Here is a 56,838-nt window from a genome sequence, read left to right as displayed (position 1 = left end):
GCGCTATTGCGTGGTATTCCAGACCATCAGCCAGAAGCCGGAGCTGACGGTGAGCGCGCGCCGCTGACGCTTACTGCGCTGACGGTTCTTCGGCGTCGCCCTCGTCAGTGAAGGGCGAGGCGCTCGGCACGCATTGCACCGACCAGCCGGCCGGTGTCGGCTGCTTCTGATATTCGGTGATGGCGGCGGTGCACTGTTCGCGTTTGTCGAAGGTGCTGGGCAGCACGACCATGCCGCCTTGCGGGCCGGCGATTACCAGATACCAGACCAACGCTGCTGCGGTCGTAGCCATGGGGATTTCCTCATTCTGCCAGTGGGCGCTTGTTGTGGGAGTCGCTGTGATCCTTACCAACTCCACGGAAATGACGAAAGCATGACGGCGGCGCAGCCTTCCATCGTCACATCACAGCCGCGTGATGTGACGGGGGTTTCGCAGCCCGATTTCGAAGCGAAATCGGCTCAGTTGGTGGCAAAACAATAGAACAAGCCGTCGCCCCCGGTGCCCCTGAGCGCCTCCTGGCTGCAGCCGCCGCGCGAAGCGTGCGAGGAATTCCAGGATTTGGCCGCTGCCGAATCGTCGAGGCCGGCGCGGTCATGATGGCCTATCATAGCGGCGCCTTCCGCCCCGCTCATCGTCCAGTCGCCGCAGGTCTGGTCGGCGATCTTGGTGCCGTCGGGCTTGGAGCCGGTCAGCACGTCGTGGCGGTTGGGCGTGTCGCCGCGGCCGTTGACCGCTTCGCCTTTCTCGTTGAGCGCTGTCTGCTTGGTGATGCCGTTGGCATCGCTGTGCAACGAGGCGACATCGTCGGCGATCTTGATGCCCTTTGCGTTTACCCATGGCCCCTTGCCGATGCGGTCGCGGGCGTCGGTGTCGCTGGTCGACAGATAGGCGGCCCAACTTTTGCCGGTGACGCCAGCGGCTTCCGCCAGCGACGCGCAATGCGCGTCGGCGCCTTTGAGGCCGCCGAGGTCGGCACCCTTGCCGGAACCGACACTGGTAACGAAGAAGCTCATCTTGGCATCTTGCGAGTAAGCGGCGCCCGCGGCTGCGATCAGGGTGGCGGCGGTGGCGAGAAGCAGTCTACGCATGTCGGTCCTCCGGTTGGTCTTCGACGGGTTACATCAGAAGAAACGTTGCCGGAGGCCTGTTTAATCCCTACGCATGTCGCCTAAAAGTGTGCAGCGGTTTTTGGGAAACCGACATGCGTCAAAAAGGCTCTAGTTTTATTCCGGCTGGCGATAGGCGACGAAGCGATTGTGCTTGGCTTGGAAGATCAATCCGGTCTCTTTCAGCTCCGGGCTGGCCAGCGGCACGATGCGTTTGGCGATCTCGGCGGGGTGCGGCAACGTCTCGGGATCCTCGCCCGGCACTGCCTGGGCACGCATGGCGGTGCGGGTGGCGCCGGGGTCGGCGGCGTTGACCCGGAGCGGCAGGCTCTGCGTCTCATGCGCCCAGGAGCGCATCATCGTCTCCACCGCGGCCTTGGACGCCGCGTAGGGCGCCCAGAAGGCACGCGCCGAGTGCGCTGCGTTGGAAGATAGGATGATCGCTCGTCCAGCATCGGAGAGCCGCAGCAGAGGGTCGACCGAGCGGATCAGCCGCCAGGTCGAGGTGACGTTGATGGTCATCACCTTCTCGAAGGTTTTTGCTTCGACATGACCGATCGGCGAAATGACGCCGAGAACGCCGGCATTGGCGACGAGAATGTCGAGCTTGCCCCAGCGTTCGTGGATGGCGCCGCCCAGGCGGTCGATGCCGGCCATGTCGGCGAGGTCGAGCGGCACCAGTGTCGCCTGGCCGCCGGCCGTCTTGATCTGGTCGTCGAGCTCTTCCAGTCCGCCGACAGTGCGCGCCACCGCAATGACATGCGCGCCGGCGGCAGCCAATTCCTTGGCCATGAAATAGCCGATACCGCGCGAGGCGCCGGTGACGACCGCAACGCGGCCGGTAAGGTCGAGGGTCATGCGATGGATTCCGGGAGTTTGACTAACGCTGATGACGGTCCGGTCTACGTCCCGCTTGTCGCCAGCAGCGACAGCGTGCGCACATTGTCGTGGCCTTCGAAGTCGAGCAGGCGGGTTGGATACTGGCCGGTGAAGCAGGCATCGCAGAATTGCGGCTGGTCGTTGTCGCGGCTGGCTTCGCCGACGGCGCGGTAGAGCCCGTCAATGGTGAGGAAGCCGAGCGAATCGACGCGAATGAACTCGGCCATCTCCTCGATTGACATGCGCGATGCCAGGAGCTTCGATTTCTCCGGCGTGTCGACACCGTAGAAGCAGGAGGCGCGTGTCGGCGGTGAGGCGATGCGCATATGCACCTCCTTGGCGCCGGCGTCGCGCACCATCTGCACGATCTTCTGGCTGGTGGTGCCGCGCACGATACTGTCGTCGACCAGCACCACGCGCTTGCCCTCGATCATGCGGCGGTTGGCATTGTGCTTCAGCTTGACGCCCATGTGGCGGATCGAATCGCCCGGCTGGATAAAGGTGCGGCCGACATAATGATTGCGGATGATGCCGAGCTCGAAGGGAATGCCTGCGGCCTGGCTGAAGCCGATCGCCGCCGGCGTGCCCGAATCCGGCACCGGCACGACGATGTCCGCCTCGACCGGGCTTTCAACCGCCAGCTCGGCGCCGATGCGCTTGCGCACCTCATAGACGTTACGGCCTTCGACCGAGGAATCCGGCCGCGCGAAATAGACATATTCGAAGATGCAGAAGCGGGTCTTCTGCGGTTCGAAGGGGAACAGGCTTTCAATACCCTTGGACGTGACGACGACCATCTCGCCGGGCTTCAGGTCGCGAACGAAACGAGCGCCGATGATGTCGAGCGCGCAGGTTTCGGAGGCCAGGATCCAGGCGCCGTCGAGATCGCCGAGCACCAGCGGCCGGATGCCGAGCGGATCGCGGCAGCCGATCATCTTCTTGGCCGTCATCGCCACCAGCGAGAAGGCGCCCTCGACCTGCCGCACCGCATCGATGAAACGCGAGTTCAAATCGCGCTCCTTGCTGGTGGCGACAAGGTGCAAAAGCGTCTCGGTATCGGAGGTGGAGGAGAAGATCGCGCCTTGCTTCTGCAGCGCGCGCTGCACGGTCATGGCGTTGGTCAGATTGCCGTTGTGGGCGACGGCGAAGCCGCCATCGGCCAATTCTGCGAAAAAGGGCTGGATGTTGCGCATGCCGGCGCCGCCAGTCGTGGCGTAGCGGGTATGGCCAATGGCGCGGTTGCCTTGCAGGCTGTCGATGACGCGCTGCTTGGTGAAGGTGTCGCCGATCAGGCCGACATGGCGTTCGACATGGAACTGGCTGCCGTCATAAGAAACGATGCCTGCCGCTTCCTGGCCACGATGCTGCAGCGCATGCAGGCCCAGTGTGACGATGGCTGCCGCGTCCTGCCGGCCGAAAATGCCGAACACACCGCATTCGTCGTGGAAATGGTCGTCGGCCTCGGCGGAAAGCACGTCGTCTGCGTCTGCCATCTTAAGCTCCGCTAAAATCGCCATATAATGCGGGTTCGCGCCGAAAGCAACGCGGGCCGTGCGGTCGTTCACACCATCGTCAGATCCTGACGTCGTTTTCGGCGTCAGTTTGCCGGTGCCGTCGGTGCCGGAGCGTTGTTGGCCGGTGGTGTTGCGTCATTGTCGTCAGGCGCCGGCGTGTTGGCATCGTCGCCGCCCGCCGGAGCATCCGCCGCCGGTGCGTCCGGAGCAGCTGGTGTCTCGGCGGCCGGCTGATTCGGATTGAGCTTCTTGAGGATCGCGTTTTCCGGATCCTCGGGCAGCAGGCTTTCGAGCTTGGCGCCGATCTGTTCGAGCAGCGGCCGCGACTTGGCCTCCGTGACCCAGGCTGGTGCCTTGGCACCGGCCAGCCAGTTGAAGAACAGCAGGGCGACGGCAACGACCAGGATGCCGCGCGCGGCGCCGTAAAGGAAACCGAGCGTACGATCGAGTGCGCCGATCCTGGAATCGATGATCCAGTCGGCTAGCTTCATGGTGATGACCGAGACGACGATCAACGCGATGATGAAAACCACGCCGGCGGCCGCCGCCATGGCGACCTTTTCATTCTCGATGTAGGGCGCGAGGTAAGGCACAACCGGCTTGTAGAAGAAGAACGCCGCCGCTGCCGCCGCTGCCCAGGAGACGACGGACAGGACTTCGCGCGAGAAGCCGCGAACCATGGCGAGCATCGCCGAGACCAGAGTGAAGCCGACGAGAATTCCGTCAAGCAGCGTAATCGGCATGTCTTTCGCCCCACTCCATGAGCCGCATTATAGCGCGGAGCATCGGGTTCTGGGTCCGATGCTCTAATCTTCTTCGTCCACGCGGCTTCGGCGTGAGCCGGCTATGCGTGCCACGAGGTCGGCAAGCTCGGTCGGCTGGAAAGAACCGGCCCCGATCCCCCCGGCCAGTTCCCCGCTGCCCGAGGGCAGAACCGCGCTTCCAAAACCCAGCTTTTCGGCTTCCTTGAGGCGCTGTTGCGCATGCGCAACCGGCCTCACGGCGCCCGAAAGGCTGATTTCGCCGAAATAGACGCAATCGGCGGGAAGGGCAAGACCGGTGAGCGAGGAAACCAGGGCGGCCGCCACTGCCAGATCGGCCGCGGGCTCCGAAATCCGGTAGCCTCCGGCGACATTGAGATAGACATCGTGAGTGCCGAAGCGCACGCCGCAATGGGCTTCGAGAACCGCCAGGATCATCGACAGCCGGGCGCCGTCCCAGCCGACGACGGCGCGGCGCGGCGTGCCGAGCGAGGAGGGTGCGACCAGTGCCTGGATCTCGACCAGCACCGGCCTTGTCCCCTCCATGCCGGCGAAAACCGCCGCCCCCGGCGATTTGGCATGGCGTTCGCCAAGGAAAAGCTCGGACGGATTGGCGACCTCGCGCAGGCCCTTGTCCGACATTTCGAAGACGCCGATCTCGTCGGTCGGTCCAAAACGGTTCTTCACCGTGCGCAGGATGCGATAGTGATGGCCGCCTTCGCCTTCGAAGTAGAGCACGGCGTCGACCATGTGCTCGACGACGCGCGGCCCGGCGATCTGGCCTTCCTTGGTGACATGGCCGACCAGCACGATCGCCGCCCCTGTGGATTTCGCATAACGGATCATCGCCTGGGCGGCGGCGCGCACCTGTGTGACGGTCCCAGGCGCCGAATCGGCAAGGTCGGTCCACAGCGTCTGGATCGAATCCAGGATGACGAGATCAGGCCGCTTGCCGTCGGCGATCGTCGCCAGGATGTCCTCGACATTGGTCTCGGCGGCAAGTTCCACCGGAGAAGAGGCGACGCCAAGCCGCTGCGCCCGCAGCCTGATCTGCGCGACCGCCTCTTCGCCGGAAACATAGACGATGCGATGGCCTTTTGATGCCAGCGCCGCGGCCGCCTGGGTGAGCAGCGTCGACTTGCCGATGCCGGGGTCGCCGCCGACCAGCAACGCCGAGCCGCGCACGAAACCGCCGCCGGTGGCGCGGTCGAGTTCGCCAATGCCCGAGATGATGCGCGGCGCGTCCTCGATATCGCCGGACAGCGTGGTCAGCACCACCGCGCGGCCCTTGCGGGCATTGCGCGTGTTGGCTGGTCCCGAGCCGATGCCGCCGGACGTGCCTTCCTCGACCAGCGTGTTCCACTCGCCACAGGCATCGCATTTGCCGGCCCAGCGCTGATGCACCGATCCGCAACTCTGGCAGATGAATTGGACGCGTGACTTTGCCATTACGTCGCCGCAGGCTGAAAATTGGGAAAGCGGGGCGTTCCTTCACACCCCCCTCTGTCCTGCCGGACATCTCCCCCGCAAGGGGGGAGATTGGCAGTTTTGACTACAGCACCATCTCTGCCACGTCGGCGATTGGCGAAATCGGTAACGACATCCAATCTCCCCCCTTGCGGGGGAGATGTCCGGCAGGACAGAGGGGGGTGTGACAGAGCGCGACGGTAGGTCAAAAAGCTACTCGAACCTTTCCGGCAGATGATGCTCCTCGGCGAGGTCGGAGAAGCGGGTGAACTCGCCCTGGAAGGCAAGGCTGACGGTGCCGGTCGGGCCATGGCGCTGCTTGGCGATGATCACTTCGGCCTTGCCCTGGACCTCGATCATCTTCGTTTCCCAGGCGAGGTGCTCGGGCGTGCCTTTCTCCGGTTCCTTGTTCTTGATGTAATATTCCTCGCGGTACACGAACAGCACGACGTCGGCGTCCTGCTCGATCGAGCCCGATTCGCGCAGATCGGACAGCTGCGGATGCTTGTCGTCGCGGCTTTCGACCTGACGCGAGAGCTGTGAGAGGGCGATGATCGGCACGCCCAACTCTTTGCCGAGTGCCTTCAGTCCGGTGGTGATCTCGGTGATTTCCTGGACGCGGTTCTGCGACGCCTTGGCGGACGAACCCTGCATCAGCTGGATATAGTCGATGACCATCAGGTCCAGCCCGCGCTGCCGCTTGAGGCGGCGGGCGCGCGCCGCGAGCTGGGCGATCGAGATACCACCCGTCTGGTCGATGTAGAGCGGGCGCTTGTGGTTCTCCTGCGTGTAGGCGACAAGCTTGCCGAAATCGGCTTCCGTCAAATCGCCGCGCCGGATTTTCGAAGATGGTATCTCGGTCTGCTCGGAGATGATGCGGGTGGCCAGCTGCTCCGACGACATTTCGAGCGAGAAGAAGCCGACGACGCCGCCATTGGCCGCCTTGACCGAACCGTCGGCCTGCTGGGCAGGCTCATAGGCGGCCGCGATGTTGTAGGCGATGTTGGTGGCCAGCGACGTCTTGCCCATGCCTGGGCGGCCGGCGATGATGATCAAATCGGATGGCTGCAGGCCGCCCATGCGGTGGTCGAGATCGCGCAGGCCGGTGGCAATGCCGGATAGGTGACCGTCGCGCATGTAAGCCGCACTGGCCATGTCGACGGCGTTCTTCAACGCATCGGAAAAACTCTCGAAGCCGCCATCGTAGCGGCCGTTTTCGGCCAGCTCGAACAGGCGGCGTTCGGCGTCCTCGATCTGTTCGCCGGGCGCCATGTCGACCGGCGCGTCATAGGCGATGTTGACCATGTCCTCGCCGACGGTGATCAGCGCGCGGCGCGTCGCAAGGTCATAGATGGCGCGGCCATAGTCGGTGGCGTTGACGACGGTAACGGCCTCCACCGCCAGCCGCACGACATATTGCGCCATCGTCATGTCGCCGACTTTCTCGTCGGCCGGCAGGAAGGTTTTTAGCGTTATCGGCGTCGCGACCTTGCCCATGCGGATGAACTCGGACGCCACCTCAAAGATCTTGCGGTGCAGCGGCTCGTAGAAATGGCTGGCCTTGAGGAAGTCCGAGACGCGGTAGAAGGCATCGTTGTTGACCAGGATCGCGCCGAGCAGCGCCTGCTCGGCCTCGATGTTGTTTGGCGCTTCACGATAAAGCGGTGTTTCCGCGACGCCGAATTTTCGCGCTGCTTCTGCCATGATGTCCCCGATTTCGATCCCGGCTTCTCGATATCAGAACGTGACAAGTCCATGCTGACTTATCTGCACCAGTGCCTGTCCAATCAGCTTTGATACCCGCGATTCACAGCCGAGTTTTTTCGGTGGAAAGAATCACAATTGACTCGAATCGAAAGAACGATTGTAGCGCATCTACAGGGAGAACAAAACGGGAAAACAAGAATGGTGCCCTGTGCAGCCATCCCGCTCAAAGCTGACCGAGTCGCCCCTCGATGAACCGGCGTTCCGCCGGTTGCCGGGTCAACTCGATCGCCCGCCGGTAGGAGGTCCTTGCCGCTTCGGTCAAGCCAAGCCTGCGCTGCATTTCTGCTCGCGCCGCGTGCGCCAGATGGTAGCCGTCCAGCCCGCCTTGTCCCATGGCCGCCTCGATTGCCGCCAGTCCGGCCTGCGGGCCGTCGCGCATGCCTATGGCCGCGGCGCGGTTGAGTGCCACGACCGGCGAGGGGTCGACGCGGCCGAGCACATCGTAAAGCGCGACGATTTGTACCCAGTCGGTCTCCGCCGTGCCTGCCGCCTCGGCGTGGACGGAAGCAATGGCCGCCTGCAGGATGTAAGGTCCGATGCGGCGCGAGGCGATCGCCCGACCGATCAGGCCGTCGGCCTCGGCGATCAGCGAACGGTCCCACAGCGTGCGGTCCTGATCCTCTAGCAGGACAAGGTCGCCGCTGGCGTCGACCCGCGTCGCGCGCCGCGCCTCGTGCAGCAGCATCAGGGCCAGCAGCCCTTGCGCCTCCGGCTGGTCGAGCAGTTCGACCATCAGCCGGCCGAGCCGGATCGCCTCGGCGCACAGATCGGCCCGCGTCAGGTTCGGCCCCTCGGTTGCCGCGTAACCCTCATTGAAGATCAGGTAGATCACCTGCAGCGCACTCTCGAGACGCGCCGGCAGGTCGTCGCGGTCCGGCACTTCGTAAGGGATGGCCTCGTCGCGGATCTTCGCCTTGGCCCGCACGATGCGTTGCGCAATGGTCGGTGCCGGCGTCAGATAGGCGCGGGCGGTCTCTTCGGTGGTCAAACCACCCACTTCGCGCAGGGTCAGGGCGATGCGTGCATCCGGCGCCAGCGCCGGATGGCAGCAGACGAAGATGAGCCGCAATTCATCGTCCTGGATGTCTTCCGGCATGGCCGGCTCCGGTGTCGGCTCGGCCAGAGCCGTGAGCTCGGGCAGAGCCCCGGCCAGCCGCGCTTCCCGGCGCCAGCGGTCGATGGTCCTGAAGCGGCCGGCCGAGACCAGCCAGGAATAGGGATTGGCCGGCACACCCTGGCGCGGCCATTGTTCGGCGGCAGCAGTGAAGGCCTCATGCAAGGCCTCCTCCGCCGCGTCGAAACCGCCGAGCAGGCGGATCAAGGTCGCCAGCACGCGCCGCGCCTCGGTGCGGTAGGCCGCCTCCAGGGCGTCGCGCGGGCCGGCGGTGCTCACAGGACCGGCGGCGGCTGGCTGAAGTCGACGACCGGACGGACTTCGATAAAGCCGATCGTTGCCAGCGGATGGCCGCTCGCCACCCGCACCGCTTCATTGAGATCACGGGCTTCGATGACGATGATGCCGCCCAGGATTTCCTTGGTCTCCATGAACGGGCCGTCGACCGAAGACATCTTGCCGTCGCGGACCTGCACGGTCATCGCCTCTTCCGGCAACACCAGGGCCTCGGCGGTTACGAAGTGGCCGCTGGCCCTGAGCACCTCGTCATATCCGGCGCATTCGGCCAGCACGGCGTTGGCTTGCGGGCTGCCGCCGAACAGCGTCTTGGGGTGGTAGTAGATGAGACAGGCATAACGCATGGTGGGTTTCCTTTTCCAGGATTGTCTAGGGTTCTTGGGATCAGGCGTCGAGGATCGGTGCGAAGCCGCCGTGGACCCGGCGCTGGTTGTCGTAGGGCATGGTGTCGGCATACATGCGCGGATCGGCAATCACCTTCTTCCAGGCGTCGTCACGCACCTGCTTCGACGGCCATTCGACCCAGGCATAGACGACAACCTCATCGCCCGTCGCTTTCACGGCGCTGCGGTAATCGGTGATCTCGCCGTCGGGAACATCGTCGCCCCACGCCTCGACGACGCGGGTTGCGCCATGTTCCTTGATCACCGCGGCCTGCTTCGCCGCCACGGCAAGGTAGGCTTGCTTGTTGGCGGCCGGCACCGGCACCAGCGAGCCATCGATATAGCCGGTCTTGCCGGTCGTGTTCAGGTCGATGAACGGCGTGAAACCGCCGATGATCATGCGCTTGCCGTCAAAGGGCATGGACGCGCCGATCTCCGCCATGCGCGGGTCGCTCATCATCGTCTGATAGGCAGCGTCCGCCGCCGCCTTGTCCGCGTATTCGTGCCACGAAAAGGTGATGACCTCATCCGGCTTTGCCTTCACGGCTCCCTTGAAGTCGGTGATCTTGCCGCCGGGCACGTCGTCGCCCCATCCCTCGACCATCCGGGTGGTGCCGAACTCCTTCAGCACCGATGCCGCCTTGGCGACATGCTTGCGATAGGCTTCCTTGTTGGCGGCGGGCACCGCGGCGACAAATCCTGCGATATAGCTCATTGCGTCTCTCCTGTTGGCTGATGCCGTTTGACACTCTTGGCGTCTCGAAAGATCCGAGAACGCCAATGGTCGAACGGCACGGCCTGGATTCGACATCGCTCCGAATTTTTCTTCGGAGCGGTTCGAAACGCCACTGCCGCCTATTCGGAACCCAGCCTGTCGCCCCAGTCCAGCCGCCGGGCGAGCTTGAAGTCGGCGCCGTCGCGCTTGGTGAACAAGCGCTCGGCGGCGGTACCGTCGTCCTGGCAAAGCTTGAGCAGAACCTTGCCGGAGCCGGATTTCGGCGGCGCAAGAACCCGCGCCTGGTGCGAAGTGGGCCGTTCTCGGGAAGCCGCGACATAGATGAACTTCTCGTCTTCCCACGGCACGTCGGCATCCTTGGCCAGCCGATGCAGGCGCGAGCGGGCGACGCGGCGGGAAAAATGGCACCAGTCGGGCTGGATCAGCGGGCAGGGCGCCTGATGCGCGCAAGGCGCTAGCACATGCGCGCCCGCCTCGATCAACTGCCGGCGCACGGCAAGGATGCGCTGCCAGCCGGCAGGGGTGCCCGGCTCGACCACAAGCAGCGTGTCGGCGGTGAGTTGCCAGAGGCGGTCGATGAGCTTCGGCAGTGATGCGGGAGCGATTTCATCGAGCACATAGGCGCAAGTGACCAGATCGGCCGACTTGAGGTCGGCAAGGTCGATGGTGGCATCACCCGCCAGCCACCTCGTCTGGGCGGCAATCGCACCGGCGGCAAGTGTCTCGCCGACCTTGCGTACCGCCGCACTGGCTTCGAACAACACAGCCTGTTCGAGATCGGGCCACAGCTCAGTCGTGGCCCAAAGCGCAGTACCAGGACCTGCGCCGACATCGAGCAGGCTCTTGGGTTGGAAGGCGGGCTTGGCATCGCTCAGCGCATCGAGACTGGTGCGGATCGCGGCATAGGTCGCCGGCAGCCGCGTCGCCAGATAGGCTTTCACCGCCAGATCCTCGGCCATGTGTAGACGGCCGTCGCGCAATTCGGCACGATAACGGTCGGACAGCGTTTTTGCCGCTTGTTTGAGTACAGCCAGCGGAACGTTTTCGAGCAAGCGCTCGACACCTTGGCGAAGGGATGCCGGCAACTCCATCTCACGCGCCCCGCGGGACGAGAAGGATCACGGAAGCGCCGGCAATGCAGAGCGCCGCGCCGGCAAAATCCCAGCGGTCGGGGCGCACGTCCTCCACCAGCCACAGCCAGCCAAGCGATGCCGCAATGTAGATGCCGCCATAGGCGGCGTAGGCGCGACCGGCGGCTGACGTGTCGACCAGCGCCAGCAGGAGGCCGAACAGGGCAAGCGAGCCGAGGCCGGGAAGAAGCCAAAGCGGCGACTTATCCAGCCGCCACCAGGCCCAGAACGAAAAGCAGCCGGCGATCTCGGCCAGAGCGGCGGCGGCATAGAGGACGTAGGTCATGAAAAAGGTCCCGCGACGGTCACGGGACCTTTTTCAGTGCAGGCGCCGGCAATGGCAAGCGGCAATGCTATTCCTGGTCCGCAACCTTGCGGCGACGAGCCGGCTTGGCGGTCGGACTCTTTTTGACGGGAGCCGTTTCACGATGCCCCATATCGCGCATCTCGAGCGCCTTTTCGCATTTGGCCATGTAGTCGCGCGACATCGGCAGCGTATCGTTCTTCTTGGTGATCTGGATCTGGAAGATGACCAGGTCCTGCCAGCGGAAGGCGGCTTCCGAGGCCGCCAGATAGAATTCCCACATGCGGCAGAAGCGCTCGTCATAGATCGCCTTGGCCTTGTCGCGGTTGGCAGCGAAGCGCTCGCCCCAGTGCTTCAGCGTATCGGCATAGTGGAGCCGCAGGATCTCGACGTCGGTGACGACCAGGCCCGACTTTTCGATCGCCGGCATGACTTCCGAGAGCGAAGGGATATAGCCGCCCGGGAAGATGTATTTGCGGATGAATGCGCTGGTCGCCCACGGCACGCCGGAACGACCGATCGTGTGCAACAGCATCACGCCATCGGGCTTGAGCAGCGTCGCGCTCTTGTCGAAGAACGTACGGTAGTGGTTGACGCCGACATGCTCGAACATGCCGACCGAGACGATGCGATCGAAACGCTCGTTGAGTTCGCGGTAGTCCTTGAGCTCGAAATGCACGCGGCTTTCCAGCCCTTGCGCGTGCGCCCGGTCGGTGGCGACGCCATGCTGCTCGGTCGACAGCGTCACGCCCTGCACGTCGACGTCGAACGCTTTGGCGAGGTAGAGGCCAAGCCCGCCCCAGCCGGAGCCGATGTCGAGCACCGTCTGGCCGGCTTTCAGCCGGAGCTTGGCGGCGATGTGGCGCTTCTTGGCGGCCTGCGCTTCGTCCAGCGTCATGTCCGGCTGCTCGAAATAGGCGCAGGAATACTGCATGTCCTGGTCAAGGAAGAGCCGGTAGAGGTCGCCCGACAAATCGTAGTGGCGCTGCACGTTGCGGCGCGAGCGCGAGGCGGTGTTGATCTGCTGCAGGCGGCGGAAGGCGTGGCGCAGCCCTTCGATGGCCTTCGACCAGGTGGCGTCGATGCCGCCGCTGCCCATATTCTGGAAGGCGATGCGCATCACGCCCAGCACGCCGCCTTCGAGGATGTCGAGTTCGCCGTCCATGTAGGACTCTGGCACTGCCAGCATCGGATCGAAGGTGATGGCGCGCTCGGCATGCGCCGTCTTGATATGCATGTGCACCGGTTCGCCGCTGCCGTCGCCGAAAATCACAGCCGAGCCCTTGGGGCCGGTCACCTTGAGATTGCCGGTGCGCACCAGGCGGTCGAGAACGCGCTTCAACAGAATATTCATGACCAAATGTCCCCTCTCGGCCAGACAGGCTGCCTTGGCGCGTGACCGCGAAAATCGGTATCGATTTCGCCGGGGGTCTTGCGCCGAACCAAAGTTGCACAGCGTGCTTTGCGCGGCCAAAGGACGCGCTACGCCATAGTCTGCAACAATATATAGGGGTTCGAAAAGTTCCATTTGGCACAAAAATGCCCGGGCGAGAGACCCGGGCATTGGTCCAGCATGGCTGGATGACGGCAAAGTGATCGGAGCTTGGCTTTAAGTCGTGATCAGCCCATGGCTCCAATCGTCTTGCGAAGTGTGATCAGGCGTTGTCTTCGCCGCCCTCGAACTCGGTGTTCGGATCGAAGAAGTTCTCCGGCCGGGCGTTGTCGTTGATGTCGTCGCCATAGATGGCTTCGGCAGTGGTCAGTGTCTCGCCCTTGGCCTGGCGCTCGGCTTCGTCGGCCGTGCGGGCGATGTTGAGCGTGACGGTGACCTCGACTTCCGGATGCAGCGCGATCGCCACATTGGTGACACCGATGGTCTTGATCGGCTGGTTGAGCAGGATCTGGTTGCGGTTGATCGAGAAACCTTCCGCCGTCAGCAGATCGGCGATGTCGCGGGTCGAAACGGAACCGTAAAGCTGCCCGGTTTCGCCGGCGGAGCGGACGGCGATGAAGCTCTTGCCGTCGAGCTTTTCGGCGATCTGGGCCGCTTCCGACTTGCGCTCGAGGTTACGGGCTTCGAGTTGGGCGCGCTGGCCTTCGAACTTCTTCTTGTTGGCTTCGTTGGCGCGCAGCGCCTTGCCCTGCGGCAGCAGGAAGTTACGGGCAAAGCCGTCCTTGACCTTGACGGTGTCGCCCATCTGGCCGAGGCGGGAAACGCGTTCGAGAAGAATGACGTCCATGGTTTTGTTCCTTCGGTTGGGCGCCAATCAATCGATGAGATCGACGCCGAATGTCTCTGGAACAGGTCAGGAAGCTTGAGCGCCCGGGGGCGCTGGTGTCGCTGTCCTGCCTGTCGCGGCAGTTAGAGGTTTTTGACCTCAACCCGGGATTTGATGTCCAACCCTGCGGCGCCCGTCGCCGTGGGAGAGGAGCGGGCGGCGAGCCGCCCGCATTGACGCTATTAGCGAACCACGTAGGGCAGCAGGCCGAGGAAGCGGGCGCGCTTGATTGCCTTGGCGAGTTCGCGCTGCTTCTTCTGGCTGACGGCGGTGATGCGCGACGGCACGATCTTGCCGCGCTCGGAAATGTAGCGCTGCAGGAGACGCACGTCCTTGTAGTCGATCTTGGGCGCGTTGGCGCCTGAGAACGGGCAGGTCTTGCGGCGGCGATGGAACGGGCGCCGGGTCGGGATCTGATTGATGTCGACCATTATTCTGCACCCCCTTCAAAGCCTTCGCGCGGACGGCGCGGACCACGATCGGCACCGGCGTCGCCGAACGAGCGCGGCGGACGATCGCCACGGTCGCCGCGATCACGGTCGCCGAACGAGCGCGGGCCACGATCGCCACGGTCGCGGTCGCCGAAGCCGCCGCGTTCCGAGCGCTCTTCGCGCTTCTGCATCATGGCCGACGGGCCTTCCTCATGCGCCTCGACCTTGATGGTCAGGAAGCGCAGCACGTCTTCGGACAGGCCCATCTGGCGCTCCATCTCGTTGAGCGCGGCCGCTGGGCAATTCAGGTCCATCAGCGTGTAGTAAGCCTTCCGGTTCTTGTTGACCCGGTAGGTGAGGGACTTCAGTCCCCAATTCTCGACCCGGCCGACGGACCCGCCATTCGCGGAGATGACACCCTTGTACTGTTCGACAAGAGCATCGACCTGCTGCTGCGAGAGGTCCTGCCGGGCAAGAAACACATGTTCGTAAAGAGCCATTATGTCTTATGCCTTTCTTCGTTTCTCTCCCGGTTCCCGGCGGCAAAAGCCTCTGCAACTTCTCTGACCCGCAAACCCTCGAAGGGGCAGGGGGAAGAAAGGAGCATAACGAGACGGTCGAGAGCGGAGACACGGGAGGCGGAAGCACTTCCGGCTTCACACGAAGGTTCTAAAAAACCTCCGGCCCTCCGTTCAGCCCCCAGCAAGGACCGGCAGATTGCGGGCGTCTATATAGCAATCCGACCGTAAAGCAAGGGCAAGCGGCATTCCCGTGTGTCCCACGTGACGATCGGGGAGCAGCAACGGCGGAAGTTGTGGTTTCCGGGAACCACGTCTTAACCACACTAGAAGGTTGTGTGGAGTTGAAGCCCAGCCGTCAACGGTCGATTCATCATGGAAGGCGCAAAAGCCCGGACGACCGCACAAAAGCGGCAAGCATTTCCGGGGGTAAGGATGCTTCTCGACAAATTCTGGCGCTCGAAGAGCGGCAATTTCACGCTTGTGCTGGCACTGGGTTTGCCGGTCATCCTGACAGCAGTCGCTTTCGCAACCGATGTCTCGACCCTTATGCGGGCCAAGAGCAATTTGCAGAACGCTCTCGATTCGGCAAACCTTGCTTCCTCGCACCTTGGCGATCTCGACATCACCCGCAATGACGCTTTCAACCGCTATTTCCAAGCCAACATCGTCGGTCATGGCGAGCTCGGCAATGCGCAGGCGACGTTGACTGTCGACAAGGGCGTCAACTTCGTCAAGACAAAGGCGGTTGCCTCGGCGGACGTCAATCTCAACTTCGCCTTCCTGTTCGGCGACAGCAAGCGCATCGTCGTCGATGCCTCGGCGGTCGAATCGAACAACCAGCTCGAAGTCGTGCTGGTGCTGGACAACACCGGCTCGATGGCCGGCGCGCGCATGACGGCGTTGAGGACGGCGACAAAATCGTTGCTCGACACGCTCGAAGCGGCGAAATCGCCGACGCGCAAGATCCGCGCCTCGCTGGTTCCTTTCGTAACCGCTGTCAACGTCAATGGCGACGGCTTCGATCCGTCCTGGATCGACATGGACGGCAAGTCCTCGACCAACGGCGTCAATTTTCCCGTCATCGACGGCAAGCGACCGAACCACATGGCGCTTTTCAAACAGCTCAAGAAGACCGGATGGACCGATGCCGGATGGAATGGCACCGGATGGAAGGGTTGTGTCGAGGCGCGGCCAGGCGCTTACAATATCTCCGACACGCCACCCGACACGGCCAAGCCCGACACGCTGTTCGTGCCGTACTTTGCGCCGGACGATCCCGAAGACGCCCAAAAGCCGTCTGGCGCCTATGGCAATTCGGACAAATACTACAACAACTCCTACCTCAACGATGTCAGCGACAAAACCAGGCTTGCCCAGTCGGGCATCAACATTCTGGGCATCGATCTCAGCAACCTGCTCGGCAACCTCATCGACCTTTTGTCACCCGATGACAGGGCTGCCAGGGAAAAGATCGCCAAATATGTTGCGCCCGCCAAGGAACTCATCACCGAGACCGGCTCTCCCATCACTATCGGCCCGAACCGTGCGTGTCCGACCCCGGTGGTCGCCCTGACCGACGATTTCGACAAGCTGCGCAAGGCAGCCAGTCAGATGACCGAGTGGAACGGTTCGGGCACCAATGTCTCCGAGGGCCTGTCATGGGGTATGCGGGTGCTGTCGCCCGCCGCGCCCTACACCGATGGAGCGCCGTGGAAGACGCCCGGCATCAGCAAGATCGTGCTGTTGCTCACCGACGGTGAGAACGTCGTCTATGGCGCCAGCCAACAGCCGACGAAGTCTGACTACACATCATATGGCTATCTGGCCGGCGGTCGTTTCGGATCGGATAACCAGACGACGGCGGCACGCAACGTCGATGGCTGGACCAAAAGCGTCTGCACCCAATTGAAGGACCAGGGCGTGCAGATCTACACCATGGTGCTGCAGTCCGACACCGCAGCCAACCGTGCGCTTTACAGCGCCTGCGCCTCTGATCCGAGCGGCTATTATGCAGTCAACGATCCGACCAAATTGCCGGACGTCTTCCAGCAGATTGCCAACAAGTTCTCAAAGCTGCAATTGACGAACTAAAGGCGGTCTCAACTCGTATGGGCGGCGACAATCTTGTCGACCGTTTCGGGGAAGAAGTCGGGTGCCGCGTGGCGTTTGCCGAACATCATATCGTACTGCAGCAGGCGGAAATCGCGGATCGCCGGATCGATCTCCTTTTGTCGCGCCCAATCGGGCGTGGCTTCGCCAGCCGGCGTCAGCAGAAGATTGCGGTCGACGACACGGTAGCGTTCGCTCATCTCGCCCAGGAAGCCGGTGTAGTAGGGATGGCTGATCCCGGCCGTTTTCAGGATATGATAGGGCAGGAAGGCTGGGCTGACGGCACCCATGTGCTCAGCCGGTCCGGTGCGGTTCGACCAGATGACCAGCGGCGTCTCGTGGTGTTCGAGGGCGGCCTCGGGCGACGCTTCCTTGCGCGGCGCGACATTGTCCTTGAGGAAGCCGGTTTCGACGTAGACCGGCCCCAGCGGCGGCAGATGATCGCCGAAGAAGGCGATCACGGTGGGACGGGAGCGTTTCTTCGCCCATTCGACCAGGCGTTCAAGGCCGCGATCCGCATCGGCTGAACCCTCGGCATAGCTAAGCAGCGATTCGCGCGCCCATTGGCTGATCGGCGCCTTCACCGTATGCGTCGGATTGTAATAGCGGTTCGGCTCGTAAGGACCGTGGTTTTGCAGGCTGACGGCAAAGAAGAACACTGGCTCGTCGCTGGCGTCGGCCTCGCTGATGATCTCGTCGGTCATCGCCGCGTCCGATGCCAGCGGCCCGCGCTTTTGCATGGGCGGCAGCGTCTCTTCCGACTTGAAGTCGTTGAAGCCGAAATCGGCGTAGACCGCGCCACGGTTCCAGAACCAGTTGGTGCCGGGATGGATGGCGCGCGCCCGGTAACCCTGGCTCTTGAGGAAGGTTGCCAGCGAAGGCGTCGGCGTGCGCACATATTGCTGATAGGGGATGCTGCCGGCCGGCAGGAAGGCGTTGGAAAAGCCGGTCAGGGCCTCGAACTCGATGTTGGCGGTCATGCCGCCGAATTCCGGCGAGAACATCGAGCCCGAGCGCAGCGCCCGCACGTTGGGGATCGGATCGGGCGTGATGGTGACGCCGGGCAGCTTGGTCGGATCCCAGAAGGATTCGCTCATGACGATGATGATGTCGGGCTTCTCGGCCGGCACCGAGGCGGTTACATCAGGTCTGCCGATCGCCGCGATCGCTTTGTCGGTATAGCCTGGCGGCGCCGAGACATGCGCCATCGGCACATTGAGGGCGAAGGCCAGCGCAAAACCGTTGGAGGCATAGTTTTCCTTCTGGTCCCACATGATCGGGATGATCTGCAGCCGGTCCCTGGTCCAGGAGAAGGTGGCGTAGTCCATGATCGAAACGAAGAAGGCGAGCAGCGGCACGGCCAGCGTCAGCCGGGCAAGGCGGCCCTTGCGGCTGAGCGCGGGAACCTTGCGGCGCCACAGCCGCCAGCCGTAGACGAGCAGTGACAGGCCGGCGACGATGCCGACGACCATGGCGAGCGCGGTCATCGGCCGGTCGCGCACCAAAAGCGGCAGCAGCGCGAAGATCTGGCGGGCATAGAGGAAATCGGTGGGATAGAGCGGATCGCCGAGATAATGCGACTTCTGGTGGCCGACGAAGGCAAGGGATAGCGTCAGCGGCGCGACGATCATCAGGCTCTGATGGCTGCGGCCGAGCACCGCATCGAGGCCGATCAGGATCAGCGCGAAGACGACGATGGTGGTCCAGCCGGGCTTCAGCGGCTGCAGGAAGAAGGAGACGGTGCCAGCAAAATCGCCGCGCACGATCAGTTCGATCGCAAACACCAGGACGGCCGCGATCGCCAGGCTGACAAGCCCATAGCGCACGACCGGCCATCTCCTGCCCGGCAGATAGCCGGTGGAGGGGTCGTCTTCCAGGAACTGTGGCGCGGGCTTGCCGGCGCGTTTGTAACTCTTTGCCACTTAAACTTCCCCACCCAGCGACAAACACGTCACTCGATTGTCATGGAATTGTCACGCAAAGCTAGCGCCTGTGGCCAAAATAAGAAGAGCCAGCAAACGAATCGTGAGCGGTTTTCATCAGGAGTGATCGCCAAAAAGCCTTTCGGAACAGGCACTCGGCGGATGAGGCGGCCGTCGGGCAGGGTCGAACCGGGCTTGACTTGGCGCCCCGCCATGCCTCACAGGCAAGAAAAACCCGTCTTCAGGCAAGCAAAACCAGCCCTTGGGAGCCCTCGCATGGCCGTCGCATTCACCTTTCCCGGACAAGGCAGCCAGGCGGTCGGCATGGGCAAGGATCTCGCCGACGCCTTCCCCGAAGCGCGCAGGGTCTTCCAGGAAGTCGACGACGCACTTGGTGAGAACTTGTCGAAGCTGATCTGGGAAGGGCCGGAAGAGGCGTTGACGCTGACCGCAAACGCGCAGCCGGCACTGATGGCGGTGTCCCTGGCCGTGGTCCGGGCGCTGGAATCGCGCGGCTTCTCGCTGAAAGGCAAGGTCACCTATGTCGCCGGTCATTCGCTGGGCGAATATTCGGCGTTGGCCGCTGCTGGCTTCGTTTCGGTTGCCGATGCCGCCCGGTTGCTGCGCATACGCGGCAATGCCATGCAGGCGGCGGTGCCGGCCGGCGAGGGCGCCATGGCGGCGATCATCGGATTGGAACAGGCCGATGTCGAAGCAGCCTGCACCGAGGCATCCAAAGGGTCGGTCTGTCAGATCGCCAACGACAATGGCGGCGGTCAGCTGGTTATTTCCGGAACCAAGGCTGCGGTCGAACTGGCGGCGAAACTGTGCACGGAAAAGGGCGCCAAGCGAGCGCTGATGCTGCAGGTTTCCGCGCCTTTCCACTCCGCGCTGATGGCGCCCGCGGCCGACGTCATGCGGGAAGCCCTGGCCGGCGTGACAAAGAATTCGCCGGTGGTTCCCGTCCTATCCAATGTCACGGTTAGCCCGACCAGCGATCCGGACGAGATCGCCCGCCGCCTGGTCGAACAGATAACCGGCCGCGTGCGTTGGCGCGAGACGGTGGAGTGGTTCGGCGCGAACGGCATCACCACGCTTTACGAAATCGGCGCCGGCAAGGTGCTTTCAGGATTGGCGCGGCGCATCAACCGCGACATTGCCACCGCGTCGGTCGGCTCCGCGGCTGAGGTCGAGGCAGTGCTGGTGGCGCTTCGTTGAGCTGCGCAACTTGAATTCACCGGCGCATGACCACATACATGCATCGCAACGAGGTGCGGCATGCCCACATCGATCCGTCTTTCTTCTGAAGTCGAGCGACGGTTGGATTCGCTTTCGGCCGAAACCGGTCGCAGCAAGGCTTACTATCTGCGCGAATTCATTGAGCGGGGCCTTGAGGATGTAGAGGATTACTACCTTGCCGCCGAGGTGCTCGGGCGGATCAGGAGCGGCGAAGAAGGCATTCTGAGAGCCGAAGACTTCTGGAACGGCGACGTCTACAGATAGCCAATTCGCGGGCTGTCCGATTTGAAAGAGGATTAAACACATGTTCGAATTGACTGGCCGCAAGGCGCTCGTCACCGGCGCATCGGGAGGCATCGGTGAGGCGATCGCCAGGATGCTGCATGCGCAGGGCGCGATCGTCGGCCTGCATGGCACCCGCGTCGAGAAACTGGAAGCGCTGGCTAGCGAGCTTGGCGACCGGGTCAAGCTGTTCCCGGCCAACCTGTCGAACCGTGACGAGGTCAAGGCGCTCGGCCAGAAAGCCGAGGCCGATCTCGAAGGCGTCGACATCCTGGTCAACAATGCCGGCATCACCAAGGACGGGCTGTTCGTGCGCATGTCGGATGCCGACTGGGACACCGTGCTCGAAGTCAACCTGACCGCCGTGTTCAGGCTGACCCGCGAACTCACCCATCCGATGATGCGCCGCCGCCATGGCCGCATCATCAACATCACCTCGGTGGTCGGCGTCACCGGCAATCCCGGCCAGACCAATTATTGCGCCTCAAAGGCCGGCATGATCGGCTTTTCCAAATCGCTGGCACAGGAGATCGCCACCCGCAACATCACCGTCAACTGCGTCGCCCCGGGCTTCATCGAATCGGCGATGACCGACAAGCTCAACGACAAGCAGAAAGAGGCGATCATGGCGGCGATCCCCACGCGGCGCATGGGCACCAGCGTTGAAGTCGCGTCCGCCGTCGCTTATCTCGCCTCCAACGAAGCCGCCTACGTCACCGGCCAGACCATCCACGTGAATGGCGGCATGGCGATGATCTAACGAGGTTCGGCAGCAACGCCGGCGGGTTGTGAAAAGAGACCATTTCGGCTTGGACCTCAGCTATTTTTCGTGTAATGCGGCCCGCAACCCGGCGGTTCGGGCAAAAACCGGTCCGTAGTCGTTGCGTTTCCGGCAGGACCATCTTTCAGCTTGATTAGCGGCATTCTGCCCGCTAACGAAGACAGACAAACAAAAGACGAGGATGCCCAAATGAGTGACACCGCAGAGCGCGTCAAGAAGATCGTCATCGAGCACCTTGGCGTCGATGCCGACAAAGTGACGGAGCAGGCGAGCTTCATCGATGATCTGGGCGCCGACAGCCTCGACACGGTCGAACTCGTCATGGCGTTCGAAGAAGAATTCGGCGTCGAGATTCCCGACGATGCGGCTGAGACCATCCTGACCGTTGGCGATGCCGTGAAGTACATCGACAAGGCTTCGGCCTGACGCTTTCCGCAGTCATCACCGGGGAGGACCTGCGATGAGGCGTGTCGTCGTCACGGGCCTTGGGTTGCTGTCGCCGTTCGGCATGGGCTTCGAGCACAGCTGGAAGGAACTTCTGACCGGCCGCAGCGCTGCCAAGCGCATCACTGAGTTCGAGGTGGAGGATCTTGCCTGCAAGATCGCCCACGTCATTCCGCGTGGTGACGGCAGCAATGCCACCTTCAATCCGGAGGCCGTGCTCGAGCCGAAGGAACTGCGCAAGATCGGCGACTTCATCCTGTATGGGATTGCCGCCGCCGACGAGGCGCTGAAGGATTCCGGCTGGGAACCCAAGACGCATGAAGAGCGGTGTGCCACCGGCGTCCTGATCGGCTCCGGCATCGGCGGCATCGAGGGCATCGCCGAGAACGCGACGATCCTCAAGGAGCGCGGCCCGCGCCGCATCAGCCCTTTCTTCATCCCGGGCCAGATCATCAATCTCGTCTCCGGGCAGGTTTCGATCCGGCACGGGCTGAAAGGCCCGAACCATGCCGTCGTCACGGCCTGTTCGACCGGCGCGCACGCTATTGGCGATGCTGCCCGGTTGATCATGTGGGGCGATGCCGACGTGATGGTCGCCGGTGGCGCCGAAGCGCCGGTGACGCGGCTGTCGATCGCCGGCTTTGCCGCATGCCGGGCACTGTCGACGGAACGCAATGATTCGCCGCAAATGGCGTCGCGACCCTATGATCGGGACCGCGACGGCTTCGTCATGGGCGAGGGCGCCGGCGTTGTCGTGCTCGAGGAGCTCGAACATGCCAGGGCGCGCGGCGCCAAGATCTATGCCGAGGTGACGGGTTATGGTCTCACCGGCGATGCGCATCACATCACCGCGCCCGCCGAGGATGGCGATGGCGCCTTCCGTTGCATGACGGCGGCACTGAACCGGGCCAAGTTGACGCCGGCCGATGTCGACTACATCAACGCGCACGGCACCTCGACCATGGCCGACACGATTGAGCTCGGTGCCGTCGAGCGGCTTGTCGGCAATGCCGCATCGAAGATTTCGATGTCGTCAACCAAGTCGTCGATCGGCCATCTGCTTGGAGCGGCGGGTGCCGCCGAAGCGATCTTCTCTATCCTTGCCATCAGAGACAATGTCGCGCCGCCGACCATCAATCTCGATAACCCGGAACGCGAAACCGCGATCGATCTGGTGCCGAACAAGCCGCGTGCCCGCCAGATCGACGTGGCGCTGTCCAATTCCTTCGGCTTTGGCGGGACCAACGCGTCGCTGGTCTTCCAGCGCTACAATGGCTGATCGTCCGGCTGCCGGGCGGCGCTTTGGCGTGCCGTCAATTTTGCCATATTCGCCCCTACTCTGCCGCTGGGGATTCGTTGGGCGATCAAACGGTAGGGCGAAATGAACACAAATCCGGCAGGCAACGGAGAATTCGGGCAACGGCCGCCGACATCCGGCCCGATCGTGCCGAAAACGGCCAGCGAGGCGTTGCGGCCAGAGGCTGGCACGCCACCGCCGAAGCGCTCGCGTGCGTCACGCAGCCAGGTCGTCGTGTTCATGAACTTCGTCATCTCCTCGGTGATGCTGGTGGTTCTGGCGGCCGGCGTCGCGGTCTATTTCGGCAAGCAGGAATTCACCGAACCCGGACCTTCGGCTAATGGCGACACCTTCCTGGTCAAGCCGAACACCGGCGTCCAGGATATCGCCGACCAGCTCGAACGCCGCGGACTGATCAGCGACGCCCGGGTATTCCGTCTTGGCGTGCGGGCCTTCGGCAATGATTCCGCGCTGAAAGCCGGCGAGTACGAGATCAAGCCCAGGGCTTCCATGCGCGATATCATGGAGCTTTTGAAGAGCGGCAAGTCGGTGATGTATTCGCTGACCATTCCTGAGGGACTGACGGTCGACCAGGCATTGCAGCGCATCGCCGAGGAGACTGCGTTGAGCGGCGACATGCCGGCAACCACGCCGCCGGAGGGCAGCCTCGCCACCGACACGCTGCGCTTCACGCGCGGCGCGACACGCCAGCAGATGGTCGACAAGCTGCTGGCGGATCAGAAGAAGCTGGTCGACGATGTCTGGGAGCGGCGCGCGCCTGACCTGCCGCTGGCCAACGTCGAGGAGTTCGTCACGCTGGCCTCGATCGTCGAGAAGGAGACGGGCAAGGGTGACGAGCGTTCGCGAGTTGCCGCCGTCTTCCTGAACCGGCTTGCCAAGGGCATGCGCCTGCAATCCGATCCAACCATCATCTATGGGCTGTTCGGCGGCAAGGGAAAGCCGGCGGACCGGCCGATCTACCAGTCGGACATCCAGAAACAGACTCCCTACAACACCTATGTGATCAATGGCTTGCCGCCGACGCCGATTGCCAATCCGGGTCGTGCAGCGCTGGAGGCGGTGGCCAATCCGTCGAAAACCGCCGACCTCTTTTTCGTTGCCGACGGCACCGGCGGGCACGTCTTTGCCGCGACGCTGGACGAGCACAACGAGAATGTCGCCCGCTATCGCGCGTTGCTGAAGAAGCAGGCCGATGATGCCGCCAAAGCCGCCAAGACGACTGGCACCGGCGACAGCGATGCCAGCGGCGGTGACGCGGGCGCTGCCCAATAAATGAAGAAAGGCGTTGCCCGACAGGCAACGCCCTGACATTTGGAAGAGCGCCGCGCGTCCGATTTCGACGCGCCTGCGGCGCAGTCTTTTTTCAAGCCGCACTCGCTCCTGTCCGGAAAGCCGGTTCAGGGCGATGTGCCAGGGACGTGTGGGCGATATGAATTTGCAGAGCATGACCGGTTTTGCACGTGCCGTCGCCGAGCACGAAGGCACTTCGATCGCCTGGGAGGTCAAGTCCGTCAACGGCAAGAGCGTCGAGGTACGGCTGCGGCTGCCGCAAGGCTTCGAACGGTTGGAACCTGCTGTCCGGCAGATACTTCAGAAACGTTTTGCACGCGGCAATTTCCAGGCGACGCTGACCATCGGCCGTGCCGTTGGCGCGCAGGCGCAGCCGGTCGTCAACGAAGCCTTCCTGAAGGACCTTGCTGGGCTCGCCAAACGGCTGCAGGAGCAATTCGGCGTTGCTGCGGCGACGTCAGATGGATTGCTTTCGCTGCGCGGCGTGCTCGACATTCCTGAAACCGTCGAAACCGAGGAGGCGAGGGCCGCGCTCGATGCCGCGATCATGGTCGCGCTCGAAGTGGCCTTGAACGGGCTCGAACAGGCACGTCAGGGCGAAGGAGCCGCGCTGGCTTTGCTGTTGTCGGGTCATATCGACACGATCGAGGTGCTGACGCTGCGAGCCGAGGCGGATCCATCCCGCGAGACGACGGTGATTCGCGAACGCATCGCCGAGCAGGTCAGGCTGCTGATGGACGCTTCCGCCAATCTGGATGCCACCCGACTGCACATGGAGGCGGCGTTCCTGGCCACCAAAGCCGATATTCGCGAAGAGATCGACCGGCTGAAAACGCATGTCGCGTCCGGCCGGGCTCTGCTGCTGGGCGGCGGTGCGGTCGGTCGCAAGCTCGATTTTCTGGCACAGGAATTTAACCGCGAATCGAATACGCTGTGTTCCAAATCGAATGCCGCAGCCGTCACCGCGATCGGCCTGGACCTGAAGGCGGTGGTCGACCAATTTCGTGAACAGATCCAGAATCTGGAGTAGCCGATGGTTGCCAAGGATTTGGGGTCCCGCATTCGCCGCCGGGGCCTGATGCTCGTCCTGTCGTCGCCATCCGGCGCCGGCAAGTCGACGATCGCGCGCAATCTTCTGGAAAGCGATTCCAGCCTCGAACTGTCGGTCTCGGTCACCACCAGGCCGCGCCGCGGAAGCGAGATCGAAGGCGTCCACTATCATTTTCGGACGATGCGCGAATTCGAGCGGCTTCGTGATTCCGACGCACTGCTGGAGTGGGCCGAGGTGCATGGCAATTGCTATGCGACGCCGCGCGAACCGGCCGAACTGGCGCTGTCCGAGGGGCGCGACATGCTGTTCGACATCGACTGGCAAGGTGCCCAGCAGCTCAAGGAGAAGATGCGCGCCGACATTGTCTCGATCTTCATCCTGCCGCCATCGATGAAGGAGTTGAAGGCGCGGCTGAAACGTCGCGCTGAAGACCAGGAGGCGGTGATCGAGACGCGGCTGAAAAACGCCCGCAACGAGATCGAGCACTGGAAGGAATATGATTTCGTCATCGTCAATGACGACCTTGACCGCGCCTTCGCCGAAGTGCGCGGTATCGTCGTCGCCGAGCGGCTAAGACGCGACCGCCGGCCAGGCCTGTTCGATTTCGTCTCTGGACTGTTGGACGAGAAGACGGGCTGAGGCGGTGAAGCGCCAATCTCCCCCACGAGGGGTGGGAGATCGGCAGCTTCTTACACCGCATTGGTCAGCCGCACGAACTCCTCGACGCTCAGCGTTTCGGCGCGGCGTGTCGGATCGATGCCGGCGCGTTCGAGCAGGGCCTCGCCGCCGAGGTTCTTCACGCTTTGCCGCAGCATTTTGCGACGTTGGCCGAACGCGGCTTCGGTGACGCGGCCGAGTTTTTTTACCTCGGCGGACAGAGGGGTCGGGCGCGGCACCAGATGCACCACCGAGGAGGTGACCTTTGGCGGCGGCGTGAATGCCTGTGGCGGTACGTCGAAGGCGATCCTCGCCTCCGTCCGCCAGCCGGCAAGAACCCCTAGCCGGCCATAGCTGTCGCTGCCGGCGGGCGCGACGATGCGCTCGGCCACTTCGCGCTGGAACATCAAAGTCATCGAGGTGTAGAAAGGCGGCCAGTCGCTGACCGTCAGCCAGCGCACCAGCAGCTCCGTGCCGATGTTGTAGGGCAGGTTGGCCACGATCTTGACCGGACCGCCGTTCCCGGTCGCTCGGCTGGCAAGGCCTGCGAAATCCGTCTTCAGCGCATCGCCGGAAACAACCTCCAGCCGGCCGGGATAGTGGTCGGACACTTCGGCAAGAGCAGCCAGGCAACGTTCGTCGCGCTCTATGGCGACCACATGGCGCGCTCCGTTGTTGAGCAAGGCGCGGGTCAGCCCGCCGGGACCAGGACCGACCTCGATTACTGTTGCATCGGACAAGTCGCCGGCGGTGCGCGCGATCTTGCCGGTGAGGTTGAGGTCGAGCAGAAAATTCTGGCCGAGCGCCTTCTTCGCCTGCAACCCATGACGCTCGATCACCTCGCGTAGCGGCGGCAGCCCGTCGATGCTCATGCCCGAGGTCTCATACGGCGATTGCCTTCGTGTTCGTGTCGGCCAGCCGCCGGGCAAGCTTCAGCGCGGCTATCAAGCTGTCGGGCCGCGCCACACCCTTGCCGGCGATGTCGAAGGCCGTGCCGTGGTCGGGCGAGGTGCGGATGAAGGGCAGGCCGAGCGTGACATTGACCGCCTCGTCGAAAGCCAGCGCCTTGGCCGGGATCAGCGCCTGGTCGTGATACATGCAAAGGGCCGCGTCGTAGCCCGCCCGCGCCCGGACATGGAACAACGTGTCGGCCGGCAAAGGGCCGAAAGCGTCGATTCCTTCGGCACGCAGGATGTCGACCGCCGGGCGCACGATCAGCTCGTCCTCGAGGCCCATGGCGCCGCCTTCGCCGGCATGTGGGTTGAGCCCGGCAATCGCCAGCCTCGGCTTGGCGATGCCGAAGCGGCCGGTAAGGTCGGCGGCGGTGATGCGCGCGGTGGCGACGATCAGTTCGGTGGTCAGTGCCTTCGGCACCTCGGCCAGCGCGATGTGGATGGTGACGGGAACGGTGCGCAGGTCGGGTCCTGCCAGCATCATCACAGGCATCGCCTCGACGCCGCTGTGCCGGGCTGCCAGATGCGCCAGATATTCGGTGTGGCCGGGAAAGCGAAAGCCCGCATCGTAGAGCGGCTTCTTGGCGATGGGGCAGGTGACCACGGCCGAGGCTTCGCCGGCAAGGCAATCGGCGACGGCGCGGTCGATGGCCTCGATGGTGGCGGCCGCATTGGCCGGATCCGGCCGGCCGGGGCTGTCGATGCAGCCGGCGGCTAGCGGAACGATCGGCAAGGCGCGGGCAAAGACCTGCGCCGCTTGCGCTGATGTCGTTTCGACGACCGGCAGCGAAATGCCGAGCAGGCGCGCCCGGGAGGCGATCAGCGCCGGATCGGCGAGCAGGTAGAAGGGGGGCAGGGCGGCAGCTTCGCGCGCCATAAAGGCGGCGATGGCGATCTCCGGCCCAATGCCGGACGGATCGCCGGCGCTCAACGCGAGCGCACTCACTGTGTTGCCCACGTCAGCGCTTGACGATGCGGGCTTTTGCCTTCAGCTCGTCGACATATTTCTTGCTGAGCGCGTCGGCATCCTTGTCGCCGCCGGAGCCTTCGGCCTGAAACGCCATCTGGGCGACCTTGTCGTCGGACACTTCGCGCGACGAGCAGATGCCGATGAATTCGACGCCGCGCTCGGTTTCGCGCGTGGCGGTGGCACCGCCGACTTTGGTAGCCTTGATCTGCTCGGCCCAGTCCGGCGGCAGCTGCGGCGCGAGCACCCGGCCCAGATCGCGAACGGTGACGTCGATCAAGCCCTTGGCGAATTCGCGCGTCGTGTTGCAGCCGTTGAAGCGGGCGCGCATGGCGTCGGCCTCGCGCTTGCGTTTGCCCAGCGTCGCGCTGCGTTCAGCCGCCGGCACCACGAAGATGACCTGCTGCAGCATGTATTCGGTGGCGCTCGGTTTGGCGCCGCCTTTTTCGAGCATCTTCCTCACGAGATCCTGCTCGCTGACGGCACCTGTGCCGTCGCCGGAACGGTAGCGTGCGCTCAAAGCCTGGTTCCAGGCCATCTGGGCGCGGATGAATTCCTTGAAGTGGCTCTTGGTGACACCTGACTTCTCCATGACGCCGTCAAGCTGGCTGAGCTGCATCTTGTTGCTCGAGGCAAAGCGCTGATACGCCGCCTCGACCTGTGCGTCGCTGATGCGGATGCCAAGCCGCTTGGCCTCGGCCATACGCAGCGTCTGGTCGATCATTTCCTGGCCGGCATCGCCCTTCTTGCGCTGCAGCTTCAGGAAGGCGGCGCGATGGGCGATGTCGCCGCTGGTGACCGGAATGTCGTTGACGACGTATTTGATCTCGCTGGCGAAAGCCGGCGGCGTCATTGCAGTGATCGACACGGACGTCGCCGCCACGAGCAACGCGAAACCTGCTGAAAAGAGGTATTTCCTCATCGTTGGTATCCCAATTCTATCCCGGTCCCGCCCAATTTCATCTTTCCAGGTGCGCGAAATCCGTGCCAGCCCTATGCGGCGAAACGATGTCGCCGATTGTTACTGGATCGTGTCGACGCCACTGGTCGACGAGCCGAAATCGCCGAGGGTGCGGAACGACAGATTGAAGCCGATGGTCTGCGACACCTCCCTGGTGTTCAGATCGCGCGACTGCGAGTAGGTCATCAGATAAGTGAAGCAGGAATCGTTGTAGGCGAAGCCGACACCGTCCTTGACCAGCAGGCTTTGCTGCAGGTCGTAGGTTCCTGTGCCGAAGACGCGCCAGTTTTCGGCCAGATGCGTGGATGCACCAAGTGTGACTTCGTGGCGGTCTTCCGTGAAACCGTACAGCGGCTGGGCCTGGATGAAGGCGTATTTGGCGCTCAGCGACACAGGCAGGCCGGAATAGGCGGCCTTCACCTCGGCACGGCGGACCTCGAAACTCTGTTCGTCGAAACGGCCGCTGACCGAGGCCGCGAAGCCGTTGGGGCTGTTGATGCCGAACAGGCCGACATAGTCGGACTTGGTCGTGTCGAGGCCGGAATTGGCGCCGACATTGACCAGATCCGGCGCGGCAAAGGAGTTCTCGCCGCCGATCTGATAGGATTGGCCGAAAATCGCATTGGTGCCCCAGCCATTATTGTACGAGCCGGAATAGCGGAAGCCGACATTGGCGCGCGAACCGCCTTCGACGCGGTCGTAACCGGAGAACTTGTCGCGCTCGAACAAGGTGGTCGCGTCGAAGACCATGCTTTGGGCGTCTTCGTTGGGCACTGAGAGGCCGCCGACATATTGCTCGTTCGGACGCATGAAGACCTGCGCCATTGGCTCGATGACATGGCTGGACCCGCTGGCCATGGAAAACAGCACCGGCCAACGCATCTCGAGGCCCGCGGTTGCCATGTAACGGGCAAATGACGAGCGCATATCGTCCTGCTCGCCCAAATGCGTTGCCATTCGGTCGATGGCGTCTAGCGAAGCCGACGATGCGTTGAGGTAGTCCACATCGCCCTGCAGCGCGAGCAACGGCGTTAGCACCAGTCCGTCATCTGTGACGAAACTCCGCTTCCACTCGGCCTCGGCGGTGAGACGGCCCGATTCGCCTTCGATGCCGCGGACGCGCTGCGTCGGAGTGAGGGCATTGTAGGGCTGGACGAAGGTCTCATCGACATCGTCGCGGCGGATGACACGCGCGTTGACATTGAGGGACAGCTGGCCGCCGGCCACCGAGGCATCAGGAATATAGGCGTAATCGAGCGACGGCAGCACCCACGGCTGTTGTCCACTTCGCGCAGAGATATTGTCGTCAGGCGTATCTTCCTGCACATCGAAATGCATGGCGCGCACGTCGAAATAATTGCGGCCGTTGAGACCCGTCAAGTAGACTGACGACTGGTGAACGCTGCTATTGTACTTGTCGATGCCGTAGGTGTTCGAGAAGTTCTTGTCGGTCTGCAGCAGCACGTCCCAGCCGAAGTTCCAGCGTGAGTTGATGGCGAACTGCCCCTGGGTACCCATCATGCCGCGGAATTTGTTGGGATCGCCGGCGCTGCCCGAATTGACGTTGTGGCCAGAGCTGGATGGGAAGGCAGTGGTGTCGAGGAAGGCGTCGGGATTCTGCTGGTGTATCCCGGCGATCTTCAAGCTGTACTCGCCATTGTCGAAGCGCTGACGCCACTCGGCCTCACCGAGGAAACCCTGCCTGGTATAGCCGGTGCCGGTGACGGTCAGGTCGTAGGTCGGCGCCAATGCGAGATAATAGGGGACTTTCACGCCGACGCCGAGATCGCTCTTGTAGATGATGCTCGGGATCAGGAAGCCGCTCTTGCGCTTCACCGTCGGGTCGGCAATTTCGAATGCAGGCAGATAGGCAAGCGGAAAACCGAAGAATTCGAAATTCGCATTCTCGAAGCGAACCGTCTTCTTCTCACCGTTCCAGATGATCTTCTTGGCCTTGACGCGCCAGGTCGGCGCTTTGTCCGGCTTATCCTCGCACGGCTCGCAGGCGGTGTAGACGCCATTGTGGAAAGTGGTCAGCACGCCGCCCATGCGTTCTGCGCTTTCGGCGGCGAAATAGGCCTTGTCGATGGTCTCGACCCGCAACGCGTTGACGAAGCCGTCGGCGAAGTCATCGGTGATGTCGATATGTTGCGAATTGATCTTGGTGCCGTCGCTGTTGATGACTTCGACGTTGCCGCTCGCGACCATCCGCTTGGTGTTGCGGTTGTATTCGACCCGCTGGGCGACAAGGCGATTGCCACCATAGTCGATCTGCACACCGCCGACGGCGGTCACGGTCTGGTTGTCGTTGTTGTAGACCAGCGTATCGGCCGCCAGCAGCATTTGCGAGCCGGCCGGAACCGATGTCGCCATGTCGCCGACGTCCTGCGCAAGCGCCGGTGCCGGAACGGCGTAGGCAAGCACGCACGCCAAGGCGGTCGCCGCATAGAGGCGCGCCAAACCGGCCTGCCTGTTGCTGGGCAAAAACGCCTCCCTCACTAGCCGTCTTCCTTGTATAGCAGGAAAGTCACCCCGAAGAACATAGCCACCATGACCGGTACCCAGGCGGCTACGACAGTCGGCACGAATCCCGCCACGCCGAATGCCTTCACCAGCACCGAAACGACATAAAGCAGAAAGCCAGCGATGATGCCACCCAGAATCATCGTCGCCGACTGTCCCATCCTGGCAAATCGCATTGAAACCGTTGCCGCGATCAGCGTCATGGCGACGAGAAGGAACGGCAACGCCACGAGCGAATCAAACTGCATGGCAAAGGCATTTGCCTTGAGGCCAAAGGAGCGGGCAACCTCGACCTTTCCGGGCAGGTCGTAGAACGGGATGGTTTCGGGGCGAGCCAGCCGCTCTTGCACGAATTCGGGCTTCAGATTGGTCGGTACGCGATCGGTTGCCGATGCCTGGATCGTGCCGTTCTGGAACGTCTTGACGTCCTGCAATTCCCAATAGCCGTCGCGCAGGAAGGCACGGGCGGCGTCCTTGCGCTCGACGATGTTGCCTTGCGGGTCGAGAATGAAAAATACGACATCGGCCATTTCCAGGCCCTGGTTCAGGATGGCCCGCGCACCGATGATGGTGTCGCCCGAACTGGTTTTCTGACGGATCCAGGGCGCGGCATCGGCCGAGACCGTATTCGATTTGCCCGAACGCAGCTGGGTTTCGATCTGCTCGGACCAGGAGAATGCGTGCGCGGCGAGTGGATTGATGACGCCAACCGACAGGACGCCGAACAGCAAGGCTCCGATACAGCAGGGCAAGAGGAACTGCCAGGCGGAAACACCGGCGGAACGCGCGATGACCAGCTCGTAGCGCCGGTTCAGCGACACCAGCGTCGCCATCGCCGAGAAGAGACCGACGAACGGCACCGTCTGCAGCATGATCATCGGCATACGGAGGCCTGAAATGGCTACCGCCGTGCCGTAGGTGAAGCCGGGCAGGCCGGTGGTGCGTCCGGACAGCTCGGTGAAATCGATCAGGAACACCAGCGCCAGGAGGCCGATGAAGAACCAGATGGTGATCGTCACATAGCGGAAAAAGAAATAGCGGCCCAGTGTCCAGCCCATCAGCCGACCCCTTGGCCTGATGCGCCGCGCCTGGACAAACGCAATTTGAAAGCATTCCAGCTGTCAGCGATGCGCGTGGCGAAGTTTGTCATCCAGTCCGCCCAGGTCACGGGCAGTTCCAGTGTCCGGTTGGAGACGATGAACCAGATCGCCACCGCGGAAGCCACGATCGGCACGCCATAGACCATATACGCATATTGCGGGACCTCATCCGCCTTGCTGGCGGCAAAAAAGCCCAGCCAACGCACGAACAGCGATATCGTGATCGCCGTGATCAGCGGATTGACGCGCGCCTCGCGGTGCGAGCGCGCATCGCCGGCGACTGCAAGCGCGATCAGCGCGAAAACCATGGAATAGGTCCATTCCGAGAACCGTTGGTTGACCTCGGCCCGGTATTCGTAGGGGTTCTGCTGATAATACTTGTCGTTGGCACCCGGGTTGAGCAGGTACTGTGTCGTCTGGTCCTTGGGCAGGAGCGTCACCGCCGAAGCCGCCGCCATGAAGGCCGACATGTCGAAGGCATAGGAGGTGAAGCGGATGACGGAGAGATCGCCGGTCAGCGTTTTGCGATGGATGACGCCGTCATTCATCATCAGCACCTTTTCACCGCCGCGTTCGACGATGCTGCCGGTCTTGGCGTAGTAGACGAGGTTGACGCCTTCTTCGCGCGAATCGGCGACGAAAATGCCACCCAGCCGATTGTTCGGAAGGCGCTCGCCGATCTGCAGGAACAACCCGTCGTCAATCTTGCGGAAGGTGCCTTCCTGGATGATCAGCGACAACAGATCCGCGCGCGACGACGCCACCAGGGCCCGGTTCTTCTGCCGTGCGTAAGGGTCGATGCCGTTGTCGACGGCAAAGGAAAAAACGGCGGCGGCGAGCGCCAGCAACATGATCGGCCGCACGATCGTCCAGCGCGAGGCCCCCGCGGCGTTGACGACGGCGAGTTCGGAATCCGAATTCATGACACTGAGTGTCTGTGCGACCGCTACCACCAGGGCAAAAGGCACCACGATCGGGATGATGGACGGAAGGATGAGGGCGGCGACTTCGAAGAAGGTCAGCGCCGACTGGCCGCTGTCGGTGACCAGATCGATCTTTGCCAGCACCTGCGTCGTCCATACGATCGCCAGCGTCCACACAAGAGCGGCCATGAAGACCACGAAAGCGCGGCGCATGATGTAGCGTTCAACGACCTTCATGAAGGCTTTTCTCGATTTTTTCGAACGGCATCATGCCACCGAACAAGGTAGCTGTCCGGCAGCGCCTGCACAACTGGCTCATCAGATGGTCTATCCGGGTTCTGTCCCACATCACGCCCCCCGGCTGGGCGGAGTGTCGGCGGGAATGGATAAGAAAGGGCGAACATCGATGGTTAACAACAGGTTGCGGCAAAAAGCGGGGCCGTGCCGCGACGAATCGTCATCGATTCCATAGGTCATATGGGATGCCAATTCGGCAAAGTCTTGCCAAATGCCGGAAAACGACCAAATGTCGCGCATCGTTTCGAACCGCTTCCCCAAAAGTCGCGCATTCCCTGAAAGCAGGACATGATGAATCAAAGACCGTCGATCGCCTTCGCCAAATTTTCCGGGTCCCAGAGCGCGGTGAACAAGAAGGGCACGGTCTTCGTGCTCGCGGCGGATGAGGGCGGCCTGAGCGACGTCGCCAAGGCCGGTGATCCCGGCAAGACACTGGAGCGGGCCTTTCCCGTGGCTGAGTTCACGGGCAAGTTCGCCAGCACGGTGGAAGTTCTGGCGCCGCAGGGAGCATCGCTCGACAGACTGGTGGCGATAGGCGCCGGCAAGGTATCGGGACTGGACGAATATGCGTGGTTGAAGCTTGGCGGCACCGTTGCCGCGTCGCTGCGCAAGGCGACCGAAGTGGCGGTGGTCCTCGATGTGGCCGGCGCCTCGCCGAGCGCGAAAGACGCGGCAAGCCTTGCCGCGGGCATTCTCCTGCGCAGCTATTCCTTCGACAAGTACAAGACCAGGAAGGACAAGGACGACGGCAAGGCAGAGCCGAAGAAGCCGGTCAAGGTGACCATCCACACCGCCGATCCGGCCGCTGCGAAGAAGGCCTTCGCCGATGCCGAGGCGGTGATAGACGGCGTCCTACTGGCGCGCGACCTCGTCAACGAACCGGCAAACGTGCTTGGGCCGGTCGAGTTCGCTGCCCGCGCCAAGGAACTCGTGGCACTAGGCGTCAAGGTCGAGATATTGGCTGAGAAGGAAATGAAGAAGCTCGGCATGGGCTCGCTGCTCGGTGTCGCGCAAGGATCGCCGCGCGGCGCCCGCATGGCGATCATGCAGTGGAACGGCGGCAAGCCGAAGGACAGCCCGATCGCCTTCGTCGGCAAGGGCGTCACTTTCGACACTGGCGGCAATTCCATAAAGCCGGCCTCGGGCATGGAGGATATGAAGGGCGACATGGGCGGTGCCGCCGCCGTTACCGGCCTGATGCATGCGCTGGCGGCCCGCAAGGCGAAAGCCAATGTCGTCGGTATCATCGGACTGGTCGAAAATGCCGTCGACGGTCATGCCCAGCGCCCCGGTGATATCGTCACTTCGATGTCGGGCCAGACCATCGAGGTGCTCAATACCGACGCCGAGGGCCGCCTCGTGCTGGCCGATGCGTTGTGGTACTGCAACGACCGCTTCCAGCCGAAATTCATGGTCAATCTGGCGACGCTGACCGGCGCCATCATGGTGGCGCTCGGTCAACATTATGCCGGCCTCTTTTCCAACAATGACGAACTGGCCGAAAAGTTGGCGGCGGCGGGGCAGGCGACGCAGGAACGGCTGTGGCGCATGCCGCTGGGGGCCGAATACGACAAGCTGATCGATTCCAAGAACGCCGACATGAAGAACATCGGCGGCCGTTTTGGCGGCGCCACCATCGCGGCGCAGTTTCTGCAGCGCTTCGTCAAGGACACGCCATGGGCCCATCTCGACATTGCCGGCACGGCGATGGGGGCGCCGTCGAACGAGATCAACCAGTCCTGGGGTTCCGGTTTCGGCGTCAGGCTGCTCGACCGGCTGGTGCGCGACAATTATGAGCAGTGAACGGGTTCAATCACTATAGGCTGAAGCGATGGCCGACGTCCTGTTCTACCACCTGACCGAATCGACGCTGGAGGATGCGCTGCCAGGCCTCCTGGAGCGCAGCGTCGACCGTGGCTGGCGCGCCGTGGTGCAGACAGGCACCGAGGAACGCCGCGATGCGCTCGACCAGCATCTTTGGACCTTCCGGGACGATTCGTTCCTGGCGCACGCGACCGATCGTGAGGCTCATCCCGGCGAACAGCCGATTCTGTTGACCACCGGCGACAGCAATCCCAACGACGCAAAGATAAGGTTCCTGGTCGACGGCGCGGTGCCGCCTGACCTTGGCGGCTACGAGCGCGCCGTGTTCCTGTTCGATGGCCACGATGCCGCCCAGCTCGAGGCGGCGCGAGGGCACTGGAAGGTGATGAAGAGCGCTGGCCACGCCGTCACCTATTGGCAACAGACGCCAGATCGCCGCTGGGAGCGCAAGGCTTAAGGCAGGTCGCCTGAACGTGACTGAGGCAGGTCGCTGACCGTTCAGTCGACCCGCTTTTGGACCAGTGCCCTGTCCCGGATGAAAGTCTCTACTACTTTGCCTTGATCCGGCTCTGTTTGCGGCTGACGTAGTCGCCGTGTTTCAATTTCATGAACGCGTCCGCAAGGTTGCGGTGCGAACTCCTGAATACGTACCATTCTCCATCTGGAACCCGGCGCTGGTAGAGAATCCTGCCTGCCTGGCGATGTTCGAAACAGGAAAGAGCGTTGGAGTCGCCTCCGGCTCCGTGCCATTTTGCGCGGAAGCACAGCTTGCCTCCTCCGGGAATGAACCAGATGCCGTCACCGTAGCCCAGCTTGCGCGCCTTGTCCGAGGTCCAGGCACTGAACTGACGGCGCTGGACGGCAAAATATCCGGCACCCTCCCGACCCCAGAGCCACGAGCGGTTCTGGTACATCTGGTAGATGCCTTTGTCCGGCACCACCTCTGCCCGCATGGCCTGTTCGGCGATTTTCGTCGCCGTCTTGGCTGTTGCGGGAATCTGGAAAGCAAACAGACCAATGGAACAGGCAAGTGCCGTTCCGATACAATTGCCCAGTACTCGTTTCACAACCCCTACCCCTACTGTTACGCCACGCCCAGTTTATGAGAACGCTTGAGATGATTTCAGGTGAATCCTGAAATCTGAATCCGCCACTAAATCAAAGAGATGGAGCATGATGCCTGGACAGATGGTGCCCCGTTTGTCCGAAAAGCCGCTTTCTCACTTTTTCAGTATCATGCTCTAGGGCAAGACATGCTGGGTCACCCTCCAGTCGGGCAGACCATAGCCGCCCAGCCACGGCCACACTTCCTTCTGGTTGAAGTAGACGACCGAAGTCAGAGCCGGGAACTCCGCGTAGGATTTGCGGGAATCTTCCTGCCATTTCGAGACATAGTCCTGCTTTCCGACATAGCCGAGTTCCGCAACGACGATCGGCTTGTTGAACACCGCAACGCGGTCATAGCCGGGCTTCAGCAGTTCAGCGAAGGTGCGGTCACGACCGGTCTCGTCACCGTCTTTTTTCTGCAGACCGAACACCGACAGGCCGATGACGTCGACATAGTCGTCGCCGGGGTAGTATTTTTCCAAACCCTCTTCGCCTTTGGGCGACCACATGTACTTGGCGGCGGGGGCAGCCTTGCGGCAGATGTCGACTTCGCGCTTGTAAGCGGAGATCCAGTCCTTGGGAGCCCAGTTGGCCCAGGTGAAGCGGCCGTTCTTGTCTTCCATTTCCTGAGCCCAGCGAATGGTCACCGGGCTCTTCATCTGTCCCACCAGGCCGCAGATTGCCTGCATGTTGGCATCATATTTGCCGCTCAAAATGCCGTCGCGCAATTCGGGCGGGGTGATGCGCCAGTCCTTGGACCATGTCCACGGCTCAATCGTGATCAGAAGCGAACGGCCGCGCTGCAGCGCATAAGCGTCGGCAAGCGGCAGCGTCGACAGATCGACGTCTTCCCAGGGCAGGAACAGCTCTTCGATGCTGGCGCTCTTGTCGGTGCTGAAGTCCCCGTAGGGATCATAGGAACCGAACGCCGACGCAGCGCTGCTCGTCTGAACGGGGTCGGTCGCGGTTACGGAGCCGGCCCCTCCTGCAGTAGGGAAGGCGGCGCTTCCGCCCAATACCAGCGCGATTGCAAGTGCCTTTGCCGCGGAGTGTGTCATCATAGATTCTCCCATGGCCTCGACTTCTCGCGGAAGTTAAGGCTTCGCCCGTGCGCATCGATGCCTGATCGATACGGCTACCCAAAAAACCTGTCGGCTCCATTGGCGGAATCTGCGGGATTTCGGAGCGATCATTGGCGGTTGTGCGAACCTTCGCACGAAGCCCACCCAAAATTACTTCTCAAGGCGCCAACACAGAAGGAGCCGTCGAGAGAGTTTCGCCGCGATACTCACAAATTCGCGTCAATATTCCGATATATCATCCCGGTCTAATTTAAGAGCCGGGCGGACCAAAGAGTCAAGCGCAATTAATGGTTGCTTAACCATGATGTTCGCAACATGGTTAACGCTGCCTTGGGCGCTTCTTCCTGCGGACAGCCTCGGCCCCTTCGACGGATTCTCCGACGCTGAAACTTTTGCCGGCTGTGATTGCAGTGCTGGTCGGGGGAGGCGTCCACGGAATTTCCCTCCCGATTCAAGATGTTAAGTTAACCAATTCGCAAGAAGTATAGTTAACCAACACTTAATTTAGTTGACTCTAAGACACCCAAGTGGATTCTAAGGGCGGGTTTTCAAGGCGCGTCTGCCGTCGTTCGGCTGATGCTCGGGTGGCGGCGGTACGTGTATGAGTGTTTCCGCGGACGTGGGGATCATCAGCGGCAAGACCATGCCGAAACGGGGGCGTGGGGCGGCTCCGGGGAAGGCGGCGGAGAAGCCTCCTTTTCTGGTGCCGGTGCTGTCGGCCACCCAGCGGCGGATCTGGAGGCTGGGACTTGCCTGCTGGTCGGTAACGTTCGGATTTTTCTGGTTCTGGTGGCTGCAGCCCGGGCACATCGAACATGTCATTCCATACATGCTGGCGACATTGACGCTCGTATGGCTGACGTTCATGCCGATGTATTTTCTCTTGAACGTGCATGCGATGAAAAAGCCGTCCAGTCTTCACACGATCCCGGAACGTTCGCGGGTCGCGATGGTGGTGACCAAGGCTCCGTCCGAACCGTTTTCGGTGGTTGCGCGAACGCTCGAAGCGATGCTGGCGCAGGACTGTCCGCATGATACCTGGCTGGCCGACGAGGACCCGTCAGAGGAAACGATTGCCTGGTGCGATGCCCATAACGTCATGATTTCGACGCGGCGCGGGCGGGAAGATTATCACCGCAAGGTGTGGCCCCGCCGGACGCGCTGCAAAGAGGGAAACCTGGCGTTCTTCTACGACCACTATGGTTATGAGCGCTACCACTTCGTCGCTCAGATGGATGCGGACCACGTCCCGACACCAACCTATCTCAGGGAAATCCTGGTCGCCTTTGCCGACCCGGCGGTTGGCTATGTATCGGCGCCGAGCATATGCGACAACAATGCCGCTGAAAGCTGGTCGGCACGCGGCCGACTGTTCCCGGAAGGGATGTTCCACGGACCCTTGCAGTCCGGCCATACGGGCGACGGAACGCCGCTCTGCATCGGCTCGCACTATGCCGTGAGAACCGCAGCGCTCAAGCAGGTCGGCGGCCTTGGCCCGGAACTGGCCGAAGATCACTCGACGTCCATGCTGTTCATTGCGGCTGGTTGGCGCGGTGTGCATGCCATAGACGCCATTGCCCATGGCGATGGCCCGCAGACCTTTGCCGATCTTGTCACGCAGGAGTTCCAGTGGTCGCGGAGCCTGATGACGATCATGCTCGAATACTCGCCCATATACCTTTCCAAGCTATCGCCACGGCTGAAATTCCAGTTCCTGTTTCGCCAGCTCTGGTATCCGCTTTTCGCCGTGTTTTCGCTTGTCATGTACGTCATGCCTATGTACGCGCTTCTGACGGGGAAGAGCTTCGCCAATGTGACATATGTTGATTTCCTTTTATACTATGCTCCGAACTCTATTTCCCTGATTATGCTGGTGATGTTGCTGAAGGCATTCGACCTGTCGCGCCCGCTCACTGCCAGGACGATCAGTTGGGAGGGAATGTTGTTCTCATTCTTCGCGCGTTGGCCGTGGGTGCTGGCGGGCACGCTGTCGTCGATCCGTGATTATGTGACCAAGTCGTTCGTGGATTTTCGTGTTACCCCCAAGGGCAGTGGCCCGAAAAATCTGCTGCCTGCCCGCGTCATCGTTCCGTATGTGGCACTTGCAATCGGAGCTTCGCTGCCGGTCCTTCTGGTGGACCGCGCGTCGGATGCCACCGGCTTCTACTGGTTCGCTGCCTTCAATGCGTTCGTCTACGGGTTGCTTGTGGTCGTAATCATCACCAGGCACCTGGCGGAGAACAGAATTTCGTTGCGGCGCAACGTCGCGAAACTCGCCTTGCAGGCCTCGCTCGCTGGCGTTGCGCTCTTCGTCCCGGGCGCTGCGTTTTATGACCGCGGCCTGGAAGGCATATATGGGCTCCAGCAGGGAGCAGGCGGTGTGCGCATCGTCAGCGTGGCCTACCCGGTTTCCGGAGCCGGGCGTGGTGGGAGCGGAACCCGCACATTCCATCTTGACCCCGCCTGGGATCGGCCAATCGTCAGATAGTCTGGAAGAGCCTGGCGCCCGCCAACTCAGGAATTGCCATGACAAAACACCCAAGGCACGGGGATTTCTCGACCCCAGGGGTGGAAGCGGTGGCTAATTCGAGATCTGTCGGTTCGCCGGGCGAGTGAACCTGGCACTTGGAAAATGGCAGCGGCTTTGAGATTGCAACGTAGCATCAGGCCCTTTGCTCTTTCGGTTGTCATCGCGGTTATGCACGGAACGGTCAGATGGAATTGAAGACACAGCCCGGTTCACAAGGTTCCAAGCGCTTCCTCCGCGCAGGCCTGCTGATCGCTTGCACCGGGTTTTTCTCCTGGGTGCTTCTGGGTGTCTACCGCGGCTTCATCATCGATCCCCAATCGACGCTCCAGGGTCGCTTGGCCTCTATCCCCAGCGGGATAGCGTCAAGCTACCACGATCTGATTTTCATTTCGTCGCTGACGGCAGCAGCCCTGCTCCTGCTTTTCCTGGCAAAGGCCAGCCGCCTCTTCGGCGTCGTCGTGGTCATCACTTTCTATCTCGCCATCCTGATTTCGCTATGTTGGGGGTTTGCCAACATCAATCTCGTCAAAATGCTGAGCGAGCCGTTTACTTTCCAGTGGTTGATCTATGGCGACTTCCTGCAGAATGCCGACGCCAAGAACGCCATAGGTGACGCGCTCAACCCAAGGGATTTCGCATTCTCGTCGTTGTCCATAGTTCTGGCGCTGGTCTTGGGTTATGCGACAGCAGGGCTGTGCGTGCGGCTGGCGGGAACTGCTCGAGCGGTATTGCTGGGGACGCTTTTCCTGTGCGTCGGTGCTGGACTGGTCGGCACCGGGTACCATGTTCGGGCGACGGCCTTGCCAGAGGCAAAGGTTGCCAACCCTATCGTGTACTTTGTTGAATCGGCTCTGTTCAGTCCGACCCCCGTCGTTTTCGCCGTGAATACCGGGGTGGACGTTGACGTCGCCAGCGTTGGGGAACGTCCGGCGGAGACGTCCAGCTTCAAGGTGCAATCACCAAATCCGATAAAGAACGTGCTGGTTTTCATGATGGAATCGGTGCCATCCCGATACGTCGAGACGTTTGGTGGAAAGTATACTGTTACACCAAACATAAAGAGCTACTCAAGTGACTCGATACGCTTCGACAATATATATGCGCACACTCCCTCTACAAACTATTCGATATTTTCGTTGTTCAGCTCGATGTACAATGACATATCTTACTATGGAATGACCGCGAGCCATCCGGATCTGCCGCTGAGTTCAATATCCAACACTCTGACCGCAAGCGGCTTTCGCACCGGATTTTTCTGGAGTGCGGATTCACGGTTCCAGCGCGTGGATGAGTTTCTGCTCAACAAGGGGCTTGATGTCATTCAGGACTACCGTGGGCAGAAATGCGATATTCCCACATTCAAGCTCAGTTCCAAGGAATGGAAGAATTTCGACTACAACAGCGATCTCTGTACCGCTCAATCCGTCATCAACTGGGTGAATGAGGATGCCGAAAATCCCTTCTTCGCGGTGATGTTTACGGCGATGACCCATTACCCGTATCTCATCGACAGCCCGCTGTTTACGGCGATGAAAGAGATCCCCGACCTCTCTGACGGCTCGAAAGTTCACTATTCCGATGACGAGAAGTTCAACGCCTACCTCAACGCGCTGAAGGTCGGCGACCAGGCGCTGGGACAGATACTCGATTCACTCAAGCAGTCCGGCAAACTCGATTCGACGCTTGTGGTCATACTCGGCGACCACGGTGAAGCGTTTGGAGAGCATGGGAACTACGTTCATGCCAGTGCTCTCTACGAAGAAAATATCCATATCCCGCTTATCATGATCAACAAGCAGCTTTTCCATGATGACGTCGCACATGCTGTCGGTGGGATTATCGACATAGCCCCGACCATCCTCGATATACTCGGCCTTCCGCTTCCAAGATCCTGGCAGGGTCACAGCTTGTTCAGCGAGCAGCGGCCGAACAAGACATTCTTCTTCATTCCCTGGAGCGGTTTCCAATTCGGCTACCGCGAAGATGATCGAAAGGTCACCTTCAACGCGACCACCGGCAGCATCGAGGCGTATGACCTCAAGACGGATCCTACGGAAAAGGTCAACCTCATCAAGGCCGGCACCGGCGATCGCACCGCCATCCTGCAGCCGATCGCGGGATGGGTACAGTCGCAGAAGCGCCGCGTTGCCGATATGATCGCCGATGCGACGAAAGACGCGGCGCGTTGCAGCATTGCCAGCCTCGAGATCGACGCGGCCGGTACCAGCTTCGAGGGTTCCCCTCGGCTCGACGTGCTTGTCGACGGAAAGCCGGTTGGACAGGCGGACGTCCTGGGGACGGAAAGCACGGCGATCACAGCAGAATCGATCGTCGCGGAGTTGAAGGCAGCGTCCGCTCATACCGTACCATTTCGCTTCAATCTAAGCGCCGTGCCCAATCCGCGGAAAATCGAACTCCGCTATGCCAACGACTTGTGGGCGGGGCAGGGCAAGGCTGGCGATCGCAACCTGTTCGTCAAGAATATCAAGATAGACGGCCGAGTGGTGCCGAAGAGCAAGCTGCATGTCGACAACAAGACTGTAGGGTTCATCGATGACAGCGGGACCAGCATGTTCAACAGCGGCTCGCTGTGGGTCAGCGGTCCATTTGTCGAGGGGTGCATATAGCGGCATAGGCACTCTGGAGCGGGCCGCCACATCCAGCCACTTCCGGCGATAAGGATCGCCAGCCCTTTTTGTCGGCTGGAGAGAGCCTGGGGCAGTCGGCCCTGCCGGCGCCGGTTGCGGCGCTGAGCGTTTTATACATCGCAACATCCCTGACAGCCCGAGCGCCGGCTTCTGTTTGCCGCGGGCGCGAGTCCGTCGCGTATGCCGGTGTGCCGTTTGGCAAGGCTCCGTCTGCCAGCCGATCCGACAATCGAATTTCCTTCAAATTCGAGCGAAGAGTGAAAGGCTGCGTTCATTATGACGTTTGCACGAATTTTAATAAGTCTCTTCTAATATGACGGAACGATGTGAGTGGAAAACGACCACTCACGAGCGATTAGAAACGACGGATTCGAAGTATATTCTTCGCTTTCAATCACGTTGCATTACAGGGCAGGGAGCAGATGATGAGACAGTTTATGGAAAATCTGACCGGCAGAAAATATGCCTATGCTGTTGCTGCAATCGCATTGGCCTCGATGTTGTCAGGCTGCCAGACGATGGACACGACCAAGACCAGCTCAATCAACGGACGGATCGTTGATCAAGGTTTTGGCAAGAAGGTCCAGCACGTCAGGAAGCTCGATCGCGTCGGAAAGAAGGTTCTCTACCGCAAGCCGCTCACACAGACGACCATGGTGACGCGTACGAGGCAGGAGACCTATGCGGCCTTCGTGCGGCCGCAGCGGGTCGGCAGGCCGGCGACGGTGAAGGTCTCCTACAGCCCGGGCAATGGCGGCCCGTTCCTGGGTCATTCGCCCTGGATTTGCGGCCCGAGCGGTTTCGGCCAGCGCGCCAGCTGCCGTTCGCGTTACTAGACTGGAACATCGGACCTGAAGTGGCGGCCGATTTGATCGCCGTCTGGTCTTCGCCGGGGGGCGCCGTCGAGGGCGAGAGGTTTGGCGCGTTGCGCCTTGCCTCTTGCCCTCCGGGCGCCATCGGTCTGTTGGGCGGGAACCTTCAGGAAGTCCCGATCAGCTCATGATGGCCGGCCCGGGCGGAGCCAGCCGTCATTGTCACTGGGCGCCGGCTGTGGCCGCGCGACATAGGCCGATGCTCCATTCGCTTCGTGATAGACCCGTGCCAGCATTTCAGCCAGCACGCCCGACGTCACCATCTGCACCCCGGCGATGAGCAGGAAGAAGCCGGTGAACAGCATCGGGCGTGTTCCGATGTCCTCGGCGAAAAGCAGCTTCAGGCAAAGCAGGTAGGCAAGGATCAGCGAACCCAGCGCGCCAAGCACGATGCCGATGCCGCCGAAGAAGTGCCCGGGCCGTGTGCGATAGCGCATGAAGAAATACATGAACACCAGATCGAGCACGACCCTGAAGGTGCGCGAAATGCCGTATTTGGACTGGCCGTGGATGCGGGCATGGTGCGTCACCACCTCCTGCGCGATGCGTCTGGGTGTCGTCACCGTGGCCAGCCATGCCGGGATGAAGCGGTGCATCTCGCCATAGAGCTTGACGCTGCGGATGACGTTGCCGCGATAGACCTTCAGGCTGCAGCCATAGTCCTTGAGGCGCACCCCGGTGACGCGCGCGATCAGCGCGTTGGCAATGCGCGAGGGCAGCCTGCGCATGAAAAACCCTTCCTGGCGATCCTTGCGCCAGCCGACCACCAGGTCGAGATCCTCGCTCAACAGGCGGTAGACCATACGCGGAATGTCGAAGGGATCATTTTGCAGGTCGCTGTCGATCGTGGCGATGACGTCGCCGCGCGCCGCGTCGATGCCGGCCTGCATCGCGGCGGTCTGCTTGTAGTTGCGCACCAGCTCGACCGCATGCACATGCGGGCCGTAATGCGCCGCCAGGCGCCTGATCTCGCTCACCGTCGCGTCGGTACTGCCGTCATCGACCAGCACGACCTCCCATGGCTGCTCGTAGCGTTCCATAGCCTGGTGAATCCGTGCCAGCAGTGGCTCGACGTTTTCGGCTTCGTTGTACATGGGTACGACGATGGACAGTGTATGGTCCGGCATCACCGTGCCGTCAGGCAGTCCCGAAGCAGGGATGGGCAATACGCTCATAGGGATGGTTTCCTTGCAGGGCCGACGGCCGGGTTCCCCGGCAGCGTCGATTTCGAGGGAAACAGCCAGGCGATCGCACCCGTGGCGATTGCCGAGCAGAAGATGAACAGATGCAGTGCCAGCGCTGCCTGAAGGCCGCTCTTCATGGCAATGCCGGAGGTGAGCAGCGCCGCCGCTGCACCCGCCTCGTAGGTGCCGAAGCCGGCAACGCCTTGCACCGGCAGTATGGCGGCGCCTTCGGCCCCGACGACGCCTGGAAAGGCGGTCGAAAAGGATGTCCCCAGCAGCATTGCCAGCAACCATCCCTGTACGGTGAGCTTCAGCGACCAATTGGCGATCGTCCACCACCAGCCATAGCGCGATCGGCCGGTCGCCTCGGTGAAGACATCGCGCAGCCTGCCGAGTTTCGCCACGATCTTGCCGCGGCCTGCCCAGTCATGCGGCGCCCGCGCCCAGCGCGGCAGATACCAGGCGGCAGCGACCACCGCCGCCACGCCCGCGATCCTTGTCGCCGGATGCAGGCCCGGCCACACCACCAGGGCCAGCACGCCGACGACGAAGGCATCCTGCAGTCTGAACCACAGAAGCGAGGCGCTGGCGCGCATGATCGGTATGCCGAAGACCTGGCGCAGGAGCAGGGGAAAGGCCGTCTCGCCGCCGCGAAAGGGCACGACGTTGATCATTGCATTGTGGATCAGGATGATCCGCAGGCAGGCACCGAAACGGCCATGCACCTCGTCGCGGAACTCGTCGCAGACGCGCAGCGCGCGCAGCACGTAGGTGACGAACAGCGCAAGCGCCACCGCCGCGAAAGCGCCGGGCGTGATGCTCGCGAAAGCATCGCCCACCATCTTCCAGCGCGAGTCGCTGACGACCCACGCCAGCAGGGCCAGGCTCACGATTATTGAGGCAGCTCGTTTCAACAATTCAACAATTCCTGCGCAGGCTTGCGCTATCGGATTCCGTCGGCCGCGGCGTGCTGTATCTCAAAATCCGCAGCATTGGTAGCGGCCCAAGCCTTTCCGATCGATCGCATTGCCTGGCTTGCGAGCGCGCATCCGCGCAACTTCAGGCGGCCGCTGAACCTCCGGCATCGGCCTGCTTTCCGACCCGACTATGGCCTCGGTTTCATCGATGGCTGCTGATTAGGTCGGCCGGCTGTCCGGATCCATAAGCCCGATGCGCAATCGCGATGTTGCCGTCTTGATGGACAATGCGCGTGTCGCGAATAGTTGTTGCCCGCATGCTTTGCGGCGGTTGACACCGCCTTTCTCACGACTGTTAAATGGTTCGCGTGGCCGTCAAAGTGCTGACGCAGCCGCCTTGGACCGAATAGACATGCGAGTGCCAACTATGCCGACAGCTTTGATCAGATCGCTGCCGCTTGATGTCGGCCGTCGGCATCGCAAGGGGCCTCGGCGGTGTGCAAGTCTCAAGCAACTTGTGCTGCTCCTAGCTCTTTGCGGTCAGGTGGCTGTTTCGGGAGCGGCGCACGCGGCCGCCGCCAACGACAAAAGCACGGCGGAAGCCGGTACCGCCGCTGTTCCGACTGCTTACGAACTACAGCTTCTGTATGCCGGCCGCACATGGATATGGAAGGACGGAGCAGCTTATTTCGCGCGGGACAATCGACACCTCAGGGCCTGGACGTCCGGGCAGGGCACGGCAACCGTCGCGGAGGGCAGATGGCTGGTGACCAAGGACGGCAAGATGTGCATGGAGCTCGCCTGGCGATCGAAGAGCTACACCGGCGAGCCGCACCGCACCTGCTACAGCCATCGCATTCAGGGCCGGAACATCGAGCAACGCAAGGATCCGGACGGGGAATGGTACGGTTTCAAGCGATCTCCCGAGGATCCTTCCGACGAATACAAGAAATTCGAAGCAGGCGACACCAAGGGCGCGCAGTTCGAAGAGACCCGCAAGCTGGTCGATGCCAAGAAGTAGGCCATGCTTCCAGCCACGCTGAGCCAGTGGCCTGGCTGTTCTTGCCGTGCGCCTGTCGCGGAACCCGCGAATCGCCTATGGTTAAGCCTTAAGCGGCTCGGCAGGCGCGGTCGGCGCGCCGATCGCATCTAGTCGCATTCAATTGCATCAGCCAGACGACGAGACGATGGCCTGCCATACGGTTTTGATGAAATTTAATAATTAGTGATATCTAATATAGCGTGTGATGTGCGAGTGGTCACTCATGCGGCGTGAAAGCGGCCCAAGTATAGTATGTCGCAACGCGCCCTTGGCTTATACTTGATAGCAAGGGACAGAGGATGAGAAATTCCGCGAGCGTATTTTGCTCAAGCAAAAATGTCGTATCTATTGCCGCGGCCGTAGCGTTGAGCTCTATGGTTGCAGGTTGTCAAGGTATGGACGCAACTGAAACCGGTTCGGTCCTTATCAGGCCCATAGTCCACCCGGTCCGCAGTCAGCCCGCGGTCCAGCCCGTGCAGGCCACATTTCTCGTGCGCTCGCTCCGTGCCGACCATCCGATCCAGATGACAAGCACAATAGCAACTGAAAGTGCCTACGCCTTTGCACCACCGCAACGGATCAAAGCCAGCACGCCGGCGCCGGTGAAAATCTCGTTCAATCCGGGCGATGGCAGCACGTTCTCGGGCGGCTCGCCTTATATCTGCAGCCCTAGCGGATTTGGCCAGCGCGCGAGCTGTCACCCCCGCTATCTCTGACTCGTCGAGCGACGACCGACGCTGCCACCCTGGCTGGCGGCAGTTTCATTGGCTTGGTCTTCAGTCCGAAAAAGGGAGCGGCCGTCCTGACAATGGTGTCGATGTCTGAAAGCTCCGGCACAAAGCCAAGATGTTCGCGTGCGCTTCCCGGATCGGCGTAGAGCTCCGCCGGATCCCCAGGGCGTCGGCTCCTGAGCACTGCCGGAACCGGCCTCGACGTCATTCGGCCGACCGCCTTGACGATCTCCTTGATGGAGATGCCCCGCCCGGTGCCGAGATTGACCGCAAGACTTCGCCCGCCACCCTCGAGATAGATGAGCGCTTTCAGGTGAGCGCGGGCCAGATCGGTGACGTGGATATAATCCCTTACGCAGGTGCCGTCCGACGTGTCGTAGTCGGTGCCGAAAACCTCGATCGCGTCGATGATGCCCGATGCGGCCATGAGCACTCTGGGAACCAGATGGGTTTCCGGCGAATGCCACTCACCGAGCTCGCCGTCGGGATCGGCGCCACAAGCGTTGAAATAGCGCAGGATCGCAAATTTCATTCCATACGCGGATGCATAGTCGCCGATGATCTGTTCACCCATCAGCTTGGAGCGCCCGTAGGGGCTGATCGGATTTTGCGAGGAGGTCTCGCGAACGGGCAACGCTTCCGGCACGCCGTAGGTCGCACAACTGCTGGAGAAGATGATGTTTTCGATCGAACTCGCGCGTGCGGCATCGAGCACCGCGATGGTGCCTGTCACATTGGTCGAATAATATTCGGCCGGCTCGCGAACGGACTCTCCGACATAGGCCAGCGCCGCAAAATGGATCACGGCCGTCGGCCGGTACGTTTCCATAGCCCGCCGCAGTGCATCCTGATCCCGGATATCGCCGACGACAAGCGGACCCCAGCCGACGGATCTCTCATTGCCGCGGCTCAGATTGTCGAAAACCACCGGCATGTAGCCGGCGGCGGCCAGCTGCTTGCAGGTGTGACTGCCGATGAAACCGGCTCCACCCGTCACCAGGACTGCCGGCCGGCTCATGAAGCGGCAGCTCCTCTGGCGATGTGGCTTCCGTAAAGCAGGGCATCAAAATACTCGACGGTACGCGCGAGCCCCTGGCTCAAGCTGATTTTCGGCTCCCAGCCGAGATTGGCCTTGGCAAAGGAGATGTCCGGCTTGCGCTGCCTGGGATCGTCGACGGGCAGCGGCCGATGCACGATCTTCGATCGGGCGTTGGTGTAATCGACGACCAGCGTCGCCAGTTCCATGATGGTGAATTCGGCAGGGTTGCCGAGATTGACCGGGTGGGCGGGCGCGCTCGGCGCGTTCATCAGTCGGATAAAGCCCTCGATCAGATCGTCGGCATAGCAGAAAGAGCGCGTCTGTTGGCCGCTGCCATAGACGGTCAGGTCCTCGCCGCGCAGCGCCTGGACGATGAAGTTCGAAACCACACGCCCATCGTCGGGCTGCATGCGGCGACCATAGGTGTTGAAAATGCGGGCGACACGGATATCGAGGCCATAGGTCCTCGAATAATCGAAGAACAGGGTTTCGGCCGAGCGCTTGCCTTCATCGTAGCAGGAACGCGGTCCGTGCGTGTTGACGTTGCCGAAGTAGCTCTCGGGCTGTGGGTGCACGAAGGGATCGCCATAGACTTCGGATGTAGAGGCCTGGAATATCTTGGCCTTGTTCTGTCGCGCGAGTTCCAGAAGGTTCAGCGATCCAAGCACGCTTGTCTTGAAGGTGTGGATCGGGTCTGCCTGGTAGTGCGGCGGAGAGGCGGGGCAGGCGAGATTGTAGATCTCGTCGCATTGAAGATCCGAAGGCAATGCATCGACGATGTCGTGCTCGATGCAACTGAAGCGCGGATTATGCAGAAGGGTATTGAGATTGTATCTTTTGCCGGTGTGGAAATTGTCCAGCGCGACAACGTCGTATCCGTCCCGCAAAAGACGTTCGCACAGATGCGATCCTAAAAATCCCGCTCCTCCGGCGACAAGGGCGCGTGGTCGGCTTTGGTTGGCGCCCCTTTGGCTGCCGGATTCCAGTTTCAGAACCTTGACAAGCTTACTCATGCTTTCCTCATACGCACCGCACACGCTACCGCCGGGCCGGGACAAAGCATCGCCCGGCCACGTTCCTCAGAACGTGGCAAACCTCCGCATCTGCGGAACCGCCATCACTGATGTGCGTCAATTGTTCTTTGGCTTTCGCGAAGCTGGTGCGACTACACAACCTCCGTGCTGCCACTCAGCATTCTCTGCGCCCCGAAATCGCGATTACACGCTCGGTGTCACCATCGTCGATTGCTCGCCCAAATTGCACATCCCAACGCATCGAAAATATACCTGTGGAAATCATAGTCAACTAAATTAGATATTTCTTAACCATATCTGTTTGCGAATGGTTAATCACGGGCCGGTATCGGCCTCGAAGCTGAACCGGGAGATGTCCAGAGCAGTTCCTCATTTCGAATCAGCGTATTGGGTCGGTCGCTGGCCGTCGGCGCCACACGCTGTTCGTTATGTCGAATCAGCGCTTGGCAGCCAAGATCGCCATGGAGGAGGGGTTGCGCAATTCAGGGCGAGGTCGGGATGGATCCAGCCGAAAGTGGATTTAACGACCCAAGCGACGGGAAAATTTCAGATAGCAACGAGATTGCTGCCCGAAACCGCTCGGAGTGCAAATATAAATTCCAGGGCGCGAATATTCATACCATAGGGCTTGACCTATCGTAGGCACGCCGCAGCTGGCTATAGTTGGAAGAAGGGCAAGGGCTAAAGCTTTGTAAGCAAATTCATTCACAGGGACGAATTTTGACTTTATCCTCTTTTGGTGCCGCTGTTCATGATCTTTGCGCATCAAGGCCTCTGGTTCGCAAGGCGCACCGATGGCCCATTTCGCCGAAAAGCGCATGCGCGTGTTCATTTCATAGTGGAGGAGCGGTCATTTCGGCAACGAATTTTAAGCGCATAGGTAGAACTCCGCATTGGCGCCCGGCCACGCCGCCACCGGGTTGTTGCTTGCGCACGTCTAGCTCGATCGCCTGGGGTGGCGACTCGGCTGGCCATCGCCTTTTGATCGTTGGGGCGCTATTGGCAAGGTCACGATGGAATGTGGTGATGTGAATGCGCTTTCTGTTTGTCCTGATCCTGCTCGTCGGCGCCGGCATTGGTGTCGTCTATCCCTGGGCGATGAGCAATTTCTCCGGCCATCAGATCGGCACCTGGCGGGTCTATGAGCAGGGCCGCTTCAAGCCGCTGACGGTGCCGCTCTCCGGCCGCGACGCGCCGGTGCGGGTGCTGGTCGACCTGACCGCAAGAGCAGAGCGCATCGTCTCGCAGCAGCGCACCGTGCTGACGCTGACCGCTGCAAGCAATGGCCGCACGGTGCTCGCCTCGACGCTGCAGTTCAACCATTCCGACAATCCTCGCCAGGCTAGCCCGCAACTGCCCGACAAGATCTTTCGCGACGAGGCCGGCGTGATCGCGACCGTCAGCCCAGGCCCCTATACCTTCACCGTTGGACCTGGTGATGCCGACGACATACCGATGCGGGCGGTCGATCTCATCCTGCGCTCCGGCGCCGGGGAGATCGACAGCCGTGCACGGCCGGTCGGCTTCGCGCTGATGGCGATCGGCCTGATCGGATTTTTGCTGACCTTGCGCACTCGTGGCGGCCGGCCGGAAAATCCGAACTCGCAGCCGCCACCGCCGCGCTGGGGCAGGGGCTGATGCATGTCGCCCAAAAGTGTGCAGCGGTTTTGGGACAACGACATGCATAACGGCACAAAACCATGAACTACCGCCACGCCTATCATGCCGGAAATTTCGCTGACGTCGTCAAGCATGTCGTGCTGACACGCTTGCTCGAGTATCTGAAGCAGAAGGACAAGGCGTTTCGGGTCGTCGACACCCATGCCGGCATTGGCCGCTACGACCTGTCGTCCGTCGAGGCGCAGAAGACGGGTGAATGGCAAGGCGGCATCGGCAGGCTGATCGATGCCTCGTTTGCCGCGCCGGTGGCGGTGCTGCTCGCGCCTTATCTGGAGACAATACGGTCGCTCAACCCCGAGGGTGGCATCCAGAAGTACCCGGGCTCGCCGTTGATTGCGCGCCATCTCATGCGCAAGCAGGATCGGCTGACGGCGATCGAGCTGCACCCCAAGGATGCCGCGAGGCTGAGGACGTTCTTTGCCGGCGATTTCCAGGCCCGGATCACCGAGCTCGATGGCTGGCTGGCGCTCGGCGCCTATCTGCCGCCGAAGGAAAAGCGCGGCCTTGTCCTCATCGATCCGCCATTCGAGGAAGCGGGTGAGTTCGAACGCCTCGTCGACGGGCTCATAAGGGCGCACAAGCGGTGGCCCGGCGGCATCTACGCGCTCTGGTATCCGATCAAGGACCGCAAGGCGATCATCGCCTTCCGCAAGGCGCTGAAGCAATCCGGCATTCCGAAGCTGCTCGACATCGAATTCGAGATCAGGCCGGCCTCTTCGGAACCCAGCCTCGACGGCAGCGGTCTGCTGGTGGTCAACCCGCCGTTCACGCTGGAGGGCGAGCTGCGGATGCTGCTGCCGGCCCTGCACAGGCTGCTTGCGGTGGGGCGGCCGGCGCACTGGTCGTTGGAATGGCTGGCCGGCGAGCAGGCTTGAGGCGGGCTCATCGATGACCCAGGGACCGTGCTCTCTTGGGTCTGGATATGAACGTGCCAGAGCCATTCCGGTGCGTGCAAACTCGGCTTTGGTCAAAAAGCGGTTTCAAACTGGGAAACCATTGTCAACGCAACCGCTTGACCGCCGCCGAGCGAATCCGCACAGTGCGCGCAATCGACCTTGAGAGGCTGCCATGACTCGCTTCGCCAAATCTGCCCTTGCCGCCCTGATTTCGCTCTGCACCCCGCTTGCCGCGCCTCTCGGTATCACCCAGACTGTGCAGGCCGCCGATCTTACGGTCTATTCCGATGAAGACAGCGGAGTCTGCGGTCAGCCCTGGGTACTGAACAAGATCACCAGCCGCTTTTCCTATCAGGTGCATCACGTGCCGCATCTGCCTGACGTGCAGATCACCGATTTCCGGCGCATCCACCAGCATCGCTATCTGGCGGCCAACGATACCTGGCCGATCGGTCGCCGTTATTGCGGCGCCACCGTCAGTCTGTCCGACGGCCGCGATCGCACCATCTGGTACCTGATCGAGGAAGGCCAGGGCTTTGCCTCGATCGGCGACAATGTCGAATTTTGCGTCTCGGGCTTCGATCGCTGGATGGTCTACAACGGCCGCTGCCGCATTCTGCGCTAAACCCGGTCTCCCCTTCCAATCTCTTTCGCGCCTGTGGCTTGATGGCTGCAGGCGTTTTTCGTGCCGCGTTGACAGCAGGTGCGATCCGTCGCATAGGTATGAGACAGACCTGTCTCACTACTAGGTAGCCTCCATGACGTCATCGTCCGCTTCCGGCAAGCGCCAGCACGTCGTTGAAACGGCCTACGTGCTGTTCAAGCGCGCCGGCTTCCATGCCACGGGTATCGACCGGATTATCGCCGAAGCGGATGTGGCCAAGATGACGATGTATCGCCACTTTCCCAGCAAGGATGAACTGATCGTCGAGGTGCTCGACTATCGCGCTATGCGTTTCGACCGCCAACTCGCCCGGCTCACCCAAGAGGACGTTCCGCCGGAGCAGAAAATCGGAAGAATCTTCGACTGGCATGGGCGCTGGTTCCGCAGCCCGGATTTCCATGGCTGTCTGTTCGCACATGCGCTGGCCGAGTTCGGCGATCCCGGGCATCCGGTTTTCAAGGCCGTTGTCAGGCAGAAGAACGGCCTCAAGCGGCGCATGCGGTCTATCCTCGAAGATATGATGCCGCGCGGCCGCGCCGAGAGCGTGGCGGCGACGCTGCTTATGCTGATCGAAGGTGCGACCTTGCTGGCGCAGATGGGGCAGGCCGACGCCGCCATTCGCGACGCCCGCAAGGCGGCCATGGGCATCGTCGCTGCTTCGCGCAGGCCGCAATGAGCCCGCTGGTCATCGGGCTCGCATTGTTTGCGGCGATCCTGCACGCAAGCTGGAACGCGTTCCTGCGCACGGGGGCCGACAGGCTGTGGACCGTCACCGTCATGAGCTTTTCAAGCACGGCGCTCGCCATCCCCTTCGCCTTCTTCCACGACCTTCCGGCCGCGCCGGCCTGGTCCTATATCGTGCTCTCGGCCTGCCTGCAGGTTGGCTACAGCTTGTTTCTCGTGGCCGCCTACAGATATGGCGAACTGGGGCAGGTCTATCCGATCGTTCGCGGCAGCGTGCCGCTGCTTGTCACGCTCGGCGGGTTCTTCCTGGCCAACCAGCAGCTCACTCTGCCGCAGACCGTCGGCGTCGCGCTGGTCGCTGGCGGCATCATGGGCCTTTCACTCGGACGGGGCAGGGCCGCCACGACATCGATATTCTATGCATTGGCAACGGGAGCGATCATCGCCGCCTATGCGACGGTCGATGCGCTCGGCGTTCGGGCGGCGGGAAACGCCGGCGCCTACACTGCATGGGTCCTGCTGATCTACGGCGCGTTGCTGCCGGCGGCCTTCGTCGCCTGCCGTGGCCGGCTCATAGTCGACCTCCGGGCGCCGGAAACCTGGAAGGCGCTGGGCGGGGGCCTGTTTGCACTTCTGGCCTACGGTGTCGTGGTCGCGGCCTTCGCGCTCGGACCAGCAGGTCCGATCACCGCGATCCGCGAAACCAGCGTCGTCTTCGCGGCCTTCATCGGACGCCTGTTCCTCGGCGAGGTGCTGACGCCGCGGCGGGTCGGCGCCTGCGCCATCGTCGCGCTCGGCGCCATCTGCCTCGGCTATCAGCCGTGACGGAACTGCGGATCGCGCAGGATTGCCCGGTCACCACGCTATTTCCTGCGCGGCGCCGCCTCGGCCTGGTCGAGGATCTTGCGCAGGAATGCGGCGTGGCCGCGGAACGCGCGCCGTCCACTCATCGTCGCCCTGACGCGCGTCTGCGGCCGGCGGCCGACGAACAGCTTTTCGATGTCGACATAACCGGCCCTGGCCAGCGTATCGAGGTGCGCGCCGAGATTGCCGTCGGTGACGTCCACGATGGCCTTCAGCCCGGTGAAGTCCAGCGTTTGACGTCTTTCCAGCATGCTCAGCGCGGCCATGATCCTGAGCCGAGTGCTCTGGTGGATGATTTCGTCGGCACTCATCGATTGGCTCCGGCGCAGCCAAGCCGGAGGCCACGGACAACCATGCTGCCGCCGTGGCGGACCGTCTTGGCAATCTGGAACGGCGGCAGCGCCGTTTGCCTCTGTGCGATCGACATCGAAGTACTCCCCATGCTGTGCAGAATACTCTGTTACGTAGAGTTATCTGTCAATTCACGAGCAAGCCGGTCTGCGATCGTGCTTGACAAGACGATGCATCGACCGGCTGTCGCGTTGCAGTATAGATCGTCCGCCTGCACGAGATGATCGCACCGATGAGGCGGCGGTCATGATATCGGCGGCCGACGATCGACACGCAAAGCTGTTCACTGATCTTGGGAGCTTCACGAGAGGAGCGGTCCCGCGGAGTGCGGAGAATGTCGGCGACACATTCTAGCCATTGGTCGAAGATCAGCAGTGAATTTCTGCGACGATCAGCACGACCATGTGCCGATCGTAACCGAAATTTAAGCTGCGAAAATCAGTCTATTGCTTCGCTGGCTAGCAAGCCGCGAGTCAGATATGCATGAGCGCGCCGGGTCATTACGGCCGTCGGCACAAAGGAAGGGGCATCGCATGGCTAAGCAGTCATCCAAAGCGCCGGCGTCCAAGGCACCGGCAAAGAAAGCACCCGCAAAAGCAGCGACGGCAAAGGTCGCAGCTGCAGTGAAGAAAGCAGCACCCGCTGCCAAGCCGAAGGCCGCGGCGGCCAAGGCAAAAGCAGCACCGGCCAAGAAGCCGGCAGCGAAAGCTGCTGCGAAACCGGCAGTGAAGAAGGCAGCACCCGCCAAGGCAGCGGCAAAGCCGGCGGCGAAGGCGGCACCAGCCAAGAAGCCTGCAGCGAAGGCCGCCGCGAAACCCGCAGCGAAGAAGGCAGCGCCTGCAAAGAAACCGGCTGCCAAGGCTGCACCTGCCAAGGCTGCACCTGCCAAGAAGCCGGCTGCGAAGGCTGCACCGGCAAAGAAGGCAGCGGCAGCGAAATCTTCAGCACCGGTGAAGAAAGCGGCACCTGCGGCCAAGCCGAAGGCAGCGCCCGCGAAGGCCGGCAAGAAGTAGTCGCGTCTGCCCTCGCCGGGGCGGTGCCAAAACAGTCAAGGGCGGGTGCCTGACAGGCGCCCCGCTCGCTGTTTAGGCAGTCGGAAGGCGAGAACAGAGGCGGACGGAGGATATCTTTTCGCAGCTCCCAGGACTTCGCCATAGGGCGAAGTCCGGTGGGGCTTTTTTTGTGTCATTCATGCGGGTGATGAAATATCGGCGCGAGGCTCTTCGGTCTTGCCTGTCGGCTGAGCGATCCCTGCGATTCCGGCAACTCGGCGACCATGGTGATGAAGCGCCGTCTTCACGGAGCGCTCGCTAAACGGCCCTGGCCGATGCGCCGCTCGCTGGCGGCTGGGTTTTCCGCTTCTGGCCATTGCTCGATCGCGCCTGATCGGTCAACACTGCCGGCCTGCAAAACAGGAAACCGATCATGCCCAGACTGCTCTATGCGTCCACCTCTCCCTACAGTTCCAAAGTGCGCATGGCCGCAGCCTATGCCGGCATCGACATCGAAACGGTGGCGGTCAAAACCGAGGACAAACCGGCCGAACTGGTCGACGCCAACCCGCTCGGCAAGATCCCGGTTCTGGTGCTCGACGACGGTCGCTCCATCCATGACAGTCGCGCCATCACCCAGCATCTCAACCGTTTGTCGAAGAACGCGCTTTTTCCACGCAATCCCGACAAGCGGCTCGAGGCGGAAGTGCTGGAGGCATTGGCCGACGGCATTTGCGACTGCGCGCTGTCGATGGTCTATGAACGGCGCACGCGGCCCGAGGAGATGGTCTATCAGCCTTGGCTCGATCGCCAGTGGGCGAAGATCACGGCGGCACTCGACCTGCTCAACGCCAACCCGCCGAAGCTGCCGAAGAAGATCACCGCCGGCCAGATGGCGCTGCGCGCCTGCCTTGGCTATCTCTCGCTGCGCTTTGCCGGAAAATGGGAAAAGGGCCGCGCCCGGCTGACACGGTGGGCTGCGCGCTTCGACGAGAAGTTTCCAGAGCTGAAGCCCTGCATTCCCGGTTGATAGCCGATTGCCCCGGGATTGATTTCCCGATCACCCGGGAAAATCACTCAGACACAAAAAAAGCCGGGCGCGAGGCCTAATGCAGTTCACTTAGGCACCTTCAGTGTTCTGACAGGATATTTGGCTGGTAGCTTTTTGACGACACGGGGGCATGATCGCC

General features: G+C 61.9%; 55 protein-coding genes (1 of these 55 only partly in view). 23 read left to right on the top strand and 32 right to left on the bottom strand.

Translation table 11 applies throughout. The annotated features are described in order from the left end of the window. Nucleotides 1-67 carry the 3' portion of an OsmC family protein gene (locus tag NKI69_RS25350; protein ID WP_056580352.1) on the top strand. It extends 440 nt beyond the left edge of the window, so 67 of the gene's 507 nt are visible here — the last part of the coding sequence; the start codon falls outside the window, past its left edge; it ends in the stop codon at nt 65-67. A gap of 3 nt (nt 68-70) precedes the next feature. Here the strand turns inward: NKI69_RS25350 and NKI69_RS25345 are convergent, their stop codons facing one another. The 16 genes from NKI69_RS25345 to rpsF all read right to left on the bottom strand — a co-directional run bounded on the left by NKI69_RS25345 (nt 71) and on the right by rpsF (nt 14,669). After that, entirely contained in the window at nt 71-292 is a 222-nt protein-coding gene (locus NKI69_RS25345; protein ID WP_013532531.1) for a hypothetical protein, read from the bottom strand. Between the two features lie 167 nt (nt 293-459). Then, a complete protein-coding gene (locus NKI69_RS25340) occupies nt 460-1,089 on the bottom strand; it encodes a hypothetical protein (RefSeq protein WP_352722767.1) in 630 nt (209 codons plus the stop codon). 135 nt (nt 1,090-1,224) lie between these two features. After that, nucleotides 1,225-1,965: an SDR family NAD(P)-dependent oxidoreductase gene (locus tag NKI69_RS25335; protein WP_352442166.1), complete on the bottom strand. Its 741-nt coding sequence runs from the start codon at nt 1,963-1,965 to the stop codon at nt 1,225-1,227. Between the two features lie 44 nt (nt 1,966-2,009). Next, a complete protein-coding gene (purF, locus tag NKI69_RS25330) occupies nt 2,010-3,479 on the bottom strand; it encodes an amidophosphoribosyltransferase (RefSeq protein ID WP_013532528.1) in 1,470 nt (489 codons plus the stop codon). Nucleotides 3,480-3,583: 104 nt separating this feature from the next. Further along, the gene (locus NKI69_RS25325; protein WP_352442167.1) at nt 3,584-4,243 is read right to left on the bottom strand and encodes a CvpA family protein; all 660 of its coding nucleotides are present in this window, start codon (nt 4,241-4,243) and stop codon (nt 3,584-3,586) included. 63 nt (nt 4,244-4,306) lie between these two features. Then, nucleotides 4,307-5,710: a DNA repair protein RadA gene (gene radA / locus NKI69_RS25320; RefSeq protein ID WP_023813748.1), complete on the bottom strand. Its 1,404-nt coding sequence runs from the start codon at nt 5,708-5,710 to the stop codon at nt 4,307-4,309. 231 nt (nt 5,711-5,941) lie between these two features. Further along, entirely contained in the window at nt 5,942-7,432 is a 1,491-nt protein-coding gene (locus NKI69_RS25315) for a replicative DNA helicase (protein ID WP_127261333.1), read from the bottom strand. A gap of 226 nt (nt 7,433-7,658) precedes the next feature. Continuing rightward, nucleotides 7,659-8,888, bottom strand: coding sequence for an RNA polymerase sigma factor (locus NKI69_RS25310; RefSeq protein ID WP_352722766.1), 1,230 nt, complete (start codon nt 8,886-8,888; stop codon nt 7,659-7,661). Continuing rightward, nucleotides 8,885-9,250 carry a YciI family protein gene (locus NKI69_RS25305; protein WP_128303068.1) on the bottom strand — a complete coding sequence of 122 codons (366 nt, stop codon included), beginning with the start codon at nt 9,248-9,250 and terminating at the stop codon, nt 8,885-8,887. The genes NKI69_RS25310 and NKI69_RS25305 overlap by 4 nt, the downstream gene beginning before the upstream one ends. A 40-nt stretch (nt 9,251-9,290) precedes the next feature. After that, entirely contained in the window at nt 9,291-10,004 is a 714-nt protein-coding gene (locus NKI69_RS25300; protein ID WP_352722765.1) for a DUF1428 domain-containing protein, read from the bottom strand. A 140-nt stretch (nt 10,005-10,144) separates the two neighbouring features. Continuing rightward, entirely contained in the window at nt 10,145-11,116 is a 972-nt protein-coding gene (locus NKI69_RS25295; RefSeq protein ID WP_023813754.1) for a small ribosomal subunit Rsm22 family protein, read from the bottom strand. A gap of 1 nt (nt 11,117) precedes the next feature. Next, nucleotides 11,118-11,441: a YnfA family protein gene (locus tag NKI69_RS25290; protein ID WP_023813755.1), complete on the bottom strand. Its 324-nt coding sequence runs from the start codon at nt 11,439-11,441 to the stop codon at nt 11,118-11,120. 67 nt (nt 11,442-11,508) lie between these two features. Next, nucleotides 11,509-12,813 (bottom strand): cyclopropane fatty acid synthase, encoded by a 1,305-nt coding sequence (locus NKI69_RS25285; RefSeq protein WP_023813756.1) that lies wholly within the window; start codon nt 12,811-12,813, stop codon nt 11,509-11,511. A 301-nt stretch (nt 12,814-13,114) separates the two neighbouring features. Further along, a complete protein-coding gene (rplI, locus tag NKI69_RS25280; RefSeq protein WP_127289263.1) occupies nt 13,115-13,699 on the bottom strand; it encodes a 50S ribosomal protein L9 in 585 nt (194 codons plus the stop codon). A 221-nt stretch (nt 13,700-13,920) separates the two neighbouring features. Next, complete coding sequence (rpsR, locus tag NKI69_RS25275; protein WP_006203718.1) at nt 13,921-14,169, bottom strand: 30S ribosomal protein S18; 249 nt, start codon at nt 14,167-14,169, stop codon at nt 13,921-13,923. After that, a complete protein-coding gene (rpsF, locus tag NKI69_RS25270; protein WP_013532520.1) occupies nt 14,169-14,669 on the bottom strand; it encodes a 30S ribosomal protein S6 in 501 nt (166 codons plus the stop codon). The genes rpsR and rpsF overlap by 1 nt, the downstream gene beginning before the upstream one ends. 453 nt (nt 14,670-15,122) lie before the next feature. Between rpsF and NKI69_RS25265 the strand changes: the two genes are divergently transcribed. After that, a complete protein-coding gene (locus NKI69_RS25265) occupies nt 15,123-16,781 on the top strand; it encodes a pilus assembly protein TadG-related protein (protein ID WP_352442173.1) in 1,659 nt (552 codons plus the stop codon). Nucleotides 16,782-16,789: 8 nt separating this feature from the next. Here NKI69_RS25265 and NKI69_RS25260 read toward each other — a convergent pair whose 3' ends face one another. Further along, nucleotides 16,790-18,721, bottom strand: a complete 1,932-nt coding sequence (locus tag NKI69_RS25260; RefSeq protein WP_352442174.1) for an LTA synthase family protein — start codon at nt 18,719-18,721, stop codon at nt 16,790-16,792. 276 nt (nt 18,722-18,997) lie between these two features. On the opposite strand from NKI69_RS25260, the gene fabD reads away from it, so the two are divergent. From fabD to fabF, 5 genes are all read left to right on the top strand, one after another. After that, nucleotides 18,998-19,939, top strand: a complete 942-nt coding sequence (gene fabD / locus NKI69_RS25255) for an ACP S-malonyltransferase (RefSeq protein ID WP_352631896.1) — start codon at nt 18,998-19,000, stop codon at nt 19,937-19,939. A 60-nt stretch (nt 19,940-19,999) separates the two neighbouring features. After that, nucleotides 20,000-20,224 carry a type II toxin-antitoxin system RelB family antitoxin gene (gene relB, locus NKI69_RS25250; protein WP_352631894.1) on the top strand — a complete coding sequence of 75 codons (225 nt, stop codon included), beginning with the start codon at nt 20,000-20,002 and terminating at the stop codon, nt 20,222-20,224. 40 nt (nt 20,225-20,264) lie between these two features. Next, complete coding sequence (gene fabG / locus NKI69_RS25245; protein WP_023813762.1) at nt 20,265-21,002, top strand: 3-oxoacyl-[acyl-carrier-protein] reductase; 738 nt, start codon at nt 20,265-20,267, stop codon at nt 21,000-21,002. A gap of 210 nt (nt 21,003-21,212) precedes the next feature. Further along, entirely contained in the window at nt 21,213-21,449 is a 237-nt protein-coding gene (locus NKI69_RS25240; RefSeq protein WP_006203723.1) for an acyl carrier protein, read from the top strand. A 34-nt stretch (nt 21,450-21,483) separates the two neighbouring features. Beyond that, a complete protein-coding gene (gene fabF, locus NKI69_RS25235) occupies nt 21,484-22,746 on the top strand; it encodes a beta-ketoacyl-ACP synthase II (protein WP_352609745.1) in 1,263 nt (420 codons plus the stop codon). On the opposite strand, the gene NKI69_RS25230 is transcribed toward fabF, so the two are convergent. Further along, nucleotides 22,734-23,006, bottom strand: a complete 273-nt coding sequence (locus NKI69_RS25230; protein WP_352442176.1) for a hypothetical protein — start codon at nt 23,004-23,006, stop codon at nt 22,734-22,736. The two genes, fabF and NKI69_RS25230, sit on opposite strands and share 13 nt — an antisense overlap. Between NKI69_RS25230 and mltG the strand changes: the two genes are divergently transcribed. The 3 genes from mltG (at nt 23,005) to gmk (ending at nt 25,765) form a co-directional block, all read left to right on the top strand. Further along, nucleotides 23,005-24,057 (top strand): endolytic transglycosylase MltG, encoded by a 1,053-nt coding sequence (mltG, locus tag NKI69_RS25225; protein ID WP_352722764.1) that lies wholly within the window; start codon nt 23,005-23,007, stop codon nt 24,055-24,057. The genes NKI69_RS25230 and mltG overlap by 2 nt on opposite strands. Nucleotides 24,058-24,214: 157 nt before the next feature. After that, a complete protein-coding gene (locus NKI69_RS25220) occupies nt 24,215-25,105 on the top strand; it encodes a YicC/YloC family endoribonuclease (RefSeq protein WP_352442178.1) in 891 nt (296 codons plus the stop codon). A 3-nt stretch (nt 25,106-25,108) separates the two neighbouring features. Then, nucleotides 25,109-25,765, top strand: coding sequence for a guanylate kinase (gene gmk, locus NKI69_RS25215; protein ID WP_013532512.1), 657 nt, complete (start codon nt 25,109-25,111; stop codon nt 25,763-25,765). A 50-nt stretch (nt 25,766-25,815) separates the two neighbouring features. Here the strand turns inward: gmk and rsmA are convergent, their stop codons facing one another. The 7 genes from rsmA to NKI69_RS25180 form a co-directional block, all read right to left on the bottom strand. Next, nucleotides 25,816-26,655, bottom strand: a complete 840-nt coding sequence (rsmA, locus tag NKI69_RS25210; protein ID WP_352609739.1) for a 16S rRNA (adenine(1518)-N(6)/adenine(1519)-N(6))-dimethyltransferase RsmA — start codon at nt 26,653-26,655, stop codon at nt 25,816-25,818. Between the two features lie 10 nt (nt 26,656-26,665). Beyond that, complete coding sequence (gene pdxA, locus NKI69_RS25205; protein WP_502895161.1) at nt 26,666-27,682, bottom strand: 4-hydroxythreonine-4-phosphate dehydrogenase PdxA; 1,017 nt, start codon at nt 27,680-27,682, stop codon at nt 26,666-26,668. 13 nt (nt 27,683-27,695) lie between these two features. Then, nucleotides 27,696-28,625, bottom strand: coding sequence for a peptidylprolyl isomerase (locus NKI69_RS25200; RefSeq protein ID WP_023813768.1), 930 nt, complete (start codon nt 28,623-28,625; stop codon nt 27,696-27,698). A 99-nt stretch (nt 28,626-28,724) separates the two neighbouring features. Beyond that, nucleotides 28,725-31,163: an LPS-assembly protein LptD gene (locus tag NKI69_RS25195; RefSeq protein ID WP_023813769.1), complete on the bottom strand. Its 2,439-nt coding sequence runs from the start codon at nt 31,161-31,163 to the stop codon at nt 28,725-28,727. Continuing rightward, a complete protein-coding gene (lptG, locus tag NKI69_RS25190) occupies nt 31,163-32,248 on the bottom strand; it encodes an LPS export ABC transporter permease LptG (RefSeq protein WP_031213741.1) in 1,086 nt (361 codons plus the stop codon). The genes NKI69_RS25195 and lptG overlap by 1 nt, the downstream gene beginning before the upstream one ends. Then, complete coding sequence (gene lptF / locus NKI69_RS25185) at nt 32,245-33,447, bottom strand: LPS export ABC transporter permease LptF (RefSeq protein ID WP_023813771.1); 1,203 nt, start codon at nt 33,445-33,447, stop codon at nt 32,245-32,247. Before lptF ends, lptG begins: the two co-directional genes overlap by 4 nt. Nucleotides 33,448-33,558: 111 nt before the next feature. Beyond that, nucleotides 33,559-33,747 (bottom strand): hypothetical protein, encoded by a 189-nt coding sequence (locus NKI69_RS25180; RefSeq protein WP_127289235.1) that lies wholly within the window; start codon nt 33,745-33,747, stop codon nt 33,559-33,561. A 51-nt stretch (nt 33,748-33,798) separates the two neighbouring features. On the opposite strand from NKI69_RS25180, the gene NKI69_RS25175 reads away from it, so the two are divergent. Both NKI69_RS25175 and NKI69_RS25170 read left to right on the top strand, forming a co-directional pair. Further along, a complete protein-coding gene (locus NKI69_RS25175) occupies nt 33,799-35,310 on the top strand; it encodes a leucyl aminopeptidase (RefSeq protein ID WP_352722787.1) in 1,512 nt (503 codons plus the stop codon). A 28-nt stretch (nt 35,311-35,338) separates the two neighbouring features. Continuing rightward, on the top strand, nt 35,339-35,788 hold the full coding sequence (locus NKI69_RS25170; protein ID WP_352631889.1) for a DNA polymerase III subunit chi: 450 nt from the start codon (nt 35,339-35,341) through the stop codon (nt 35,786-35,788). A 91-nt stretch (nt 35,789-35,879) separates the two neighbouring features. Here NKI69_RS25170 and NKI69_RS25165 read toward each other — a convergent pair whose 3' ends face one another. Further along, nucleotides 35,880-36,398, bottom strand: a complete 519-nt coding sequence (locus NKI69_RS25165; RefSeq protein WP_031213743.1) for a DUF995 domain-containing protein — start codon at nt 36,396-36,398, stop codon at nt 35,880-35,882. Nucleotides 36,399-36,572: 174 nt separating this feature from the next. Beyond that, on the bottom strand, nt 36,573-37,496 hold the full coding sequence (locus NKI69_RS25160; protein ID WP_128305696.1) for a glycoside hydrolase family 26 protein: 924 nt from the start codon (nt 37,494-37,496) through the stop codon (nt 36,573-36,575). Nucleotides 37,497-38,121: 625 nt separating this feature from the next. On the opposite strand from NKI69_RS25160, the gene NKI69_RS25155 reads away from it, so the two are divergent. From NKI69_RS25155 to NKI69_RS25145, 3 genes are all read left to right on the top strand, one after another. Beyond that, nucleotides 38,122-40,008, top strand: coding sequence for a glycosyltransferase family 2 protein (locus NKI69_RS25155; protein ID WP_352722763.1), 1,887 nt, complete (start codon nt 38,122-38,124; stop codon nt 40,006-40,008). A 227-nt stretch (nt 40,009-40,235) separates the two neighbouring features. After that, nucleotides 40,236-42,677 carry a sulfatase-like hydrolase/transferase gene (locus NKI69_RS25150; protein ID WP_352722762.1) on the top strand — a complete coding sequence of 814 codons (2,442 nt, stop codon included), beginning with the start codon at nt 40,236-40,238 and terminating at the stop codon, nt 42,675-42,677. 458 nt (nt 42,678-43,135) lie between these two features. Continuing rightward, nucleotides 43,136-43,534, top strand: a complete 399-nt coding sequence (locus NKI69_RS25145; protein ID WP_352722761.1) for a hypothetical protein — start codon at nt 43,136-43,138, stop codon at nt 43,532-43,534. A 161-nt stretch (nt 43,535-43,695) separates the two neighbouring features. On the opposite strand, the gene NKI69_RS25140 is transcribed toward NKI69_RS25145, so the two are convergent. Both NKI69_RS25140 and NKI69_RS25135 read right to left on the bottom strand, forming a co-directional pair. Then, nucleotides 43,696-44,697 carry a glycosyltransferase family 2 protein gene (locus tag NKI69_RS25140; protein WP_352722786.1) on the bottom strand — a complete coding sequence of 334 codons (1,002 nt, stop codon included), beginning with the start codon at nt 44,695-44,697 and terminating at the stop codon, nt 43,696-43,698. Nucleotides 44,698-44,741: 44 nt separating this feature from the next. Then, nucleotides 44,742-45,668 carry a lysylphosphatidylglycerol synthase domain-containing protein gene (locus NKI69_RS25135; protein WP_031213747.1) on the bottom strand — a complete coding sequence of 309 codons (927 nt, stop codon included), beginning with the start codon at nt 45,666-45,668 and terminating at the stop codon, nt 44,742-44,744. A 547-nt stretch (nt 45,669-46,215) separates the two neighbouring features. On the opposite strand from NKI69_RS25135, the gene NKI69_RS25130 reads away from it, so the two are divergent. Continuing rightward, nucleotides 46,216-46,692 (top strand): DUF995 domain-containing protein, encoded by a 477-nt coding sequence (locus tag NKI69_RS25130; protein WP_352442186.1) that lies wholly within the window; start codon nt 46,216-46,218, stop codon nt 46,690-46,692. A 690-nt stretch (nt 46,693-47,382) separates the two neighbouring features. On the opposite strand, the gene galE is transcribed toward NKI69_RS25130, so the two are convergent. Together galE and NKI69_RS25120 are read right to left on the bottom strand one after the other, a co-directional pair. Further along, complete coding sequence (galE, locus tag NKI69_RS25125; protein WP_352442187.1) at nt 47,383-48,462, bottom strand: UDP-glucose 4-epimerase GalE; 1,080 nt, start codon at nt 48,460-48,462, stop codon at nt 47,383-47,385. Then, a complete protein-coding gene (locus NKI69_RS25120) occupies nt 48,459-49,496 on the bottom strand; it encodes a UDP-glucuronic acid decarboxylase family protein (RefSeq protein WP_352442188.1) in 1,038 nt (345 codons plus the stop codon). Before NKI69_RS25120 ends, galE begins: the two co-directional genes overlap by 4 nt. 1,053 nt (nt 49,497-50,549) lie before the next feature. Here NKI69_RS25120 and NKI69_RS25115 point away from each other — a divergent pair. The 5 genes from NKI69_RS25115 (at nt 50,550) to NKI69_RS25095 (ending at nt 54,266) form a co-directional block, all read left to right on the top strand. Beyond that, nucleotides 50,550-51,155, top strand: coding sequence for a hypothetical protein (locus NKI69_RS25115; protein ID WP_023813786.1), 606 nt, complete (start codon nt 50,550-50,552; stop codon nt 51,153-51,155). A 62-nt stretch (nt 51,156-51,217) separates the two neighbouring features. Continuing rightward, nucleotides 51,218-52,072, top strand: coding sequence for a 23S rRNA (adenine(2030)-N(6))-methyltransferase RlmJ (locus NKI69_RS25110; protein ID WP_352722760.1), 855 nt, complete (start codon nt 51,218-51,220; stop codon nt 52,070-52,072). A 193-nt stretch (nt 52,073-52,265) separates the two neighbouring features. Then, nucleotides 52,266-52,718, top strand: coding sequence for a hypothetical protein (locus NKI69_RS25105; RefSeq protein WP_023813788.1), 453 nt, complete (start codon nt 52,266-52,268; stop codon nt 52,716-52,718). 133 nt (nt 52,719-52,851) lie between these two features. Next, nucleotides 52,852-53,433 carry a TetR/AcrR family transcriptional regulator gene (locus tag NKI69_RS25100; RefSeq protein ID WP_023813789.1) on the top strand — a complete coding sequence of 194 codons (582 nt, stop codon included), beginning with the start codon at nt 52,852-52,854 and terminating at the stop codon, nt 53,431-53,433. Beyond that, nucleotides 53,430-54,266, top strand: coding sequence for an EamA family transporter (locus NKI69_RS25095; RefSeq protein ID WP_023813790.1), 837 nt, complete (start codon nt 53,430-53,432; stop codon nt 54,264-54,266). Before NKI69_RS25100 ends, NKI69_RS25095 begins: the two co-directional genes overlap by 4 nt. Nucleotides 54,267-54,304: 38 nt before the next feature. Here the strand turns inward: NKI69_RS25095 and NKI69_RS25090 are convergent, their stop codons facing one another. Then, nucleotides 54,305-54,616: a transcriptional regulator gene (locus tag NKI69_RS25090; RefSeq protein WP_023813791.1), complete on the bottom strand. Its 312-nt coding sequence runs from the start codon at nt 54,614-54,616 to the stop codon at nt 54,305-54,307. Nucleotides 54,617-55,189: 573 nt separating this feature from the next. On the opposite strand from NKI69_RS25090, the gene NKI69_RS25085 reads away from it, so the two are divergent. Further along, nucleotides 55,190-55,669, top strand: coding sequence for a histone (locus NKI69_RS25085; protein ID WP_081734982.1), 480 nt, complete (start codon nt 55,190-55,192; stop codon nt 55,667-55,669). A 412-nt stretch (nt 55,670-56,081) separates the two neighbouring features. Next, nucleotides 56,082-56,678, top strand: a complete 597-nt coding sequence (locus NKI69_RS25080) for a glutathione S-transferase family protein (RefSeq protein WP_031213750.1) — start codon at nt 56,082-56,084, stop codon at nt 56,676-56,678. Nucleotides 56,679-56,838 lie beyond the last annotated feature (160 nt).

Origin of the sequence: Mesorhizobium sp. M0491, assembly GCF_040321265.1 — a bacterium.
Classification (GTDB): Bacteria; Pseudomonadota; Alphaproteobacteria; order Rhizobiales; family Rhizobiaceae; genus Mesorhizobium.
Note: the sequence above shows the minus strand (reverse complement) of the source record. Positions and strands in the feature narration are given on the sequence as shown.

Coding starts and splice junctions, on each gene's coding strand:
- NKI69_RS25315 (WP_127261333.1), bottom strand. CDS start 7,432: ATGGCAGAAGCAGCGCGAAAATTCGGCGTCGCGGAAACACCGCTTTAT.
- NKI69_RS25240 (WP_006203723.1), top strand. CDS start 21,213: ATGAGTGACACCGCAGAGCGCGTCAAGAAGATCGTCATCGAGCACCTT.
- rpsR (WP_006203718.1), bottom strand. CDS start 14,169: ATGGTCGACATCAATCAGATCCCGACCCGGCGCCCGTTCCATCGCCGC.
- NKI69_RS25285 (WP_023813756.1), bottom strand. CDS start 12,813: ATGAATATTCTGTTGAAGCGCGTTCTCGACCGCCTGGTGCGCACCGGC.
- NKI69_RS25345 (WP_013532531.1), bottom strand. CDS start 292: ATGGCTACGACCGCAGCAGCGTTGGTCTGGTATCTGGTAATCGCCGGC.
- NKI69_RS25140 (WP_352722786.1), bottom strand. CDS start 44,697: ATGCCGGACCATACACTGTCCATCGTCGTACCCATGTACAACGAAGCC.
- NKI69_RS25110 (WP_352722760.1), top strand. CDS start 51,218: ATGAACTACCGCCACGCCTATCATGCCGGAAATTTCGCTGACGTCGTC.
- NKI69_RS25335 (WP_352442166.1), bottom strand. CDS start 1,965: ATGACCCTCGACCTTACCGGCCGCGTTGCGGTCGTCACCGGCGCCTCG.
- NKI69_RS25265 (WP_352442173.1), top strand. CDS start 15,123: ATGCTTCTCGACAAATTCTGGCGCTCGAAGAGCGGCAATTTCACGCTT.
- NKI69_RS25220 (WP_352442178.1), top strand. CDS start 24,215: ATGAATTTGCAGAGCATGACCGGTTTTGCACGTGCCGTCGCCGAGCAC.
- NKI69_RS25155 (WP_352722763.1), top strand. CDS start 38,122: ATGAGTGTTTCCGCGGACGTGGGGATCATCAGCGGCAAGACCATGCCG.
- fabG (WP_023813762.1), top strand. CDS start 20,265: ATGTTCGAATTGACTGGCCGCAAGGCGCTCGTCACCGGCGCATCGGGA.
- NKI69_RS25200 (WP_023813768.1), bottom strand. CDS start 28,625: ATGAGGAAATACCTCTTTTCAGCAGGTTTCGCGTTGCTCGTGGCGGCG.
- NKI69_RS25295 (WP_023813754.1), bottom strand. CDS start 11,116: ATGGAGTTGCCGGCATCCCTTCGCCAAGGTGTCGAGCGCTTGCTCGAA.
- NKI69_RS25325 (WP_352442167.1), bottom strand. CDS start 4,243: ATGCCGATTACGCTGCTTGACGGAATTCTCGTCGGCTTCACTCTGGTC.
- NKI69_RS25150 (WP_352722762.1), top strand. CDS start 40,236: ATGGAATTGAAGACACAGCCCGGTTCACAAGGTTCCAAGCGCTTCCTC.
- lptF (WP_023813771.1), bottom strand. CDS start 33,447: ATGAAGGTCGTTGAACGCTACATCATGCGCCGCGCTTTCGTGGTCTTC.
- NKI69_RS25175 (WP_352722787.1), top strand. CDS start 33,799: ATGAATCAAAGACCGTCGATCGCCTTCGCCAAATTTTCCGGGTCCCAG.
- NKI69_RS25145 (WP_352722761.1), top strand. CDS start 43,136: ATGGAAAATCTGACCGGCAGAAAATATGCCTATGCTGTTGCTGCAATC.
- rplI (WP_127289263.1), bottom strand. CDS start 13,699: ATGGACGTCATTCTTCTCGAACGCGTTTCCCGCCTCGGCCAGATGGGC.
- NKI69_RS25080 (WP_031213750.1), top strand. CDS start 56,082: ATGCCCAGACTGCTCTATGCGTCCACCTCTCCCTACAGTTCCAAAGTG.
- NKI69_RS25180 (WP_127289235.1), bottom strand. CDS start 33,747: ATGCGCGACATTTGGTCGTTTTCCGGCATTTGGCAAGACTTTGCCGAA.
- NKI69_RS25305 (WP_128303068.1), bottom strand. CDS start 9,250: ATGCGTTATGCCTGTCTCATCTACTACCACCCCAAGACGCTGTTCGGC.
- NKI69_RS25300 (WP_352722765.1), bottom strand. CDS start 10,004: ATGAGCTATATCGCAGGATTTGTCGCCGCGGTGCCCGCCGCCAACAAG.
- NKI69_RS25095 (WP_023813790.1), top strand. CDS start 53,430: ATGAGCCCGCTGGTCATCGGGCTCGCATTGTTTGCGGCGATCCTGCAC.
- mltG (WP_352722764.1), top strand. CDS start 23,005: ATGAACTTCGTCATCTCCTCGGTGATGCTGGTGGTTCTGGCGGCCGGC.
- rpsF (WP_013532520.1), bottom strand. CDS start 14,669: ATGGCTCTTTACGAACATGTGTTTCTTGCCCGGCAGGACCTCTCGCAG.
- fabF (WP_352609745.1), top strand. CDS start 21,484: ATGAGGCGTGTCGTCGTCACGGGCCTTGGGTTGCTGTCGCCGTTCGGC.
- gmk (WP_013532512.1), top strand. CDS start 25,109: ATGGTTGCCAAGGATTTGGGGTCCCGCATTCGCCGCCGGGGCCTGATG.
- NKI69_RS25120 (WP_352442188.1), bottom strand. CDS start 49,496: ATGAGTAAGCTTGTCAAGGTTCTGAAACTGGAATCCGGCAGCCAAAGG.
- NKI69_RS25100 (WP_023813789.1), top strand. CDS start 52,852: ATGACGTCATCGTCCGCTTCCGGCAAGCGCCAGCACGTCGTTGAAACG.
- NKI69_RS25290 (WP_023813755.1), bottom strand. CDS start 11,441: ATGACCTACGTCCTCTATGCCGCCGCCGCTCTGGCCGAGATCGCCGGC.
- NKI69_RS25340 (WP_352722767.1), bottom strand. CDS start 1,089: ATGCGTAGACTGCTTCTCGCCACCGCCGCCACCCTGATCGCAGCCGCG.
- NKI69_RS25090 (WP_023813791.1), bottom strand. CDS start 54,616: ATGAGTGCCGACGAAATCATCCACCAGAGCACTCGGCTCAGGATCATG.
- galE (WP_352442187.1), bottom strand. CDS start 48,462: ATGAGCCGGCCGGCAGTCCTGGTGACGGGTGGAGCCGGTTTCATCGGC.
- radA (WP_023813748.1), bottom strand. CDS start 5,710: ATGGCAAAGTCACGCGTCCAATTCATCTGCCAGAGTTGCGGATCGGTG.
- purF (WP_013532528.1), bottom strand. CDS start 3,479: ATGGCAGACGCAGACGACGTGCTTTCCGCCGAGGCCGACGACCATTTC.
- NKI69_RS25230 (WP_352442176.1), bottom strand. CDS start 23,006: ATGAACACGACGACCTGGCTGCGTGACGCACGCGAGCGCTTCGGCGGT.
- rsmA (WP_352609739.1), bottom strand. CDS start 26,655: ATGAGCATCGACGGGCTGCCGCCGCTACGCGAGGTGATCGAGCGTCAT.
- NKI69_RS25085 (WP_081734982.1), top strand. CDS start 55,190: ATGGCTAAGCAGTCATCCAAAGCGCCGGCGTCCAAGGCACCGGCAAAG.
- NKI69_RS25170 (WP_352631889.1), top strand. CDS start 35,339: ATGGCCGACGTCCTGTTCTACCACCTGACCGAATCGACGCTGGAGGAT.
- fabD (WP_352631896.1), top strand. CDS start 18,998: ATGGCCGTCGCATTCACCTTTCCCGGACAAGGCAGCCAGGCGGTCGGC.
- NKI69_RS25160 (WP_128305696.1), bottom strand. CDS start 37,496: ATGACACACTCCGCGGCAAAGGCACTTGCAATCGCGCTGGTATTGGGC.
- relB (WP_352631894.1), top strand. CDS start 20,000: ATGCCCACATCGATCCGTCTTTCTTCTGAAGTCGAGCGACGGTTGGAT.
- NKI69_RS25105 (WP_023813788.1), top strand. CDS start 52,266: ATGACTCGCTTCGCCAAATCTGCCCTTGCCGCCCTGATTTCGCTCTGC.
- NKI69_RS25115 (WP_023813786.1), top strand. CDS start 50,550: ATGCGCTTTCTGTTTGTCCTGATCCTGCTCGTCGGCGCCGGCATTGGT.